Here is a 57,671-nt window from a genome sequence, read left to right as displayed (position 1 = left end):
GAAAACGCGCTGCTGGATTTCCCGGGCTGTGCCATGGTGATCTCGCATGACCGTTGGTTCCTCGACCGTATCGCCACCCACATTCTGGATTACCGCGATGAGGGTAAGGTGAACTTCTTCGAAGGTAACTACTCGGATTATGAAGCCTGGCTGAAGCAAACCTACGGCGCGGCGGCATTAGAGCCACACCGGATTAAATACAAGCGGATCTAATCACCGCTTTCTCTTTAAAACGCCTGCACTTGCAGGCGTTTTTGTTGGTAAAACTTGTCAATTACAGAAAAAGGCGTATAGTAACTGATAATCATTATCAAATAAGGAGTTCATAATGAAAAGCCTGCTTATCGCGACCTTAGTGGCCACCCTGAGTCTGACTGCACACGCCTCTGAGCGCCCGGCGCATTTTAAAGGTGCGGAAATCAGTTCTGCACAACAAGCACTGAGTGTGCTGCAAGAGCAGAATAGCAAGCTGGCAGCTTTACTCGCTGGCGAGCTCAATCCAACCAGCATGACCGAAATTCATCAGCTAACCTATACACTGGAAAATGCGCTGGCCAAATTACCCGCCGCTTCGGATGAGATTAAAGAAGTACTGGAAGAAGTACATCAGGGTTCAGAAACAATGGACTATCAGCGGGTTAAGGATAATGGCGCCTATTATCTGCAACTGGCAAAAGCCCTGTTAAAATAGCACGCTAGTTATCAGCTCGCGACAGCTTGGCAGCAGGCTGTCGCGGCCGCTACAATATCTAAGCCTTAGTCTGATCCCGTGCTGTTATGACGTCTTTGCAACTTGTTAGCTGGCTTGTCTTTATTGCTTTGTTGCTGCGCTTTTACCCGAAAGAGCTACTGCCACGTTTGTTGCAGGTCCCGGGATACCAGGCACTGGTGTTTGGTTCTGCTGTCGCCCTCACCTTGCTGTGGTCGGTGCGTGCCGGTATTGAATCAGGTCTGGAGTTGTTTTTTCTGGGCATCACCACGCTGGTGTTGTGTCATGGCTGGCGTATTGCGATCTGGATCTGTTGCCTGCCGCTGCTATTATTGCAGGCCTTTGGTATTGTCGATTGGGCCGATGGCGGCGTCTTTGCGCTGACGACCTTCATTCTGCCGGGCTTATTCAGCTATGCTATCTTTGCCTGGTCGTATCACTATCTAAGCCGGCACCTGTTTGTTTATATCTTTGTCGCCGGTTTTATCAGTGCCGCCCTGACCATCAGCCTGAAGATCCTGCTTACCTCGCTCTGGTATTACCTGCAGCAAGACTATAGCTGGCATACCATCTACCACAATTATACCCAGCTGGCGTTACTGATCTGGTTTGGTGAAGCCTTACTCAATGGTATGGCCATCACCCTAATGGCGGTATACCGGCCACACTGGCTCAGAACTTTTTATGATAACGAATACCTGTCACCCGACCGCTGAAATAGCGATGGCCACTCCTCGCCAAATAAAAGACTAAAAATTAGCCAAAATCACGATATTTTAGCAATAAGACTGTTACCTAAGGTGGCAGCTGTTTACGCCACCATAAAAATATCATTAATTTTCATAAAGTTAATAAAAATTAAAAGTTGGCATATCGCTTGTAATAGTTAGGTCGTAGTAAACCACTAACCCTTAACCAAGCGAGAGAGATATGAAAACTGTAACTAAACTGATGATGGCCACTGTACTGGGTTTAACCTTAGCGGCACCTGCCAGCGCCAACAGCCTGAATAACCTGAGTGAAATGACCAGTGATCTGCTAAGCCGCCAACTGATAGAAGTGCGCGAATCGATCAAAGTGCAAACCAAGCAAGCGTTGGAAAGTAGCGTTCGCCTGGTCGCCGAGCAAATGAAACTGAGCCAAAACACCGAGCAACAGGCAGAACAGACCGTTAGCGCAGAAACGGCTAACACAGCGGCCCAGCCTAAGGCGGAATAATGCCTTATTACAGCAGCAGGCGGTTTTGCAGTACGCCTTCAGGCCCCAGCGACACCAGATCAGCCGGGGCCTGTCAGCCGCAATCTTAACCCTTTAATACCGTCGCCACAGCTTTGGCGAAGTAATCAATATTGGCATGATTTAACCCGGCAATACTGACCCGGCTTGACCCCACCATATAAATGCTAAATTCATCTCTTAGGCGATCAATCTGCGCTTTGTTAATACCGAGAAAGCTAAACATACCGTGTTGACGGGCAATAAAACTGAAATCCTGCGTAATACCTTCGGCGGCAAACTTATCGATAATTAACTGCCGGTAGTTATTGATCCGATCGCGCATTTCCGCCAGCTCCTGATGCCACAGCGCCGTTAATTCCGCACTGTCCAGAATATGGCTAACGATAATGGCACCATGTGCCGGTGGCATAGAATAGATCGAACGGACCACGCTCAGCAGATTCACTTTCGCCAGCTCCATCACCTGACTGTCAGCAGAAACGATACTCACAGCACCGATACGCTCACGGTACAAGCCAAAGTTCTTCGAGCAGGAGCTACACAGCAACAATTCAGATACCCGTTCTGCCAGATAACGCAGGCCCTTTGCATCTTCATCCAGGCCGCTACCAAAGCCCTGATAGGCCATATCAACCAGTGGCGTAAAGCCGCGCTCCAATGCCAGCGCGGTAAAACGCTGCCATTGCTCAAAGTTCAGATCCATACCGCTTGGGTTATGGCAGCAGGCATGTACCAGTACCACATCGCCGGCGGGTACTTGCGCCAGTTCCGCGAACATCTGCTCAGTCTTCAGGCCCTTGGTATCGTAATCGTAATAGGCGTACTCTTTAACTTTTAGACCCGCCGCCTGAAACAATGAAATATGGTTAGCCCAGGTCGGGGTGGTAACCCAGATGGTGGCATCAGGATTAGCGCGCTTAATAAACTCGGCCGCCACCCGCAACGCACCTGTGCCGCCAGGCGTATGCGCTGTAGTTACCCGGTTTGCCAGCAACACCGGATGGCTATTACCAAAGGCCAGCTTTTCAATATGGGCGTTAAAGCCCAGATCACCGGCCATGCCGATATAGGTCTTGCTGTCTTCTTGTTTCAGGCGCAGTGCTTCTGCTTCCTTAACGCACTTCAGCACCGCCGTATGGCCCTGCTCGTCTTTATATACCCCAACACCTAGGTCAACTTTCAGTGGATTCGGGTCTTCACGGTAAGCCGCCATCAGACCCAGAATAGGATCAGTGGCAACGGGTTTTAACTGAGCAAACATAATGTTCTACCTGGATTATTGTGCTAATAAAAGGCCATCTTATACGGCCGGTAAATAGTCCGGAATGGTCAGACACACCGCCACCAGTAACGCCAGCGCGCGCTGATCAAATACCTCTGCTTGAAAATCTTCGGCATCGACAATGCCCAGTATTCTGCCCGATTGCGCATAGAGTGGCAAACAGGCTTCGGCCTGAACTTTCGGGTCGCACGTATAGTATTCGCCACCCTGTTGTAAATAACTGGCGACACTGTTAATCACCCGCGCTTTACCGCTTAAGCCAACACTGCTGTTGTTACTGATGGTGGCAAACTCAGGGGTGAGAGGGAACTCGGCGCGCGAGGGCGCACCAAAGTAGCTGAGTTTGACCAATACCGCTTCGCCAGCTGGATTGGCTCGCGCCTGGTAGATACCAAACCAGGCCACGCCGGCCTGCTGTTGATAAAAAGCGGTAATTTGGCTGAGCCTGGCCAGTGCTTGTTGATTCGCCGCCGTTTGACCGCCCAAAATAGCGGTTAAATCATAAGGCTCGGCTGCCAACACGCCAAATAATGAACAGGCCCCACCCTCGCCAAGCTCGGGCACCTGGTACTGCCAATTTACCGTTGGCGCCGACACTTGCTCAAGGTACTGCCGCAAGGCCTGCTGTTGCTGTGCTACCGCGGCAGCAAAAGCTGGCGTTGTCAGCTCGGTTAAGCCACTTAACTGCAGATACTGGGTCAGAGAGACAGAATTACTCAAAATATAGCCGTCCAGATTTCTAAAATAATGGGCATCATTCTACCAGAAGCCACTAAAAAACCAAGCTGACCACAGAAAAACTTGCCTCTGTTCATCGCGCTCAGTAAGCTCTGCGCTATTCGAACTGACAAGCCATTTTCCGATGAGTAAAAAGATCTCGCTTGCCGACTGGCAAGCTCGACTTGGCGCCAGCACAGGCGCGGAACCTGCGACGCCAGCCCATGCTGATAGCGATCTGGTTTATTCTACTGCCAGTGGTCGTATTAACAGCAAGGCAGCGCCAGAAACCCTGGGTACCGCCTACGCCGATAGTGCGCTGCGGGTAAGACGTGAAACCAAAGGCCGTGGCGGCAAAACTGTGCTTACCATCAGTGGTATAACCGGCAGTGCAGAGCAACTGAATGCCCTTTGCTCTGAGCTAAAAAAGAAATGCGCCTGTGGTGGTGCGGTAAAAGATGGCGTGATAGAGATCCAGGGCGATAAGCGTGAACAGGTCACGGCTGTACTGCAGCAAAAAGGTTATCAGGTAAAACAAGCCGGTGGCTAGCTGACCTGCAAGTTAACAGTAAAACGGCAGCCAAGGCTGCCGTTTGTGTTTAGGGCTTATTGCTCGGAATTATCCGGCCGGCCGAAAACGCCGGTAAAGAAACTCTGTTTCCGCCACAGCGGCCGCTGAGCGGTATTCGCAACATCCAGCGCAATATTAAAATTAATATTGGTAAAGACCGCGCCGGCATCATAGCGGATCGGGCCGTAGTCCCGTTCCAGACTCGGAATATCATCTGAGGGCTTATGATAATGCTTGGCAAAGAAACTGCCCCAGATCTTACCACCATCCTGAGTCGGATCCTGCGAGGTAAAACCCGTCATTAAAAAGACCGCCGGCACACCTTGCTGCACTAAACGAAAATGGTCAGAGCGGGTAAAAATCGCCTGCTCTGGCATCGGATCGGCACTCAGCTTAATGCCCTCTTTTGCTGCCGCGCTGGCGACGACATCGCCCAGCGTAGAATGATTGGCACCAAAAGCAATCAGATCAGCAAACGGATATAGCAGTACCGGCATATCCAGATTGACGTTCGCTACCAGCTTTTCAATCGCCAGCGGCGGATTCCTGGCGAAGTAATCAGCGCCCAGTAAGCCCTTCTCTTCACCGGTCAGCGCGACAAACAAAACAGAACGCTTCGGCGTCTCAGGCAAGGCAGCAAATAAGCGCGCGGTTTCCAGTAAGATCGCGGTACCGGCGGCATTATCCATAGCACCGTTATTCACTTTATCACTGGTACGTAAGTCGTTAGCCAAACCAATATGATCTGAGTGCGCGCTTAACACCACAACTTCGTGTTTTAACGTCGGATCTGAACCCGGCAGCAGCGCCAGTACATTAGGACTGCTAATACTTTGATGGCTGCTTTCGCTTTGCAGATTAACAATACCGTTCAGGGCAAAGCCTTGCGGCATGGCATCCTGTTCCAGTTGTTGAAAGATCTCATCCAGTACTTTGCCACTTGCTGCAAACAGCGCCTTCGCCGCATCAGGATGTAAGTAAGCACTCCCTTTTAACTGCGCAAAGCCGCGCCCCGGTTCGCCGGCTTCATTAAGCCAGGTCATACTGGGCGTATTTAAATACAGCAAACTGTTGGCATAAGGCCGGGTTTGTTCCTGCTGCGGGGTATGTACGGTTAAAATACCGACGGCACCGCGCTCAGCGGCAAATTCCGTTTTCATACTGCCTAGGTAAGCGCGCTCTTCACTGGGTAGACTGGCCGGCAGGCCGGCCAGCATCACCACCACCTTACCTGCAACATCCAACCCGGCATAATCATTTAACGCAAAGGCATCAGACACCAGGCCATAGCCAACAAACACCATCGGCGCACTCAGTGCTACTGAGGTTTGCTGTAAACTGGGACCCGTAAAGAATTGCTGCGGATAGCTGAGCTCCTCTGTCTTATCAGCAAACTGAAAACTTAGCTTGGCACTACCAGGCACTAATAATGCCTTACGCAGTGGCACCTGCTGATAATATCCGCCATCTGCTGCAGCCCCCTTCAGCCCCAAAGCCCGGAACTGCTCGGTAATATAGAGCGAGGCAATCTCGTGGCCACGGCTACCGGTATCCCGCCCTTCCAGCAAATCATCGGCCAGAAAACGTAAATGGCTTTCAATTTTAAGCGGGTCCGCTTTGGGCTCAGAAAGCGGTGCAGGCTTACCGCACGCCAGCAGCGTAAGAGCGGCAGCCAGCACCAGCATTACAGGTTTTTTCATTGGGTTGTTCTCTTCTACATCAACAATTTAAAAACAAAAAAGGTGCCAGAGCGGCACCTCAGAACTTCAGCGCCGGTCTCAGGGCTGCACGCTTTGGCTTGGCTGCTGATAACGCTGTTGATAGCGCCGGTGCAGTTGCTTGTGCCGGTTATCTAAATCCACACTACGGCCGTCGATCCACATCTGTTCAACCTGATGGCCGCGATAATCAAAGATATCACCGCTGGATACCACCAGACTGGCGCTTTTACCAACTTCAATCGACCCTAAACGGTCGGCAACGCCGGCAATGGCAGCGGCATCCAGCGTCAGGGCCCGTAGCGCCTCGGCCTGATCCAGACCATAACGGGTAACATGACCGGCAGCGAATACCAGGTTCCGGGTATCCCAGAAACCATCCAGCGACAGCGCGAATTGCACCCCGGCGCGTTTTAACACGCCCGGCGCACTAAAGGCCTGATCGTAGGCTTCATCGCCACGGGTTGGCAAACCATAGGGCGCGGTATAGATCACAGCGACCTTATTCGCCGCCAGCTCATCGGCAATGCGCCAGCTATCGCGCCCACCAACAATCACCAGCTTGACACCATACTGCTGCGCTAACAGCATCGCCTGGCGCATTTGCCGCGGGTCATCAGCATGCACAAACAGCGGTAACTTGCCTTCGAAGAAGCTTAACATCGCATGCCAACGCGAATCCCGGCCACGATTCAGGCCCGCTTGCTCAGCCAGGTAATAGGCATGGGCAGCGCTAAAGTAATCCTGCAGCTTTGCCAATTGCTCTGCCTGACGTTTTTGCTGCTGTTCGACACTGTCACGCACCCACCAGCCGGTTTGAATCCCCATCCGCGGCCAATTGACATGCAAGCCAACACTGGACTGCACCAGCGCGTCCTGCCAGTTCCAACCATCCAGTTGCATCAGGGCTGAGCGCCCGGTGATCAGCGAGCCGGACGGGTAAATCAGGCTGTGACTAAAACCATTGCTCCGGATCGTTGGGATCACGACCGAATCGGCATTAAAGGCCACTTCCGTGCGTAGATCCGGATTGGTCGCACTGATTTCCCGATCGTCACGGGTAGCCCGTACCGCTTCCACTTCAATCAAACCCAGTTGATTAATCAGCGCAATCAGTCCCGGATACAGGTTCTTGCCGCTAAGATCCTGCACTCTGGCAGTGGCAGGTGCCGTCAGGTTAGTACCGACGGCAGCAATTTTGCCATCCTGAATCAGCACATCCTGCACCGCAGGTGCAGCAACCACAGAATGCACAGTGGCGTTTTTTAGTAACAAGGGTTCAGTCTGTACCGTGCCCGGGACCGGATTCACCGCACCAGCACTGCCGGCTGCCAGCACACAGGCGGCAGCCAGTAAGGATTTAATCAGTTTCATCAGTGTTGTCCTCCGTGGGCATGACCATGGCTATGTAAATGGTCGCCAAAACCAAAACGCAGTTTCAGCCAGTCGTCGTTATCCTCACAATGCCAGATCGGATCGTCCTGTTTGTAACTGTTAGTACTGCCCTGACGTGCCGATTCACCGGCGGTCAGCACTTTTTGGATCAGCTGCTGGCGCTCGTTTTCCAGTTGCTCACGCTGTGCCAGGTCGCTATTACGGTCAAAGTAGCGAGCGCCTTCAATCCAGGTTTGCTGTACCACACTGTAAACCGACAGCGGATGCTGGTCCCACAGCACAAAGTCGGCCTGCATACCCTCAGCGATAGACCCGACTTTGTCGTCAATCTTCAGCTGTTTGGCCGGATTAATAGTGACCATCTTCAACGCTTCATGCTCATCCATATTGCAGTACATGGTCGACTTGGCCGCTTCCTGATTCAGCCGGCGCAGCAGGCCCGGATCATCAGAGTTAACACTCACTAACAAACCCTGCTCATGCATCAGACAGGTATTGGTTGGGATGGCATCATTCACTTCCATCTTAAAGCCCCACCAGTCGGCGAAGGTTGACACGCTGGCACCGTGTGCCTGCATCTCACTGGCCACCTTATAGCCTTCCAGAATATGGGTATAGGTATTGACCTTAAAGCCCATCTCATCGGCAACTTGCATCAGCATCAGAATTTCTGAGGCAACATAAGAGTGGGTATGGATATGGCGTTTTCCTTCCAGAATTTCGACCAGCGTTTCCAGTTGATAATCACGCCGCGGCGGCACGGTACGGCCTTGCTCGCGACGCGACAGCTTGTTGTAAGCCTGCCAGGCGGCCTGATACTCTTTGGCGGCCTGGAACTGGTCGCGGATAAAGGTTTCAACGCCGATACGGCTTTGCGGATAACGGGTATTAAATTCCGTGCCCCAGTTTGACTGTTTCACGTTTTCACCCAGTGCGAACTTGATGCTCGGTGGCGCGTTACGGAACTTCATGCCCTCGGCATCCGCGCCCCAGCGTAAGCTGATAATCTGCGCCCGGCCACCAATAGGGTTAGCACTACCGTGCAATACCTGTACCGTAGTTACACCGCCTGCCAGGGCACGGTAGATATTAATATCATCCGGATTAATCACATCGCCCAGATGCACTTCAGCAGTATTGGCATGAGAGCCTTCATTCACGCCCTGCTCAGTCGCAATATGTGAGTGCTCATCGATAATACCCGGTGTCAGGTGCAGGCCGCTGGCATCAATTACCCGGTAGCCTCGCGGCGTTGTCAGATTCTGGCCAATCTTCTCAAACCTACCGTTACTGACCAGCAAGTCAGTATTTTGCAGTACACCAGCGCTGCTTGCGGTCCAGATAGTGGCATTTTTTATATGCAGTTTTTCCGTAACCGGCAAGGCGCTCAGACCAAAGGCACGGTTTGGATAGGTCAGTCTGGAGACTTGCGTTGCCGGCTCTGCAGCCGCTTTGGGGGCCTTGGGCTCTACCGCACTGCGTTGCAGTGTCAGCGGTTGCTGCTTACCGGCGGCATCCAGCCAGTAGCCGCTTAACTGCTCGCCAGTTAAAACACCATTAAACTGCAGCACTATCGCCTGCTCAGTTAAGGCTTTTAACGGCAAACTAAATTGCAGCCGCTGATCTTGCACCCGCAGATGCTCCAGTTTCGCTTTTTTCTCACCCAGTACTGCTTCACCTGCAAGCTTGGGTGCTGTGCCGCTGATCGTGATATCGATGCTTTGACCGTCGAGATTAAACTGGTACTTGCCGGCAAAAACCGGCGGCTGCACCGGCGTAAAGCTGTTTTCCTGCCCGCGCAGCCAGGTTGCAACAATTTCGCCCTCGGCGAACAGGTCACCACGGCTGATCACCAGATCAGCCTGATAGCCCGGCGCCACCTTACCCAATTGTTGCCCCAATCCCAATAGATCTGCCGGTACAGTGGTCAGCGCGGCCAGCGCCTGCTGCTGGCTAAGACCATGCTGCACCGCTTTACGCAGATTGGGGATAAAGTCGGCTTTCTTTGTTAAACCATGACTGGTAAAGGCAAAGCGCACACCCGCTTGAGCCAGTACTGCCGGGTTCGCCGGTGCCCGCTCCCAATGCCGTAAATCCGCCAGATTGACGTCCAGTCGCTGCTCAGCAATCGTGACATCCGGCGCAGCCGGGAAATTGAGCGGTAATAGTATCGGCTTGCCGGTCGCTTTAATCTGCTCCAGCCGGCTGTATTCATAACCCGAGCCCAACAATAAGGCATTGCTGATATCAAATTCGGCTAATAAGCGGCTGGCCCGCAGCAAAGAGCGCTCATCGCTGGTATCGAACAATACGCCCTGCTGCTTTATCGTCGCCAGACCCGCCAGAGCGGCATTAAACTCCAGCGGCTGACCATTGACAGTAGTCACTTCGCGCGAGGTCGCCGCCTGATACCAATTGGCATCGGATAAGGTCTGACGGATCAGCGCAATAGCGCCCATCAACGACGAGGGATAGGTTTGTTTCGAACTGCCCTTACTGAAGGCCATAAAATGCTGCGCATCGGCCTTTAGTACCAGATTATTGGGTAAATCATCAGCCAGAGAAGCAACAAAAGCCGTACCGCGGAAAATGCCATCCTGCCGCGCACTTTGTACCACGGTAATACCCTGTTTCAGAAAGTCAGCAGCGGCCTTACTATCCGGCTTAAACTGGGTTACCCAGCGCTGCTGCGCATGGATCGCATCATTGGCGGCATTACCACCACGGCGCTCGTTTTCATACACCGGGCGGCGGCCAAAACTAAAACCTTCCCCCTCACCTGCCTTTGGCACCCCATACTGAGTATAGGGATCAATAAAGCCAGCATAGACCGTATAACCGCTGAGATCCCGCTGCTGATAGCCCGCCGGCACCCGGCCATTACTGCTGACGGCCTCAATTTTACCATCCCGGATCAGGATGGTGGCAGCGGTTAGGGTTTTACCGGGTTCGGTTTGCACAGTGGCATTGGTCAGCGCGACCAGATTTGGTGTTTTATCGCGGATCCCAAGCTGCGGTGTTGTCTGAGCCGCGATACCGGCAGCACTGTAGCCACCGAATAGCGCCAGGCTCAGCAAAGACAGGCGAGCTGATGTCATAACATTTTCCTGAGTGAAGCGGGGTTTACCCCTGCGTTTTTATATTAAAAGTCAGCTGACTTAACTCCTGCTCGGCCAGCGGCATACTAAAATAGTAGCCCTGTACCAGATAGCAGGCATTCTGCTTTAAAAACTCGGCCTGAGCTTCTGACTCCACCCCTTCCGCCACCACCCGCAGCTGCATCTTCTGCGCCATAGCGATGATAGCAGCCACGATATCCATATCATTTTGATCTTCTGGAATATCTTTGACAAAGGAGCGGTCAATTTTCAACTCATCAACCGGAAAGCGTTTTAAATAATTAAGCGAGGAATAGCCTGTACCAAAGTCATCAATAGATAAAGAGACACCGAGACGCTTTAACTGATTTAGCTGTTTAATAGCCGCATCGGTGTCACCCATTAACATACTTTCGGTAATTTCAAATACCAGATAAGCCGGATCGACGCCGGTGCGCCGGATAACCTGCTCGATAATCACCGCCAGTTGCTCATCATTAAACTGGCGGGCCGACAGATTGATTGACACACTGACGGCATAACCGCGGCTATGTTGCCGAGCCAGAAAACGACAGGCTTCCAGGATAATCCATTCGCCGATCTGCACAATTAAACCGGTACTTTCCGCAACCTGAATAAAACGTGCCGGCGGCACCAGGGTATTATCCGGCCGCAACCAGCGGATTAGCGCCTCGTAGCCGACCAGCGTCTCCTCAGCCAAGTCAATTTTCGGCTGATAATAAAGAATAAACTGCTGCTCGCGGATTGCTTCCCGCAGCTGATTCTCAATTAACAACCTTTGGTTGGCGGCATCATTAAGCGCCTGCGAGAAAAAGCGGTAAGTGTTTTTACCGCGGGCCTTGGCTTCGTACATGGCAAGGTCGGCGTGTTTTAGTAACAGCTCCTCGTCAATACCATCGTCAGGTGCAATGGTAATACCAATCGACGAGCTGATCGCCACTTCCTGACGGCCAAGACGTACCGGGGAAGCAAAAGCCTGCTGTAACTCTGCCGCAATCTGCCCAACATGGCCTTTATCTTTAATATCACTCAGAATCACGGCAAATTCGTCGCCGCCTAAACGGGCGATTAAATCGTCGTCACGCAAACGACCGGTCAAGCGGCGGGCAACTTCAATCAACAGCTCATCACCGGCATCGTGGCCCAGCGTATCGTTGATCAGCTTAAACTCATCTAAATCAAAATAAAGCAAAGCAAAACTATAATAACCGCGTTGTGACATGCTGATCGCTTTGCGTAGCTGATCCCGGAAATAGCTACGGTTCGCCAGTCCCGTCAGGGCGTCATAATACGCCAACTGCTCCATTTGCTTCTGACTTTGTTTGATAAAGGAAATATCCTGCATCGTCGCCACATAATGGCTGAGCATACCCTTATCATCCCGGATCGGTGCAATGGCAAGTGTCACCCAGCGCGGTACCTCATCCTGTCCCTGACTGGGTTGTAAAATCACATCACCATGCCAGTGCTGGCGGTGCTCCAAGGTATGACTGATGTCAGCCTGCAACTGTTGTAGATCGGTGGCAAATAACTTTAACAGCGAACTACCGTTGAGTTGGCTGCCGTCCTGCGCCAACATTTCCAGTAGAAAAGGATTCAGGTATTCAATTTCCAGATGACGGTTGGTAATCGCAATGCCCGAACTGGAAAACGACACCGCTTTACTGAGTTTTCGCGCCTGTAATTCCGCCTGCTCTTTTTCCGCGATCCGGCTATTTAGACCTTCGACCAAATCACTGATTTCGCGTGACATACTAACGAATGCCCGATTCAGCATCCCCAGCTCGTCTGTCTTGTTATCCAAAAATAAGCCAGGCAGTAAGCCCTGCCCCAGCCGGTCAACTGCAAATGCCAGCCGTTTTAACCGTTTCAGTAATAACTGATGAATAAACCAATACAGCAGTAAGGTCAGTAACAACGCTATTGCGACACAAAGTAATAGGGCTTGCCGCTGTAGTTGTTGCTGTTCCGCCAACAACTGTTGCCGGTCCTGATACAGCAAAAGATACCAATCAAGCGTAGGTAAAGCACTGACCGTCAGCAAGTAGTCCGGCGCCAGCGGAGCCAACGGCTGTGAGAGCCCCGTTTTGGCCAGTGACCTGGCCACCTGCTCTAACTGCGGCTCCGCTGGTCCGCCGGCCTGATAAAAGCTGAACATTGGCAGCGACTGCTCCTGGCGCGCCACTAACAGTGATTGTCCGTTAGCGTCCAACAGCTGACTCCGGTTCAGCGGGCTCCAGAAGCCCAGGTTAGCGCGATTTTGCGTCAATTCCTGCAAGTTCACACTAAAGCCCATCACGCCAAGGAAGCGATCCTGCTGATAAACCGGTAGTAACAGACTGACAAACCATTTCTGCCACACTGCATCGTAATAGATTGGGCTCCAGCGCAGTGCCCGCTCCGGATTGGCCACCGGGGCGACCAATTGAAACAACGGATTTTCGGTCGCAGATACCGTGGATTCAACGTGCATCACCCAATCGGCCGGCGCTATTCGTAAATAACCACTGGCCGACATAAAAAATACACTGGCAAATTCTTGCTGTAGCAGCGGCATCATTTGCTGCCAGGCTCGCGCTGTATTATTCAACTCTGGCGAATTAGCTGCTGTCGCACTTCCTGCTGGCAGATAGACGCCTGACCATTCATCGCGAAAACGTTGGCTACCATCATTAGCGTTCAACCGTTCGGTGACAGAGGGAACAGGCAGTTCTGATCGCATCAGGTGCCGCAATAGCACCTGCTGCGCTCTGGACGCTTTTAACTGTAGTTCCTGCAGCTGACGCTCAAACTGCTGCTGATAATTTTCAGCGGTACGATTGATCCCCTGCTGCTGTTGCTGCAGTATGATATTTTGTTGATATGTGGTAAATGCTAAAGTAATAGTCAATCCGGTTAACAGCACCGCCAGAAAAACAATGGCCGATACCTTTAAACCGATTGAGTTTATCCCTGTCGCCTTATTCTGAGTAAGATCCTTCACCTATAGGGCTCGCTACTGTTATAGTGACTTGGAGTGCCAATGACAGGTACAGTTACACCTGTTTAATACTTTACCGTGTTTTACGTTAATCTAACAGAAGAGACTACACAAATGAAAAAAGCCCTGCTTGCTACTCTGTTGTCTGCATCCCTGGCCTTGCCGGTAGTTGCCAACACCGCCTTTACTAACGGCAAAGACGCTGTGAGTTACCGCCAGGCCAGTTTCCAGTTGATCCGCCATAATATGGGCGATATTCAGGATATGATCCGTGGTAATGTTGCCTTTGATGCAGAACGGGTGCAACGTCGTGCTGAAGCCCTGGCATTACTGAGTCAGTTACCCTGGGAAAGCTTTACGGTGCCCGGCGCTCAGGAAGCTGGCGGCAAGGTTAAACCTGCCATCTGGAACAATTTGCCGGAAGTTCAGGAGCGCGGCGAAAAACTGGCAGCTGACGCGGCAGCACTGTTAGCTGCGGCGAAAACCGCTGAACAGGCAGAAATTCGCAAAGCCTTTGGTGACTTTGCCCGTAACTGCAAAGCCTGTCACGACAAATATAAAGCGGATTAACCGCAGTTTACGTCTGACCAAGAGGGGCAGTACTCGGCACTGCCCCATGTAGACTAATCATGATTAGATAAAACGCAGTAATACTGCGCCCTGCCAGTAATAAAACAGTACCAGCAAGGCCGCTACCAGCACAAAGTAGCTCCAGCTGGCACGCAGCTTTGGTGCATCATTGCGATTCGCTGTTTTACTGTAGCCACTTAACATCGCCCAAATCACGTTATCGTAGCGAATACTGTGCCAGAGTGCGGCCAGAATATGCACCGCTACGCACAGTAGGATCAGATCAATATTCAGCTTGTGAATTTTCGATGCCAGTGACACCCATTCCTCTGATAAATAGCGTACCAGCGGGCCATCACTGATATAGCTGTTATCAAAGGTCGCCAAACCGGTCAGTAATTGCAGACTCAGCAGCAGTATCAATGCCAGGATCATATAGCCTCCCGCCGGATTATGCCCCAATACCGGTACCGGTCGCCGTAAATAGCGCACAGCCGCCAGCGGCGACGCAACAAAGTGACTAAAACGGGCACTGGCACTGCCATAAAAGCCCCAGCAAATACGGGCGATCAACAAGGCCGCCAGCGTGTACGCCAGTAGCTGATGCTGCGCCATCAAGCCTTCATTACCGGTATACCAGAGCCCAGCCAACAGCACGACTTGTGACCAATGGAATACCCGCACCGCTAAATCCCAGACTTGTACCTTGATCAACATTGAGCTTTCCTTTTGTTGTGCTAACCTTTTGATTTTATACCAGCGGATTAGAAAGATGAAAATATTAAGCTGGCTGTTTGCGCTACTATTACTGCTGATTTTAGTCTGTTCCGGCAGCCTGTATCTGTTTTTACGAGGCAGTTTACCGGACTATAATGGCCGCTATCAGGCAGCAGTGGCGGATCCCGTTACCCTGGCACGCGATGCCCTGGGCTACCTGGTGATCCGCGCAACGGAGCGTACTGATGCCGCCTACGCGCTGGGCTTTGCCCATGCACAGGAGCGTTTTTTTCAAATGGATGTCAGCCGCCGTTTCGCGGCCGGTGAGCTCTCTGCGTTATTTGGCTTACGCGCTCTGGCTCAGGACCAACAGCAAAGACCCCACCTTTTTCGTCGCCGTGCTGAGCAACTGCTGACCACATTACCGGCAGACGAATTGCAATTGCTGGCCGCTTATAGCCGTGGCGTAAATGAAGGCCTTGCCAGCTTAGCCCGCCCGCCTTTTGAATACAGCTTACTTAAAGCTGAGCCTGAAGCCTGGCTGGAAGCCGATACCTTACTGGTGATCTATAGCATGTACCTGGATTTACAGGGCAAGGCGGGACGTGACGAATATGCGATGACCAAGCTCAGTGCTGCCCTGCCCGCAGACTGGTATCAGTTTCTGCAGCAACACAGTGCCGACTGGCAAGCAGCCATTGATCACAGCCGGGTTAACGCCGTCCCTGTACCCGATAGCCCTTATCCGGCGATCTTAAGACAACAGCTAAGCTGCAGCCATTGTGCTATTAAAGATGCCACTGACCTTGGCAGCAATAATTTTGCCGTAGCAGGCAGCGCCACCCCGCACGGTGCGGCTATTCTGGCCGATGATATGCACCTGTCACAGCGGGTACCCGGGATCTGGTACAAGGTACAGCTGAACTGGCAGCAACAGGGACAGAGCCGGCAAGTCACGGGTTTAAGCTTACCCGGTACCCCGGCTATCGTCGTTGGCTCTAACGGTCATATTGCCTGGGGTTTTACTAATACCACCGCAGACTGGCATGATCTGGTCAAAGTGACCTTGTCAGAGGACCAGCAGCAATATCTAAGCCCCCAGGGCTGGCAAGATGTAAAGCACTATCAGGAGCAGATCCACATTAAAGATGCCCCGACGGAGCAGCTAACGGTGCTTTACACCGAGTGGGGCCCGCTGCTCCCCTTTCCTGACGAGCAACCTTATGCGCTGCGCTGGATTGCGCATCAACCCTATGCGGTAAACTTTAATCTGCGGCAACTGGAAGTCACCACTGGCGCAGCCGAGGCCTTAGCACTGGCACCGACTATCGGCATTCCGGCACAGAATCTGTTAGTCGCAGATGCCGCCGGCAATATCGGCTGGACAGTGTTTGGCCCGATCCCGGAACGTCAGGTCGCCGACTGGGACACCGCTCAGACCTGGCATCAGGGCAGTAATTTTTGGGGAGAGATACTGCCAGCCGACGCTTATCCCAGCATCCTCAACCCGGACTCCGGCCATCTCTGGTCTGCTAATGCCAGAACCATAGGGGGAGATGCCTATCATCTGATTGGCAATGGCGGCTATGATTTAGGTGCCCGTGGCCATCAGATCGCCAGCAGCCTGCAACAGTTAAATGACGCCGACGAAAATGCCCTGCACCGTATTCAACTCGATCATCGCGCTGTGCTGTTAAGCCGCTGGCAACAGCTGCTGTTAGCCGAGCTCAGCCCTACTGTGGCGGAAGAAACGGGATTAAGCGATTTTCGTCAGTATATTGCCGAATCCTCAGATTACGCCGCACCGGATGCCATAGGTTATACCCTGCTGCGGCAATTCCGGCTTAGCATGCTGGAGCTGACCTTTGCCCCCATCGCTGCATTACTGGAACAAGCCGGTGCCCGCAGCAGCGATCTAAAATATTCGCTGGAAACCCCGTTTTGGCTGCTGTGGCAACAGCAGCGCCCGGATACCTTACCGGCGGCATATAGCAGCTGGCAGGAGCTGCTGTTAAGCGCCGCTCGGGATAGCCAACAGAAGATCTTGGCGCAGTATGGCAGTTTGCAGCAGGCCAACTGGGGCAAACGCAACAGTGCGCGGATCGAGCATCCGCTGGCTTCAGCTATACCACTGCTCGGCCGCTGGCTGAATATGCCGGTTACGCCGCTAGCCGGCGACAGCCATATGCCGCGGGTACAGCATGCGGCCTTTGGCCAATCGCAACGGATGGTGGTGGCTCCCGGCCAGGAGCAAAGCGGCATTCTGGTGATTCCGGCAGGACAATCCGGGCATCCGCTGTCACCCTTTTACCGGGCGGACCATCGTTACTGGCAGGCAGCAATAGCCCTGCCCTTTTTACCGGGGCCGGAAAAATATCAGCAGCTGCTGCTGCCAGCCCCTTGACTTTGGCCATCCAGACGGATTATGGTGCTGGTATGAAAACAGTATCAGTTGTGCTCGGTTTTTTTAGCTTTACCACCTTAGCGAGGAGGTAGCTGACCGTGCGCGCGCGTTAAGCAGAAACCTCCCAAGCCGGGAGGTTTTTTTTTGAGTCGTTTTAGTAGCTATCAGCACAGAGGCCGTTATGGAATTAGATCAGATCAGAACCGCGATCAGCGATACCGATCAGCAGTTATTGGGATTACTGGCAAAAAGGCGTGCACTGGCATTGGCCGTCGCCGAAGCGAAATTATCGCAGAACAAGCCCATTCGCGATCAGAAGCGGGAACAGGAATTATTGCTGTCTCTGATTGAGCAAGGTAAGCCGCTGGGACTGGATGCGCAGTATGTGACACGAATTTATCATGTCATTATCGAAGACTCAGTGCTACAGCAACAAGCCAAGGTGCAGGGCCAGTTAAATGGCGAACATACGCCGGCGGTACGGGTAGCCTTCCTTGGTGGTCAGGGTTCATACAGCTACTGGGCAACGCAAAAATATTTTACCCGCCGCGCCGAGCGCATTATTGAACTGGGCTGTGACAGCTTTAATGAAATTGTCAAAGCGGTGGAAACCGGCCATGCCGACTATGCGGTATTGCCAATTGAAAATACCTCATCCGGTTCTATTAACGAGGTATATGACTTACTGCAGCACACCCGCTTATCGATAGTCGGAGAGTTAACCCATCCGATCGAGCACTGCTTGCTCGGCCTGCCTGGTACCGACCTGAGCAAAGTACGCCAGGTCTGCTCCCATCCGCAGGTCATTGCCCAGTGTAGCCAGTTCTTACTGGGGCTGACTAACGTTAAAATTGAATACTGTGAAAGTTCATCCGCCGCCTTTGCCAAGGTAAAAGCCCTACAGGACCCCACTATTATCGCGATTGGCGGCGAGGAAGGTGGCAAACTCTATGGCCTGGAGGTGTTAACCCGCGAACTGGCGAATCAGAAACAAAACGTCAGCCGCTTTATTGTGGTCGCCCGCAAACCGGTGCAGGTGGCAAAAGCGATCCCGGCCAAAACCACCTTTATTATGTATACCGGCCAGCAACCCGGCGCTCTGGTTGAAGCGCTGCTGGTACTGAAACAACATGGCATCAGTATGAGCAAACTCGAGTCACGCCCTATTCCGGGTAATCCGTGGGAAGAGATGTTTTATGTCGATGTCAGCGCCAATCTGAATGACTACGCGATGACCCGCGCGCTGGAAGAACTGAACAATCTGACTAAGTTTGTCAAAGTGCTGGGCTGCTACCCGAGTGACGAGGTCACGCCAACTGAGATCCAGGCATAAGTCTGAACAGCCAGGCCTGAACAGCCAAGCCTTAACAGATAAGATCGAGGGCAGCCCAGAGGCTGCCCTCACTGTATCAGAACAGGATCTGCTGGCCCTGCTCCGGGATCTGCGCCTGAATACCGGCCTCTGCCAGTATCTCTTGCAGCACCTGTTGCGCTTCAGGTTCGCCATGCACCAGATAGAACTCGGGCGTGCCGCCAATGGCTGTGGCCCAGCGTACTAGCTCAGTTTGTCCGGCGTGCGCAGAAAAGCCGCCAATGGTGTGCAATTTGGCTTTTACCACCGTGTCCTGACCGAAAATTTTCACCCGCTTTTCACCATCCACCAAACGCCGGCCCAGAGTGCCTCTGGCCTGAAAACCAACAAAGATGAGATGGTTAGTGTTTTTCCATAAATTATGTTTCAAATGGTGCACAATGCGACCGCCATTACACATACCGCTACCGGCAATAATAATAGCGCCTTGGGTAACCCGGTTAATTGCCATCGAATCTTCGACTGTCTGAGATAGCTTTAACATCGGCAATAGCTGCTCCAGCGTCATGCCACGCCGATAACCAATTTTCTCCAGATCATCTTGTTCCAACCGATGCAAATATTCACTGTAGATCTTGGTGATGCTAATCGCCATCGGACTATCGAGAAAGACCATGCGCTGCTTTAAGCGGCCTTGGCGGTGTAACAAAGCCAGATAATATAAAATCTCTTGCGAGCGGCCGAGGGCAAAAGCTGGCATAAACACATTGCCGCCATCGTTATAGGCTTGTTCTAACGCTGTCGCAAACTCCTCGATGGTATTATCCAGCGGCTGATGGTTACGATTGCCATAGGTACTTTCCATCAGCACAATATCGGCCTGGTCAATCTCGGTTGGTGCCGGCAGCAGTACAGTCGCGGGATTCCCCAAATCACCGGAGAACACCAGTTTTTTCATCGCCTGCTTACCCTTTAGCCAGAGCTGCACTATGGCCGACCCCAGAATATGGCCGGCATCAGCAAACTCCAGCTCAACGCCCTGCAGCGGAAAGGCCCTTTTGTTATAGCCCAGCACCCGCACTAAGTCACTCACCCGTTCAGCATCTTGCAGCGACATCACCGGCTCATAAATCTTCTTACCGGCACGGGCGGCTTTGCGGTTTTGCCATTCCAGATCTTTTAAATACAAATTGACGGAGTCCTTTAACAGCACCGGTAACAGTTCGGCGGTGCCCGGAGTACAGTAAATATTGCCACCAAAGCCTTTCGCTACCAGCAAAGGCAATAAGCCGCTATGATCAATATGCGCATGCGACAGGATGACGGCATCTATGTCCTTTGGTTTAAACGGGAAACGGAACTTGTGCCACTCTCTGACCTGATCCGCACCCTGCACCATGCCGCAGTCCAATAACAGCTGCTGCTGATTAAGATTAATCAGGTAGCAAGAGCCGGTTACCTGCCTGGCGGCACCTAAAAAACGTAAACTGGCATTAACGGGCATCGGGTTGCTCCTCTTGGTTAGGCTCAGCAAAATCGTGTTCTGGCTGGCCCTGTAGTTTAGCCAGCGCCAGCATGGCGCGGGTGAGTTGCTGGTTAAAACGGCGCAGCTCAGCAAAGCGTAACAACTGATCACCACCGGAGTCATTCGAAACGCGTTCAGTGAGCACCAGCAAATACAGTTGATCTTTTAGTTTCTGCCGTTGCCGCATAAGATCGCGGTAACAACTGCGCACCGCCTGAGCATCATCCGGCCAATGTGCCGCAACCAATTGTTGCCACAGTGGCTGTTCGGGCAGCAGGGCGTTGGCATCGCGCTCAGCTTGCTTAGCCAGCTCTGGTAACAGTTGTACAGTCATTTCCAGACGCAGCGAATTTTTAACCAGCTCGTTCAAAGCCTGTGATTCTTTATCTGCCAGTTGGCTTCTGCCTAACTTCTGCAAATAACTGTTAATTTCGGCTTGTAATTGCTTGATATGCTCTATCCCCTCGCTACTGAGCGCTTTAGTCTGACTCAGCGCCAGCGCCTGGGCACTAATCAACTGGCCAACCCTTAAACTTTCCATACCGAGCGTTTTTATGGCCACCGCCGGGATACTTAAGCTGGACGCATCCAGCACCCGTAGCTGGCCAATTTTTTGCGCCCGAAAGCGGCTATTCAGAAACAGCACCAAACGGCTGGTTAAAGGCCACATCAGAATCACACCAAGAATATTAAAGATAGTATGAAACAGCGCCAGACTAATCGCCGGATTGGGGTCATGAAACAGCGCATCCTGGATCAGGCTGATTAACCACAACAGCGGAGTGAGAATCAGTATTGCCGCCAGACCGGTGACAATATTAAAAATGACATGCAACATCGCCAGCCGCTTGGCCTTGGCCGTTGCCGCCAGAGTGGAAATAATCGCCGTCGAGGTAGTGCCCAGATTGGCACCAATGACAAAGGCAGCGGCTATTGATAGTGGTATCACACCAGTGGAGGTTGCGGTAATGACCAGCGCCAACACCGCAATCGATGCCTGCATGACCACGGTCAGCAAGGTGCCTAGCAATACGCCAAGCAAAATGCCCCAAAAGCCTAACTGGCTCAGTAGCGCAAACTCGATATCGACAAAAACGGTATTAAAGCTGTCTTTCAGGTAAGCCAAACCGAGAAAAAATAGCCCAAATCCAACCAAAGCCTCACCAACCCCCTGGCGCCGGCTGGATTTGGCAAAGAGTTTTAGTAAGGCTCCCACCCCAATCAGCGGCATTGCCAGCGCATCTATCTTAAATTGCAAGCCGACTAACGCCACAAACCAGCCGGTCAGGGAGGTGCCGACATTACTGCCATAAATCACAAAGGCAGCATTTTGTAATGACAAGATGCCGGCATTGACAAAGCCGATGGTGGTGACAGTAATCACAGTTGAGGATTGTACGGCGACGGTAGCGGCCGTACCAAATAGCAAGCCTTGCCAGGATTTTTGCGTGCCCCGCTCCAGAAAGTGCATCAGCGCCTGCCCGGCAGCAGCCTTCAGGCCCTTACTCAGCCAGTCCATCCCAAGCAGGATCAAACCCAGAGCGCCCAGGCCAATTAAAATATCCGTCAACACCGCCTCCCTGTTACTTTTCTGTGTTATAACCCAACTTTACAACGCCTTAGCTGTTTTGTATCAAGAAAATGTCAGACTTTTTAAAAGGACCTTGTGATGACTGAGCGCAACGCTTTATCGAAACGCCACTTCGCTACCGCCCAGGAGTCGTTGGATGCCATTTCCCGACTGCAGGACCATGACTCCTACAAACTTGCTTTTGCCGATCCCGGCTTTCTAATGCAGGATGAGCTGCGGCATGTCCGGTTGCAACTGGAGTATCTGAAACCGCAGCTGGTACTGGATCAGCATCAAATTAATGCCACCATAGTGGTATTTGGCAGCGCACGTTTCCTGGCGCCCGCTGATGCAGCAAAGCAGCTGTCGGAAGTGAAACAGTATGTTATTACAGAGCCAGATAATCCGGCTGCTATTCATGCATTACAGCAGGCCGAACGCGATCTTAAGAATAGTCGCTATTATACTGCGGCGCAGGAATTCGCCCGTCTGGTCACTCAGCATAGCTGTCAGCATCCTGACTGCGCGCTGACCATTATCAGTGGTGGAGGCCCGGGGATTATGGAAGCAGCAAATCGCGGTGCCATGGAGGCTAACGGTAAAAGTATTGGCTTAAATATTGTACTGCCGAAAGAGCAGCACCCTAACCCCTATATCACCCCGGAATTCTGTTTCCAGTTTCATTATTTTGCCATTCGCAAAATGCATTTCCTACAACGGGCACGGGCGCTGGTGGCCTTTCCGGGTGGCTTTGGTACGCTAGATGAGTTGTTTGAAACCCTAACCCTGATCCAAACCAGAAAAGCAGAACGGGTACCGGTTATCCTGTACGATAAAGCTTTCTGGCAACGCTTGATCAATTTCGAGATGCTGGCAGCAGAGGGACTGATTAGCCCGCAAGACCTGGAACTGATTCAGTATGTCGACAGCCCTGAGCAAGCCTGGCAGGTGATTTATGATTTCTATCAGTTGGGTAAGTAGTATCCATAATTTCGGGCGCTAACTGCGCCCGTCTGCCGCTTTTTGCAGTAATTGCTTACTTTCCTGCAGAAATTGCTGCGCCAGCTCGCCGAAGAACTGCTGGCCCTTGGCAAATTCCGCCATTAAACCGGCTTTATCCTGTACTGCCAACAAGCCCAATAGCTGAGTAAAACGCTGCTGATAACGCTGCAGCAACGCCGTCACATCAGCCGATGACAGCATAATATCGGCATAAAGTTCAGCATTCTGCGCAAACAAACGCCCCACCATCGCCAGTTCCAGCCGGTAAATCGGTGAACTGAGTGCCAACAGCTCATTTAAATCAGCCTGCTCTTCGGCTAGATGCACACCATAGACCAAAGAGGAAAAATGCCGCATCGCCTGGATCAGTTGCATGGCGCTATCATGTTCTTCTGCCGCTTTGGTCGTCAGCTCCGCGCCCCAGATCACCAGTTGCTTTAATAACCACTGATAGTCTTCCGGCTGCCGGCCGTCGCAGACTACGACGACTTGCTTAATCAGGTTATTGATGTCCGGACCAAACATTGGGTGTAAGCCAACGACAGGCCCGCTATGCTGTGCCAGCATCGCTTGCAGCGGCCGCGCCTTAATACTGGTTAAATCGGCCAGTACGCACTGCGCAGGCAATTTTGGTAACTGCGCAATCACCTGCTTGGTTAGCGTAATAGGTACCGCCAGTAATACCAGGGCCGCATCCTGACATAGCTGGGCCGCCTGCGGCCAGTCCTGAGGTTCCAGTATTGCCACCTGATAACCTGAGCGTTGAAATAAGCTAACAAAACGCCCACCCAATGCCCCGGCGCCGCCGACCACCACCACCTTGCCGCCACTGGGCCGGCAACAAACAAAGTGCTGATCCTGGGTAGCATAAGACTCACGCATCACGCGGCGTAACAGGTCCTCTACCAGCTCTGGTGATACGCCTTGTTCTAGCGCTTGCTGTCGTCTGGCAGCAAGTAACGCCTGCTCACGCTCCGGTACATAGACCGGCAGCGCGTAGTGTTGCTTCACCTGCCCAACCTGGGCTGTAACTCTGGCCCGGCGTGCCAATAGCTCGACAAGCTCACTATCCAGCTGATCAATTTGCTCTCGCAGCGGCTGTAACGCCGCTGCCGCTGCATCACTGGGCTTCACCTTAGGCCACCGCCGCCAGTTGCCGCATTTGTTGCGCTAAACTGTCCAGCAAATCCGCGGTGGTTGACCAGTCAATACAGGCATCGGTGACTGAGACACCGTATTTTTCAGCTTTGCCATTAACGATATCCTGGCGCCCGGCCTGTAAGTGGCTTTCCAGCATAATGCCGATAATGGCGTTATTGCCGGCCAAACGCTGCGCCAATACCTCTTGTGCCACCAGCGGTTGCCGGTTATGGTCCTTATTGGAATTGCCATGGCTGCAATCAACCACAATGCCGTGTGGTAGTTTGAGTTTATCCAATTGCGCCAACGCAGCCTCGATGCTGGCGGCATCATAGTTAGGTTTGGCACCACCACGCAAAATAATATGCCCATCCGGATTACCGGCAGTTTGGATCAGGCTGACCTCTCCTTTTTGGTTAATGCCAAAAAAGGTGTGGCCGCTGGCAGCCGATTGCAGGGCATTGAGCGCCACACTTAAACTGCCATCAGTACCATTTTTAAAACCTACCGGCATCGACAAGCCGCTGGCCATTTCACGGTGAGTTTGCGACTCCACAGTACGGGCACCAATCGCCGCCCAGCTAATCAGATCCGACATATACTGCGGGCTGATCGGATCCAAAGCTTCGGTCGCGACCGGCAATTCCAGCTCGACCATTTTCAATAACAGCTCACGGCCCCAGGTCAAGCCGGTCTCTAAATCAAAAGAGTCATCCAGGTGGGGATCGTTGATAAAGCCTTTCCAGCCGACAGTGGTACGGGGCTTTTCAAAGTATACCCGCATTACGATATACAGACTGTCCTGATAGGCTAACTGCAGCGCTTTTAACTTATTGGCATATTCAATGGCGGCAACAGGATCATGGATAGAACACGGACCTGTTACCACTAACAAACGTTTGTCACGGCCGTGAATAATATTGGCGATATCAGCGCGGGCCTTGGCAACAAAGTCCGCGCCTTGCTCTGATAAAGGCAGTACCCGTTTTAATACAGCCGGCGAACTTAAGGGTTTCTGCGCCACTATGCGCAGGTCATCGACGATCATGGACACGATTGAGCTCCTTTGCAGTGCTGCGGAGACTAAGCATAGGCAAGAGTCTGTGCTTATGCCGCCTGCCGACGCAAAAAAGCGTTATTTTTCGCTATCTGCGCTAAGCAAGCTGTGCAAAAACCCGACCCAACACCGTAAACTTACCCATACGGCACGTATCTATAAAATTACAATAAGCCTGAGTGTACGGATAGACGGCTATCAGGTCAACCCTGCAAAGCAATAAAAATAAGGATAAGTGCGCCTTTAGCGCAGAAACGCAAAAGTATATTTAACTTTACAGCGGCGTAGCGAAATAGCGAACTCAGGTGATGAACAGCAGGAAGAGGTTACAGACGCTGTAAGATTTTTTGATACGCCAGTGAGATACGGACAAAGGTGGTTTTATCACCGCCGCGATCCGGATGATGTTTTAGCGATAAACGCCGAAAGGCCTTTTTCAGATCGCTGAGGCTGCAAGGCCAATCCAGTTGTAGCAGCTGTAACGCCTCATCATCGTTCAGCAGGATCGTGCTGCTACTACCGCCTTGGCGCTGCAGATAGTACTGCCAGAAGCTCGCCAGTCGCTTACTTAATGCCACCGGCGTCATCCGCCAATAGTTTTGCCAGTCGGCATAGTAGGCTGCCTTGCTGTCGGTAAGCAGCGGCAGTTTGTCTCGCCAGGGCGCAATTTTAATTCGTGCCAGGCCAATATCCAGATAAGCGGTATTGCTTAGCGCCCAACGCTCTGCCAGTCGATATAACAAGTGATACAGCACAAAATGGCGTTGGAATAGCGCAAACTGGCTATCTTGAATGGTGCTAAGGGGTTTTAAATCCAGCAGCGTCAGAAGTTGCTGCTCTGTCAGCTCGCCAAAACGGCGTAACAGGATCTGCTCCAACCGAAGCTCCAGTTGTTGCAGCTGAGTGGGATTAAGCGGTGCTGTAGCAGTCAGTTCTGCCATAAAAAAACAGGGCCGGCATAGTGCCGGCCCTTAACAGCTTAGTTAAGCTTTTCGCGGATACGCGCTGATTTACCTGAACGATCGCGTAAGTAGTAAAGCTTAGCACGGCGAACGGCACCACGACGTTTAACGGTGATGCTGTCTACCAGCGGGCTGTGCGTCTGGAATACACGCTCAACACCTTCGCCATTAGAGATTTTACGGACGGTGAATGCAGAGTGCAGACCACGATTACGCTTAGCGATAACAACGCCTTCGTAAGCCTGTAAACGGGTTTTGTCACCTTCTTTAACTTTAACCTGAACCACTACAGTGTCACCTGGAGCGAACGCAGGAACGTCTTGTTTCAGCTGTTCCTGTTCAAGTTGCTTGATGATGTTTTGGCTAACTTTGCTCATAACAATCTCACTTTACCTGGAGTTAACTATCTTGCTTGCTGCTGCAACGCCTGGTATTCCTGTTGGAATTCTGCCAGTAATTTGCGTTGCTCCTTAGTCAGAGCCAGGGAATTTAACATATCCGGCCGTCTTAACCAGGTTCTACCAAGAGCCTGTTTCAGACGCCAGCGTCTAATTTCTTCATGGTGCCCACTCAGCAATACGGCGGGTACCTGTTTGTCTGCTAACACCTCTGGGCGGGTATAATGTGGACAATCTAATAAGCCGGCCGCAAACGAATCCTGCTCAGCAGATAAATCATGTCCCAAAACCCCGGGCACCAGTCGCGACACGGCATCAATTAATACCATTGCCGGCAACTCGCCCCCGCTTAGTACGTAATCGCCGATTGACCATTCTTCGTCAATTTCGGTTTCGATCACGCGCTCGTCAATTCCTTCGTAACGGCCTGCTACCAGGAGCAGTTTCGGATGTTTTGCCAGTTCAGCCACACCTTGCTGGTCTAGTTTGCGGCCTTGCGGCGACAAATAAACCGTATGCACCTTACCTCCCGCTGTGGCTTTCGCCGCACGAATGGCATCGGTCAGTGGCTGCACCATCATCAGCATACCGGGGCCGCCGCCATAAGGCCGGTCATCAACAGTGCGGTGTTTGTCCGTGGTAAAATCCCGCGGGTTAAAACACTCAAGCTGAATAATGCCCTGCTTTACAGCCCGACCAGTGACACCGTATTGCGTAATCGCCTGAAACATCTCCGGAAACAGTGAGACAACGCCCACCCACCTTGGTTGTTCCTGCATTAAAACGCCGGGTCCCAATCTACTGTGATTTGCTTATTCGCCAAATCCACTTGCTTGATCACAGTCTGTTCAAGAAACGGAATTAAGCGCTCACCCTTACCAAAGGCATCAGTCCGGTTGGCTTTCACCACTAACACATCGTTAGAGCCGGTTTCCATTAAGTCAGTTACCACACCCAGATCATAGCCTTGCTCATTCACTACTTTCAGATCCATCAGATCTTTCCAGTAGTACTCGCCATCGTCCAGCGCCGGTAAGGCATTGGCGGCAACCGCGATTTCAGCATTGACATAGGCCTGCGCCTGTTCCCGGACATTAATGTCAGTCAGTTTGGCGATTAAGCCATTACTATGCCGTTTCCAGCTGCTGACTGTTACTGTCTGCCAGTTACCCTGAAATTTGACCTGCCAGGGTGTGTAATCAAAAATCCCTTCCGGGATGTCCGTGTAGGAGTTAATTTTTAGCCAGCCATTGATGCCGTAAACCGCACCAAACTTGCCAAGTACTACAAAATCTTTTTCACTCAACAGTGACAACTCCACACGCCTTGCTAATTAAGCAGCTGCTTTCTTAGCGTTTTTTACCAGAGTGGCCACGCGATCACTCAGTGCAGCACCTTGTGCTACCCAGTGGTCAACGCGATCCAGGTCCAGACGCAGTTTCTCTTCAGTGCCGCTGGCGATTGGGTTAAAGAAACCCACGCGCTCAATAAAACGGCCATCACGAGCAAAACGGCTGTCCGCTACCACAACTTGGTAAAATGGACGCTTTTTCGCGCCACCACGTTGTAAACGAATAGTTACCATACCGTCCTCTAATTTCAATCGTTCAGGTTTTAAAAAATAACAAAGCCCGCAGTCGGACTGCAGGGCTGCTGCATTGTACGGATTTTTGCCGCGAATGCAAGGCATTTCGCGGCCTGGCAACCCGTCACACCAGGATCAGCGCGGTGGCAACATACCAGGTGGTAACTTGCCGCCCATGGCCCGCATCATCTTCATCAGGCCACCTTTACCACTCATCTGTTTCATCATTTTCTGCATCTGGGTAAATTGTTTCAGCAGCTGATTGATCTCCTGCACCTGAGTGCCGGAGCCGGCCGCTATCCGTTTTTTACGCGAGCCTTTCAGCAGGTCGGGAAACTCACGCTCTTTCGGCGTCATCGAATTAATAATGGCTTCCATCCGCACAAACTGCTTTTCATCTAACTGACCGGCGGCACCGGCCGGCAGATTTTTCATCCCCGGCAGCTTGTCCATCAGTGACATCATGCCGCCCATGCTACGCATCTGTACCAGCTGCTCGCGAAAATCTTCTAATGAAAAGCCTTTGCCCTTCATCATCTTCTGCGCCATTTTCGCGGTTTTTTCTTTATCGACTTTCTGCTCAAGCTCTTCAATCAGGCTTAGCACATCGCCCATACCTAAGATGCGCGAGGCGATCCGATCCGGATGGAACGGCTCTAAGGCGTCAGTTTTCTCACCGGTACCGATAAACTTAATTGGCTTACCGGTGATATGGCGGATCGATAAGGCGGCACCACCACGGGCATCACCGTCGGCCTTGGTTAGAATCACCCCGGTTAATGGCAAGGCTTCGTTAAAGGCTTTGGCCGTATTAGCCGCATCCTGACCGGTCATGGCATCGACCACGAACAGGGTTTCAATTGGTTTTACCGCGGCATGCAGCGCCTTGATTTCATCCATCATCTCGCTGTCGACATGCAAACGACCGGCGGTATCGACCAGCAGCACATCAAACATCCGGGTTTTGGCATGCGTGATAGCCGCATTAACAATAGCAACCGGCGCCTGTGAGATGTCGCTGGGGAAAAACTCGACATTAACGGCTTTGGCTAAGGTTTCCAGCTGCTTAATCGCAGCAGGCCGGTAAACGTCGGCCGATACCACCAACACTTTTTTCTTTTTGCGTTCGGTCAGAAACTTTGCCAGCTTACCCACAGAGGTGGTTTTACCGGCCCCCTGTAAACCTGCCATCAGGATCACCGCTGGCGGTTGGGTATTCAGGGCCAGTTCTTCATTCGCCTCGCCCATGGCTTCTTCCAGGGCTTTACGGACGATTTTCAGAAATTCCTGCCCCGGGGTCAGACTCTTGCTGACCTCCAGACCCACAGAGCGCTCTTTGATCTGGTTGATAAAGTCTTTAACAACCGGCAATGCCACGTCAGCTTCGAGCAGTGCCATTCGCACTTCCCGTAGCGTTTCTTTAATATTGTCTTCAGTAAGACGACCACGACCACTAATATTTTTCAGGGTCCGGCTTAAACGATCTGACAGATTTTCAAACATAGCGGAGATCCAATTCGGTAATTGCGCCGATTATAGCGCGTTGTACTGTTATCGTCAGCCTTAAGCGCATCTTACTGTATGCTGCTGGGCTTTACCCGAAACTTGCAATACAATAATCCACTTACTGCGTCACAGGAGTGTTAAGTATGCCGATGTTGTTACCCGCGCTGGCTTTGGTTGCCTATACGGTTGCAACTGTTACCCTGCTATTGCGGCTATTCCATCCGGCCGGGCCAAACTTTAAACTGGTTTTCGGTGCCGGTACCCTGGGTGTGGTATGCCATATGCTCAGCCTGGCAGGCAGCATCTTTACCGAGCAGGGGCAAAACTTCAGTCTGTTGAACGTCAGCTCATTGGTTGCCTGGCTGTTAACCCTGGCGGTAACCCTGATTTCCCTGCGCAGTCCGGCTGTGTTGCTATTACCTATAGTCTACACCGCCGCCGCCTTACTGCTGCTGGCCGGTCTGTTTATTCCCGGCACAGTGCTGTTACAGCATTTGGGACAAAGCCCGGGGCTGCTGGCCCATATTGGTCTGGCTTTTAGCGCCTATGTGGTGCTGATTATGGCCACGCTGTACTCAATTCAAGTGTCTTATATCAGTTATAAACTGAAACATAAAAATTTCTCTGGTGTCAGTCGCTTTTTGCCGCCATTATTACAGGCAGAGCAACTGCAATTTCGCTTGCTGGCAGCCGGTACCGCCTTGTTAACTCTGGCACTGGCCAGTGGTGTACCCTATATGAAAAGTTGGGTCGACCATAAAACGCTGCTAAGCCTAATCGCGCTAATTGTATTCGGAGTGCTGTGCTGGGGGCATGCCCGTCAGGGCTGGCGCGGTAGAACCGCGGTATCTCTGACTGTAGTCGGCAGTATTTTCCTTACCCTGGCCTATTTTGGCAGCCGCTTTGTAAAAGAAGTCCTGCTGGGCAGATTCTGAAACCGCTCTACACTTTGTCAGGCAATAAAGGTAATTAACTTTTGGACGCAATCTCAACCAGTACACTCTTTATTATTTTGGGAGTGCTACTGTTCATCTCGGCCTATTTCTCGGGTTCAGAAACAGGCATGATGTCCGTTAACCGCTACCGGTTAAAACACCTAGAAAATGAACAACATAAAGGCGCAAAACGGGTGGCCGAATTATTAGACCGGCCAGATCGACTGATCGGTTTGATCCTGATTGGCAACAACCTGGTGAATATCGCAGCCTCCGCGATTGCGACCATTATTGGTATGCGACTGTATGGCGATGCCGGTATTGCTATTGCAACCGTGATCCTGACACTGGTGATCCTGGTATTTGCGGAGGTCACGCCAAAAACCCTGGCGGCACTGCATCCGGAGCGGATCGCTTTTCCAAGCTCCGCCTTACTAAAACCGCTGTTAAAACTATTTTATCCGCTCGTCTGGTTAATTAACTGGATCACCAATGGCTTACTGGCCGTGATGGGCATTAGCCCGGAAAAGCATCAGGGCAACAGTCTGAGTGCAGAAGAGCTTAGAACCGTGGTGCATGAAGCCGGCGCCCTGATCCCGGAGCAACATCAGAATATGCTGGTGGGAGTATTGGATCTAGAAAATGTTACCGTGGATGACATTATGACGCCGCGTAACGAAATCGCCGGTATCGATATTAACGACGAATGGAAAGATATCGTACGCCAGCTAGCCAACGCCCAGCATAGCCGGGTATTGCTGTATCGGGATAGTATTGATGATGCGCTGGGATTTATTCACCCACGGGATCTGGTGCGGCTACTGCTTAAAGATCAGTTTACCAAAGCAACTTTGCTACGCTCTGTGCACGAAATCTACTACATTCCAGAAGGCACACCACTTAATACGCAACTGCTGAAGTTTCAAAGCACCAAGGAACGTATTGGGTTGGTAGTTGATGAATACGGCGATATTCAGGGGCTGGTGACGCTGGAAGATATTCTGGAAGAAGTGGTGGGTGAATTTACTACTGATGTGCTCGAAGATAAACACGAGGCGATTATTCAACAACCGGACGGTTCTTACCTTATCGACGGCAGCATCAGCCTGCGGGATTTGAACCGGCAAATGCAGCTGGAATTCCCAACTGACGGCCCGAAAACGCTGAATGGTCTGTTACTGGAACATCTGGAAGAGATCCCGCAAGGCGCAATGAGCGTTAAGCTAGCCGGCTATCCACTGGAAATCGTCGATGTGCAGGATAATATGATTAAAACGGTGCGGCTGGTTCTGACACGCTAGCCAGCCGCTGAACCACAGACTAACCAAATAGCAGGCGGCGTAACCAGCCGCGCTGCAATTCTTTCTCACAACCTTTTAATTGTTGCTGGTAAATCCGGGCTCTGTCGTCAACCTGACGCGCAGTACGGATCAACCAGCCCTTTTGTTGATGAGTGCCACGCCGGTAACCGCCCCAGCCTTCGTGGTAGTTCAGATAAAGCCGGTAAGCGTCATCTTTCGGCACCTTATTTACCTGGTGGGTCTTATCGATATACCAGCCAATAAAATCCACCGCATCCGCAAAGTTGCTGCGGCTGGCAAATAATCGACCGGTATCCTTGACATAGTCGTCCCAGGTTGGGGTTTTTGCCTGGGAATAGCCATAGGCTGAGCTCGCACGACCATAAGGGATAAAGCCGAGAAAATAACGCATAGGTGGCCGGGCATTGTGCCGGAAACCACTTTCCTGATACATAAAACTGATCGGCACAGCGATTGGCATGCCCCATTTGTCACTGGCATTGGCGCTGGCTTTATACCAGGAGCGGTTCTCACGAAAGATCTCGCAGATATCGCTTTTATTTTGCGGGGGCGGCGTCGCACAGCCGGTTAAGGCCGCAGACAAACCTAATATGATCAGGAGTTTATTTTTTTTAATCTTTTTTTGAACTATCAGCATAAGGGGGATTCTAACAAGGTGCATGGATGCAACCAAGTTTTTTGTTTTCCCTGGATTCTCCTTTACGGCTACCACCTGGTAGCCGTTTTTTTATCTGCTATTCGGCGGTACAGGCTGGCACTTCACGGAAATAGTCAGCCAGGTACTGTTCAAAACTCAGGGTATCAGCCGCTTCGATTTGCTGCTGGCGCAGGTGCGATTGCGCCGCCGCCGCAACAAAGTCCTGTTCGCTGTAATACTGATATGGCTCTGCCAGGAGCTGGCTACGATAGCCTTCTGCCAACTGCCGCATATAGGGACCATTGTCCTGCCGAGTGCTCAGCAGATGATTGAGGACCTTACCGGAAGGTGTTTGTGCCGGATCTAATAAGCTTAGATAATACTGGCGCATCGCCGCCTGATAGCGGTCGGTCTGATACGCCTGATCCAGCCATTTGGCGATTGGCATCATATCGGCAAACAGTTGTTCGGCCCAATCCTGCATCAGGCGTGGCTGACCATCCTGCAACAGCTCCAGATTAGTGCGCCGACCATCAGTCACCACCTTTTTCAGGTTCTGCTCAGTAACCTGCTGCTCAGCAGCTGATAACGGCGGGCTTTGCTCCAGTAAACAGTACAGCAGGAACACATCCAGAAAACGCATTTGTTCAGCACTAATACCAATACTACTGAACGGATTGACATCCAGCGCCCGCACTTCGATATATTCGACGCCCCGCTTGGCCAGGGCACAGGTCGGCCGCTCGCCCGATTCGGTGGTGCGCTTAGGACGAATAGTCGAGTAAAACTCGTTTTCAATCTGCAGCACATTACTATTCAGCTGCTGAAAAACCCCATCCACCTTGACACCAATACTCTGATACTCGGCAGAGGGCTGGGTCACAGCCGCATGCAAACCACTGATATATTCCGGCAAACTATTATAAGTAATATTTAAACTGGATTGAGCGCTGTTGGTATAGCCTAAATCACTCATCCGTAGTGAGGTCGCATAAGGCAGGTAAAGCGAACCCTTGCCCAGTTTTTGGAACGCATAACGCGACTGACGCCCTTCTAAAAAGGACTGACACATTGCCGGCGACGCGCCAAACAGGTAGACAATGAGCCAGGCAAAGCGCTTATAGTTGCGGATCAATGACAGATACTGTGCCGACACAAAATCTTGCAGCGTCGCGTCATCCTGTAACAACTGCTGATACGCTTGCCAGAAGCTCTGCGGTAACGAGAAATTAAAATGCACGCCACTGATGGCCTGCATCATGCTGCCGTAGCGGTTTTTCAGTCCTTGCCGGTACAGGGTTTTCATCTTCCCGACATTCGACGACCCGTACTGTGCTAACGGGATCTGGTGCTGGTCGGTAATAAAACAGGGCATACTGGCCGGCCATAGCCGTTCATCACCCAGTTGTCGTACCGTAAAGCGATGAATGTCCGCCAGTTGCGCCAGAGTTTGTTCAATATCCTCACCGGCAGGGGTAATAAACTCCAGCAGTGATTCTGAAAAATCGGTGGTGATCCAGGGGTGTGTCAGCGCAGAACCCAACGCCCTGGCATGGGCGCTTTGTGCCAGACTGCCGTCCTGATTAACGCGTAAGGTTTCGCGCTCGATCCCACGCTTAATACCAAGGATACTCTGCTGTAGTCCCTGCTGTTGCAACGACGACAAAACTGCGGTGATGCTAGCGCTCAAGATGATTCCTTACTGAGAATGGCGTTCCCCAATCATTGGGGAACGCCAAGCTGATATCAAGAGGTGAAACACAAAATTGGCTATGACGCTACGAGCCTGGTAGCAGGCTCAGTTACCGGCGTCAGTTTTTTCGGGTTTGGCGCTCTCCGCTTTAGCTGCTGTCTCATCCAGAAAATCAGCATCTTCGGAATCGCCCACCACATGCTCCAGTTTAAGTTTGCGTACGCTGCGAAAGGTCGTAATGGGTCCCGAGCAGGCATAAGCAAAGAAAATAATAAATAACATCTGCGCCGGCCGGGCAGCGATGACCACGAAGACCAGCACGACCAGCAAGATCGTCAGAAAGGACACCCGATCACGCCAGTTCAGGTTTTTAAAGGAGTTGTAGCGGAAATTACTGACCATCAAAAAGCCGGCGGTGATGGTCAGTAAACCCACCAGATAGCCGTACTTATCACCATCAATCTCAAAGCTGGCGCCGTTCCAGACCATACCGGCCACCAGGGCAGCCGCCGCCGGACTGGCTAAGCCCTGAAAGAAACGGCCATCTGTTACACCCAGATTGGCATTGAAACGCGCTAAACGTAAGGCGGCACAGGCCACATAAATAAAGGCCGCCAACCAGCCGAACTTGCCCAGATCCGCCAACGCCCAATTATAGGCAACTAAGGCTGGTGCTACACCAAAGGCCAGTAAATCAGACATGCTGTCGTACTGTGCCCCAAATTCACTTTGGGTATTGGTTAAGCGCGCTACGCGGCCATCCAGGCCATCAAAGATCATTGCGATAAAAATCGCCACGGCAGCGGCTTCAAAACGACCATTCATTGATGATACGATGGCAAAGAAACCCGAAAAAAGCCCGGCGGTTGTCAGCAGGTTAGGTAACAGATAGATCCCTTTACGCGGACTGCTATCACTGTTTTTTAATTCTGTCATAAGGCAACTTCTAAAATAACGATTACACTGATTATAAGGGACATAACATAACATGGATAGAACCATGGCAAAAGTGAAGTACATCTTTCTCGGCACCCTGTTATGCCTGGCTCCGCTGACCATCGCCCAAACGGTTTACAGCTGGCAGGATGCAAAGGGTGTGATCCATTTCTCGCAACAGCCGCCGGCTGAGGGAGAATACCAGTTAGTCACGATTAAGGTCGGTAGCGGTTCATCTGCCGTCACCACCGTTGCGCAAGGCGTAAGTTCAGGTGCGGTGCTTGATCCGGTGTTGTGTCAACAAGCCCGCGATCAATTGGCGATGTTAAACAGCGAGCAGGAACTCTTTACCAAAGAAGCGAACCAGGAAGCAGTGCGCTTACTGACAACAGAAGAGCGCCAGCAGCAGATCCTGCTGGCGAACTTTGAGATCAGAAGGCGCTGCCCGGCCACACCTTAGCCGGGCTGCTTTGCTGATGCTAACGCCGGCTCTGCACCTTAAACTGCTGACCGTCATGGTCAACCACAATAGTGCTACCCGGCAAAAAGTTGCCTTGTAATAACGCCTGTGCCAGTGGGTTCTCCAGATACTGCTGAATAGCCCTTTTCAGCGGCCTTGCACCATATAAGGGGTCAAAGCCAACTGCCGCCAGTTTCTCCAGCGCCGCATCACTGACTTCCAACTGGAAGTCTCGTTGCTGTAAGCGCTGCCGCAACCGCTGCAACTGGATACTGGCAATTTGTTTAATTTGCCGGTCATCCAGCGGATGGAATACCACAGACTCGTCCAAGCGGTTTAAAAACTCCGGCCGGAACTGCCTGCTCAGCACATCCATCAACATGGTCTTCATTTCGGCATAGCTGTATTCACGATAATGCTCCTGGATCAGATCCGATCCCAGATTCGAGGTCATGATGATCACGGCGTTTTTAAAATCCACCGTCCGTCCCTGACCATCGGTCAGACGACCATCGTCCAACACCTGTAATAAGATGTTAAAAACATCGGGATGGGCTTTTTCAACCTCGTCCAGCAGGATCACTGAGTAAGGCTTACGTCTGACCGCCTCGGTCAGATAACCGCCCTCTTCATAGCCAACATAGCCCGGCGGTGCGCCAACCAAACGGGACACCGCATGTTTCTCCATAAACTCCGACATATCGATCCGCACCATCGCATCCGGACTGTCAAACAGGAATTGCGCCAGCGACTTGGTCAGCTCGGTTTTCCCTACCCCGGTTGGCCCGAGGAATAAGAAAGAGCCAATAGGTTTGTTTGGATCAGATAAGCCGGCACGCGAACGGCGGATTGCATTTGCCACCGCACTGACCGCCTCATGTTGCCCCACCACTTTATCGTGCAGAGCCTCTTCCATCCGTAACAATTTGTCACGCTCGCCTTCCAGCATTTTACTCACCGGAATGCCGGTGGCTTTTGACACCACATCCGCAATTTCCTGATCGGTCACCTTATGCCGCAACAGCGTCATTTCCTGCATTTCCGCCTGCGAGGCTAAATCCAGCTTTTTCTCCAGCTCTGGAATGCGGCCATACTGCAACTCAGACATCCGTTGCAGATCACTGGCCCGCCGTGCGACTTCCAGGTCCAAGCGAGCTTGCTCCAGATCGGCCTTAATATACTGGGTGCCCTGCAATGCCGCCTTTTCGGATTCCCATACCTCGTCCAGCTCGTTGTAACGTTGCTCCAGCTCATCAATTTGCTCACGAATACTATCGCGACGCTTTTTGCTGGCCTCGTCGGTTTCTTTTGCTAAGGCATTATCCTCCAATTTCAACTGGATAATACGTCGCTCTAAGCGGTCTAACTCTTCTGGTTTGGAATCCATCTGCATCCGGATACTGGAAGCTGCTTCATCAATTAAATCAATGGCTTTATCCGGTAACTGCCGATCACTGATATAACGGTGTGACAGTGTTGCTGCCGCGACGATCGCCGGATCGGTGATTTCTACCGCATGGTGCAGTTCATAACGCTCTTTCAAACCACGCAGAATCGCGATGGTATCCTCAACCGTTGGCTCCTCCACCAAAACTTTCTGGAAACGCCGCTCCAGCGCTGCGTCTTTTTCAATATATTTGCGATACTCATCCAGGGTGGTGGCACCAAGACAGTGCAACTCACCGCGCGCCAGCGCTGGCTTTAGCATATTGCCGGCATCCATAGCACCATCCGCCTTACCGGCGCCAACCATGGTATGAATTTCATCAATAAACAGGATGATCTGGCCTTCTTCCTTGGCAACTTCGTTCAGTACCGCTTTTAACCGCTCTTCAAATTCACCGCGATATTTGGCCCCTGCCAGTAGCGCGCCCATATCCAGTGATAATACCCGCTTATCTTTTAAACCTTCAGGAACTTCTTTATTAACAATCCGCTGCGCTAAACCCTCTACGATGGCGGTTTTACCGACACCGGGTTCACCAATCAATACCGGGTTATTTTTAGTGCGTCGTTGTAATACCTGCACGCAGCGGCGAATTTCTTCATCCCTGCCAATCACCGGATCCAGCTTGCCGGACTCTGCCCTGGCGGTCAGATCAATGGTATATTTGCTCAGCGCCTGACGGGTATCTTCCGCATTGGCATCATCCACCTTCTGACCAGCACGGATTTGCTCTATCGCAGCACTGACCTTGTCTTTAGTTATCCCCAATAACTGCAGAATGCGGCCCAGCTCTGATTTGTCCTCAGTCGCTGCCAGCACGAACAGCTCACTGGAGATAAACTGATCTTTACGCTTTTGCGCCAGCTTATCGCACTGTTGCAACAGCTGAGCTGTGGCTGCAGATAGCTGTAAGCTACCGGCATCACCTTCTACTCTTGGCAGACGCTCTATCGCCTGGCTGACTTTTGAGCGCAGTTCATTAAAGTTTACCGCCAGCTTATTTAATAATTCGCGTACGGTGCCGCCTTCCTGATTCAGTAAGGCAAACATAATATGTACCGGCTCTATAAACTGTTGATCACGCCCCAGTGCCAGCGATTGCGCATCAGCAATAGCTTCCTGAAACTTACTGGTGAATTTATCTAAACGCATTGGCAGGCTCCCGCTCTTACCCTAACTATGATGTGTAGTAAGATTGGGCGCTGCTGTGGATTTTTCAAGCAGCGAACGTCAAAAAATTGACTTGCATCAACTTAGCACGGCTAACTCAGGGTTCTAACCAGATTGCACTGGCCTGGCGGCCGGTTTCACCATCACGCCGGTAGGAGAAAAAACGTGCTGAGTCAGTAAAGGTGCAATACTCTGCACCATAGATGGCTCTGACTCCGGCCCGCTGCAGCCGCAAACGTGCCAAAGCATAGATATCTGCCAGATACTTGCCGCCAGCTGAGCCGGTAAAAGCGGCTGCAGCCTCTGGCATCATCGCCACAAAGGCCTGACGTACCTCAGCGCCAACTTCAAAAGCCGCCGGCCCAATTGCCGGACCGAGCCAAACCAATAACTCAGCCATCGGCGCCTGAAACTGCTGCAGGCTTTGTTCAATCACCCCGCCAGCCAGACCACGCCAACCGGCGTGCACAGCAGCAACTTCAGTACCGGCTGTGTTACAAATTAACAACGGCAAACAGTCTGCTGTCATCACCAGACAAACCTGGCGTGGCTGTCTGCTGTAGCTGGCGTCTGCTGTCGGTAACGGCGCTGGTGAGTGCTGCGGTAAAGTTAGCACCTGATTGCCATGCACCTGATTTAGCCAAACCGGAGCGGCCGGCAGCCGGGCCAGTTGTGCAAAACGCTGGCGGTTAGTGCTGACGTTGACAGCGTCATCCCCAACATGCCCACCAAGGTTCAAACTGGCGTATTGTCCGACGGATACCCCGCCAAGCCGGGTTGAACTAACAGCTTTAACACAAGCTGGCGCCGGCCAGTCAGGGTACAGTAACTCAGATGGCAACTCCGATGGCAACTCAGATGGCAGATCAGGGCGCATAACGTTAATCAGGTCCATACTTTGACTTACACAAAGTCCATACCGTGTAACTGGGTATCGGCTTTTAAAGCGGCATTCAGTGCCACCATATCGTCCGGCAATGGCGCATGCCACTCCAGCAACTGGCCGGTTATCGGGTGCGCCAGTTTAAGCATAATGGCATGCAGCGCCTGGCGTTTAAAATTACGCATTAACTGCAATAACTGTTCGCTGGCCTGGCGTGGCGGTCTGGGCCGGCCACCATATACCGGATCGCCAACCAGAGGATGACTGATAAAGGTCATATGTACGCGGATCTGATGCGTCCGGCCGGTTTCCAGCCGCAGTCGCAGGCGGGTATGCGCCCGGTACTTTTCCATCACTCTATAGTGGGTGACAGCCGGTTTACCATTTTCATTAACTGCCATCAGGGTTCTTTTAGTCTGGTGCCGACCGATCGGCTGTTTTACGGTACCGCCGCCGGTCATAGTGCCGTAACAGACCGCTTCATATTCACGGGTAATTTCCCGCGCCTGCATCGCATCGACCAAATGCGTTTGCGCTGGTATCGTTTTCGCGATGACCATCAGGCCGGTAGTGTCTTTATCCAGCCGGTGTACTATTCCGGCACGGGGAACTTCTGCAATACCCGGGCAGTGATGTAACAAGGCATTGAGTAAGGTACCGTCCTGATTGCCTGCTCCCGGGTGCACCACCAGACCGGCAGGCTTATTGATCACCAGAATATGTTCGTCTTCAAACACGATATCCAGGGCGATCGGCTCGGCGTCAAAACGTTCTTCTTCCGGCAATTCAGCCAGAATATCGATTTGCTCCCCACCCAACATTTTCTGCCGCGGAGTGGCACAAGGCTCACCGTTTACCTGCACGCTATTGGCCAGGATCCACTCTTTTATCCGCGAACGCGAATAATCGGGGAACATTTCGGCCAGAACCTGATCTAAGCGCTTACCAAAAAGGTGCTCAGGTACGATTTCTGAAAGTTTTAGCTGTTTTGTCATAACGGAAGCAGTTATCCTGTGTGCAACCCCGCGATATCTGGGGTAGAATCGCATGAGCGGGTATTTTAACGATTTTACGCCGGACTAGACAGCCATTTAGCCGAAGTAGTAACGGATTTTTACATGAAACTAAAATTTATTCTGATAGCCCTGTTAGCTGTGACCCTCACCGCCTGTGCCGGAAAACCTAAAGAAGCACAAGTTACCTCCAATCAAACGGCGCAAGCGATGTATCAGCAAGCCAAGGATGTACTGGATGCAGGCCTTTATAACCGCGCTATTGAACTGTTAAAAGGGGTTGAAAGCCGCCATCCGTTCGGCCCCTTGGCCCGGCAAGTACAGCTGGATTTAATTTATGCCTATCACCAGGCTGGCAATCTGCCGCAAGCGCTGGCAACCATTGACCGTTTTATCCGGTTGAATCCGAATCAACCGGATTTGGACTATGTATATTATATGCGCGGTTTAACCAACCTGAAGGCAGATGAAAACGCCTTTCAGGAATTTTTTGGCATTGACCGTGCCGATCGCGATCTGGCCAGCACCCGGCAGGCGTTTGATGATTTTCGTATCCTGTTAACTAACTATCCGGAAAGTAAGTATGCTGCCGAAGCCCGGGCGCGGATGGTTGCGATTAAAGATAAGCTGGCCCGGCACGAGTTACTGGTAGCAGATTACTACCTGCGCCGCGGTGCCTTTCTCGCGGCCGCCAACCGGGGTAAATATGTTGTTGAGTTTTACCGTGACTCTCCGCTGGTAGAGCAGGCTCTGGAGATTATGGTAGAAAGTTACGATAAATTAGGGCTGGATAAGCTCAGAAGTGACACCGAGCAGGTATTACGGCTTAACTTTCCACAGAATCGCCGCTTCCGCTAAGCTCAGGTAATTACACTAAGTAATACCCTCAATACAAGCGCCTCTGCCTACGCAGAGGCGTTTTGCTTTATAGCGCTTCCAAGGCCTCAGCCAGGCGTGCCACAGCGACCACTTCCATCCCGGCAATAGGTTCCTTCGGTTGATTAGCCAGCGGCACTATCGCCCGTTTAAAACCATGCTTCGCGGCCTCTTTCAGTCGTTCCTGACCACTGGGCACCGGCCGGATCTCACCTGCTAATCCCACTTCACCAAATACCACTAAATCATTCGGTAATGGCTTATCCCGAAAGCTGGAGACTAACGCCAGTAAGGTCGCTAAATCAGCGCTGGTTTCATTAACCTTGACCCCACCGACAACGTTAACAAACACATCCTGATCCGCCATCTGGATCCCGGCATGGCGGTGCATCACTGCCAGTAACATCGCAATCCGGTTTTGCTCCATCCCCAGTGTCACCCGTCGTGGATTATTCAGTGGCGAATAGTCAACCAACCCTTGAATTTCTACTAAAAGCGGTCGGGTACCCTCCCATAGCACCATAACGATACTGCCGGATTGATCTTCCTTACCACGGGTCAGAAAGATCGCGGAAGGATTCTTTACCTCCTTCATCCCCTGGCCAGTCATCGCAAACACCCCTAATTCGTTGACCGGACCAAAGCGGTTTTTATGGCCGCGCAAGGTGCGGTAGCGATTGTCAGCGTCACCATCCAGCATCACTGAGCAATCGATACAATGCTCTAATACCTTAGGCCCGGCCAGAGATCCATCTTTGGTTACATGCCCGACCATGATAATAGCGATATGATGCTGCTTGGCGAAGCGGGTTAAATACGCCGCGCTTTCCCTGACCTGTGACACACTGCCCGGTGCCGACTGAATATCAGCCAGATGCATCACCTGAATTGAGTCAATCACCATAATGCGCGGCTTTTCCTGCTGCGCCAGCTGACAGATAGTTTCGACGTTCGTTTCAGCCAACATTTTCAATTCAGACATCGGCAATCCCAGGCGCTGCGCCCGCATCGCAACCTGCTGCAACGATTCTTCCCCCGTCACATACAGTGCGCCCCCCTGTGCGGCCAGGCCGCACATAATTTGCAGTAACAAAGTACTTTTTCCGGCACCAGGGTGACCACCGATCAGGATCGCAGAGCCCGGTACTATGCCGCCGCCCAGCACCCGGTCAAACTCAGCAAAACCTGAGCTAAAACGTGGTACATCCTGCAAGTCGACCTCATCCAGTCGCATCACACGCGCCACGGTCGCACCGGCATAACCACCCAGCCGACTGCTACCGGCTTTCACCGCCCCCAACCGGACTTCGCTGATACTATTCCAGGCACCGCATTCAGTACACTGCCCCTGCCAGCGCATAAAGTCAGCACCACATTCATTACACACATATGCCGTTTTACTTTTTGCCATTCTTACTCCAGGTATTATTGGAAGGCACGGATATTGCTTTTAAAACTTATTAAGCTAGTTTAACCTTATTATAACCGGACGCTGCCATATTTTTGGCAACTGAATCATCAGACTATGACGTCAACAGACCTTCAGGCATATCAGGGTATTATCACCAGACTTCGCGGCATGCTGGACTTGAGCGAGTTTGAGCAGACTTTTGCTTCGGTGACCAATGGTTTACCCAAATCCAAGCAATTTCTGCTGCGAATGGAACTCAGACGTCTGGCCCAGCCCTGCAACTACTACATCGATTTGCGTGGTCATGTGGACGGAGATGTAAAGCCTTACGAATATCGGGGCAAAACCCATTATCTGGATGATCAGGCGCGGCAAATCTTTGAGCAGGGCCTGGAAGCTTACGGTAAATATACGGTCGGCGTTTATGAAGAAGTAATGAATGCTGACAATAATTACCGGGTCAGACATCGGAAAGAAACTGACGAGCATATTCGCCATACACTACAGAACCTGCGCAAAGGTCCTCAGTTGCCTGAGCCCTCGCCTGCCGAGTCCTTTACCACGCCAGAGGATAATGCAGCACCCTCAGCGCATCGGTTTATCCGCTTCGGACACTACATTAGCCGGGCAGAGGAGCGGATGAACTTTAGCATTGAGGTGGAGATAAAACACCCCGATGGTAATAGCACCGCTATGACCACCGACCTGTCAGTATCGGGTTGCCGCTTGAAAGTACCCTTCGGGAAAACCGCAATGGCCGGCGATGTGGTCCGATTGGCACTGACCGGGCTAGAGCGCGAATATGCACTGGATTTGGTGGATACTTTGCAATATCAAATCCTTGAGATCAAAGAGCAGGATAAACATGCCTATTGGCGCCTGAAACGTCTGGAGCCGGAGAGAAATCCGGCATTCAATCAGTTTCTACATAGCTTTATTCAGGGCAATAAAAGACGTTATAAGCTGAATCTGGACAATATTCTCGACGGCGCCCTGACCAAAGGCTATGAGCAATACTACCTGCCCCGGCTACAAGGCCTGCCGGTTTTCCTGACCGTTGCCGAGGGTAGCCTGGCCAGTCGCTTTGCATTGACCAGCGACTATAGCAGAAGTATCTGGCACTATTTTATCGACGAGCAACAACAATCGGTACTGGGTCAGGTACTGAATGCCCGCAGACTCAAACAGCTGCTGAATAATAGTGAGCGCAGCGCAACCCTATACTGCTTTACCCATGCCGCTAAGGGAAAATTGTATTTTTATACGGCATTAGCCAGTGAACTGGCAGCTTCCAGCGAGCTGCGGCAGATGTTCTGGGGCTTCGGTGCTGGTAAACCGAGCTGGCGGGTATTTCAGTTAAGTTTAATGTCTGTGGCGGCAGAGGATGCGACCAGCAAATTTGCTTTGCCGGGAGAGCATGGGTTAGTCCAACCCTCCCCACTAGTAGCCAGTATGCTAAGAGATGTGCGTTATATGATTACGCTGGCGGATATCAGTAGTGCCTCGCAGCGGCATTATTACGCCGCGTATCGCTTTGACAGCACTAAGCTGGCCGCTCTCAATCAATTTGGCCTGAGCAAGGCCGGCAAAGTTGTCACCTGTGAAGCGATACCGGTTCACTATGTCAATTTACGCAGTGAATCACGTTACCTGTATAAAACTCAGGTTTTACTGCGCACCAGAGTGGATGACACCCCGATACCCGCTTACAGTCGCGACTTCTCTGCCGGAGGCTTGCAGCTGGAAACAGAAATAGCGGTCGATTTTAAAAAAGGCGACGTATTACTGGTGGATTTACCTGATCTGCAAAAAATTACCAGCAAATATCAGCTCAGTGCCCTGCCTTACGAAGTGATAGCGGTGAGTAAAAACCGGACTATTATCAATCTAAAAGCCGCTAAGACGGAATCACATCTGGGCCGACAATTTTTTAGCCAGCTGATCCAAAGTAATCGCAGCAAACTGACCGTAGCGCAGGAAACCCCAAAATATCCTGGTCTATCCGAAGCCTTGCGCAATATGTATCTGCAAAGCTGCAAATCGCTGGTACTCTATGTCCATCGTTATGGGCTGCGGCACGATATCGCCGTTGTGGGTTGCGGGAACAAAGGCAATCAATTACAGGCCTTGTTGCAATTGCCACAGCAACAGCCCGCATCCGCGCCACTGAGTGTCCTGACGAAACATCCACTCCTGGAGCTAAAATTAGCCGAAAAGCTAAAGCAGATGAAACGACAGGATCCACCGTTTCATTACGAACTCTATCTGACAGTGCAACAAAACGACGACGGTAGCTTGCAACTAAGTAGCGACTTTGACTTTGAATTTAATTCGGCGGCGGAGCTGAAGCAGCACCTTGTCGATGCACTCTCGGCACATACGTTGTTAGGGTTCCGTTGCTCACTGATCCGTGCAGGTAAAATGGATCCGGAGTATTTGGCCAGGGAGCTGAATTACATCAGTATTTATGCCATTCATAAAGCCAGGGTGCTGGAAGAAGAACTCTGGCATGTCGAGGGCGTAATTGAAGGTTTTGATATTTCATCTGAACTGGTTAACCGCTTGCAGCCGGAAGCTGCACAGCAGCAGGAACTGCAGCGACAGTTTATTCTGCAGTCACTAACTGAACAAGCCAGTTTACCAACTCTGTAAAATGTTCTGCTTTAGCAGCCGCGGCAGTCAGCATCGAAATATGATCATAAGGGTGCTGATAGCCATTCGCGCGGCTTAGTAAGGTATAGCGCCCCTCTGACTGAGCAGCTTCGTGCATAAAAGCCTGCACATCCTGCGGATGGCCGAGCAGTTGGTCATGTTCCGCAGCAAAATGCCACAGCGGCGGCCAGTTTAGTTGCTGACAGGCTGCCTGATAGTCAAAACCATCACTACAATCAACAAAGGGAGCGCCCTTGATCCAGCGTACCGTATCACACAGGAATTGCGTGGGTTCATCGTCAGCACCAAAACGCCAGCGTTTAGCGGGCACATAACCATAGCGTTGCCCCAGCCAGGGCGCCAGGGTGTTCCAGCAAAGGTCGATTTTTAATTTTCGCGCCAGGCTGTTCACACTAATCACTCTTTTGGTACCAAAACAGACCTTAGCCAGCACTTTGTCCGCCAGCTCAGGAAATCGCGCCAGACTGGCCGCTGCCAGCACGCCGGCCCAGGAGTGGCAAATCAGAATGACTTTCTGCTGATGTTGCTGGTAAACGTAATTCAGTAGCGCCGGTATATCCCGGCAAATCATTTGTTGTTGATCCTGCTGCAAGCCTTCAACTAAGCTCGGCTGTGATAAGCCCCGACCAGCAAAGTCAGCGGCGTAGCCAATAAACCCCTGCTCCGCTAGAAAGCAAGCCAGGCCTTTACCGTTCTGGCTGTAAAAAATCCGGCCATTCTCTACCGCACCGTGCAGATATAATACCGGCGCCAGAGGCGTCGCTACCGGCTGTAGCTGCCGCAGATGCAAGCGGTAAGGTGGCAGCTCAAGAAACAGCGAGCTTTGCTGATGGTTCACGGACAATCCAACAGGTACAGCAGTTGTAATAAGGAGCCTGTAGTAATCGCCGCGTTTGCCGCCGCCTGCACCTTCGGCTTAGCATGAAAAGCGACACCTAGCGCAGCCTCGGCCAACATCGGTAAATCATTGGCGCCATCACCAATAGCAACGGTCTGCGATGGCGCTATCTGATAACGCTGCGCCAGTTCAGTCACAACTTCAGCTTTGCGTTTCGCATCAACAATATTGCCAAGTACCCGGCCGGTTAATTTACCGTCAACGATTTCCAGCTGGTTAGCAAAGGTCGCACTCAGGCCAAGCCGCTGCTGTAGCGCCTCGGTAAAATAGGTAAAACCCCCGGAGGCAATGGCAAGCTGCCACTGATGCTGTCTAAGTTGCTGCACCAACTCCGTTAAGCCCGGCATTAACGGCAGTGTTTGTAATACAGCGGCTAATACCGACTCTGGCGCACCGGCTAACGCCTTAACCCGCGCTAACAGACTTTGCGCAAAATCCAGCTCGCCGTTCATTGCGCGGGCCGTAATCGCAGCCACTTGCTCGCCGACACCCGCCAAAGCGGCAATTTCATCGATACATTCGATTTCAATCGCCGTGGAATCCATGTCCATCACCAGCAAGCCGGGTTTGCGTAACGTCGGCTGCTGCGCCAGATAAACCAGCTGACAGTCGTGATCAAGGGCTAAACGACTGAGTAACGCCGGCGTAGGCTGATAAGTCAAAGGCAGGTGTAACCGCAGTGCTGCCGGCAGCGCCGGATGCGGTTTACTCAGGCTAAGCGTGAAGATACCTGATGGTAAGGCGAGTGCCTGCGCCAGGGTGCTAAGTAGTTCCCAACTGAAGTCACGGCCAAAACAAAGCAGTACCGGCAATTCGGGTTTAGGCGCAGCGACTTTCACCTCGCTAAACTGACCGGCATGCCAGTTAAGGTGACACTGCCCACCATAGGCTGTAACTAACTGCAGTGGCGTGAGATCATTGAACGGATTGGGCTGTTCTGATGAGTTCAAGTTAAATCCTGTATTTTACTGTCTGTATTTTATTATCTGTGCTGTATTGTCTGAGCTTTACCTATTGCGCTGTGACAGCCGCTCGCCTTAGCAGACAAAACGGTTAAATCTGTACGTATCTGTGCTTATCTGTACACAACTTTACTTTTCTGTACTTGGAGCAGCAGGCATGGCATCCTAGCGCCTATTCAAGCGAAACGGTATTATCGTTAAGAAATATGCAGCACCATAGCTTATCCGCTAACCCTTCTTCAAGTGTTATTACACTGCTACAGCTGGCGCTTGCTGTACTTGGGATCTGGTTTATTCTGCACAGCTGGAGTAGTGCCAGGGCGGAAGGACAGCAGGTACTACAACAGCAAAACCAGCTGCTGATGCGTGAGACGCTGAGTGCGCTGTCTCATACCGCCGGCTACTTACTGGAAAATGATCAGCTGGAAGGCTTGCAGCAACTGACACAACATATTGCAGAAAATCCGTTTCTGCATGATGTGGTGGTTTACGATGCCAACGGTGTGCGCCTGAGCTGGTCTGAAGCTAATACGCCGGCGCGTTTACTGTATAGCCCGGATCAGGCATTACCTTTGATCCCAATGGTAGAAGAAATCCGGGTTAATCAACAATTGCTCGGCTACATTAAGGTGAGCCTGTTACATGATAAAAACCTGTTCCCGGGTTATGATTTCTGGCAACAACTGATGCAACAGATGCTGGGACTGTTTTTGTTGACTGCCGCCATCGGCATGTTGTTAAAACGCAGCTTTTACCGTCTGACCAGCCGCTATCGTCAGCTGCCGGTCAAGCAGCAAACCTGAGTTACCGTCTCAGCGGCTTAATCTCAGCACTGTCAGGCTATTCTGCCATAGCGCCGTAGCAAGATGCTCTGGTGGCTCTGGCCGCAAATTACATAAGCTTTCAAACACCCGTCGTAATTGTGCCGGCGTATTGGTTTGCCCCTGAAAGCCAGAAAGCGGCATTGCCGGTGCATCCGTCTCTAGCACTAAGGCCGCAAGCGGCAGCTTTGATACCGCTTTACGGGTTTTCTCCGCACGCTCGTAAGTGATAGTGCCACCGATACCCAGTTTAAAACCCTGCTCGATAAAGGCCATCCCCTGCGCATAACTGCCTGAAAATGCATGCAGGATGCCGCCAGCGGCAAAACGTTGCCGTTTTAACTCCGCCAGCAGTTGCACCTGACTTTTGCGATGATGCAGGATCACCGGCAGATCCAGGCGGTTAGCCAACGTCAGTTGGGCACTAAATAGCTGCTGCTGCAGCTCGAAGGTGTCGCTATCCAGCGCAAAATCAAGGCCAATTTCACCTATCGCAGCTACCTGCCCGCGGTGTTGTTCCAGTAAGTCAGCCAGCTGTGTCACCTGCTGCAAGTTATGCTGCGCCGCCCACCAGGGATGAATGCCCAGCGCAATCTGCCAGGCGGGTTCTGTGGCGCGTAATTGTAGCAAGCCAGACCAGGCAGTCGCCGAGACCGCCGGGATCAATAACGCTTGCACGCCGGCCTGTTGTGCCTCCTGCCAGTGTTGTTGCTGCTGCGGTGCAAGCTGTGGTAAATCAAAATGGCAGTGGGTATCAAAAAGCACCAAGCCGCCTGACTCCGGCTGGCTTGGGTTGTATGTCGCAGAGTCTGGCAAGATCATGGCAAGTTACGGACAGAGCCGCTCAATTTGCCAACTGCCATCTGCCTGACGCTGATACATAAAGCGATCGTGTAAGCGGTGTTCGCCGCCCTGCCAGAATTCTATTTTCGACGGCTTCACCAAAAAACCGCCCCAAAACGAGGGTAACGGCACTTCGCCATGCTCAAACTTATGTTTTATCTCGGCAAACTTTTGCATCAGGGCGTGCCGGGTCGAAATCGGCCGACTTTGCTCTGAGGCCCAGGCCGCCAGCTGACTTTCTTTGGGTCGTGACAGAAAGTATTTTACTACCTGACTGCTGGGTACGCGCTCGGCGGTGCCGTAAACAATCACCTGGCGCTCCAGTGGATGCCAGGGAAAGTGCAGACTGACCTTCGGATTAACCGCCAGCTCAGAGGCTTTACGGCTGCCAAGGTTAGTATAAAAAGTAAAACCGCTGCTGTTGACGTCTTTTAACAGCACCAGCCGTTGCGACGGCTGGCCTGATGCATCCACCGTCGCTACACACATTGCCGTCGGATCCGGCAATTCAGCAGCAATCGCATCTTTTAGCCATTGCTCAAATTGCACTATCGGATCAGCAGCCAGATTATCCGCATCCAGCTTATCTTTGGTGTAACTACGGCGGATATCATCAATTTTCATCTTACATACGCTCCATCACCTCAATACCCAGCAGGTCCAAACCTTTGGCCAGCAGGCGGGCACTGATAATACTGAGCATTAAACGGCTATCCCGCTCAGCAGGATCAACGCCATCTTTCAGGATTGGGCAGGCTTCATAGAAGGTCATAAATAAACTGGCCAGTTCGTACAGGTAGCTACAGAGCAAATTCGGTTGAGCATCCTTCATCACCTGCTGCAGCGTTTCTTCAAAGCGCAGGATTTTCACCGCCAGCAGCCTTTCCTGCTCTGCAGTCAGTACGATAGGCGCTTGGAAGCTGTCTGCAACCTCAGCTTTACGCAAAATGCTGCGCACCCGGGTGTAAGCGTATTGCAGATAAGGAGCCGTGGCGCCTTCAAAAGCCAGCATCGCATCCCAGCTAAAGATATAGTCACTGGTGCGGTTCTTCGACAGATCAGCAAATTTCACCGCGCCAATCCCCACTTTACGGGCGATTTCGGTGATCTCCTGCTCCGACAGCTCGCTGGATTTTTCCCGCACCACCGCATCCGCCCGCACCACGGCCTCTTCCAGTAGTTCAGCCAGCTTGACAGTGCCGCCGGTACGGGTTTTAAATGGCTTACCATCTTCGCCCATCATGGTCCCAAACGGGCAATGATCATAAGCGGTGTCGGCACGCAATAAACCAGCTTTACGGGCCGTTAGTTCAACTTGCTTAAAATGCAGCGCCTGGCGGGCATCGGTAAAGATAATAATCCGGTCCGCCGCCAGCTGTTGGCTGCGATACTGACACGCAGCTAAATCAGTGGTGGCATACAGGAAACCACCGCCGGTTTTCTGAATAATAAAGGGCGATGGCTTGCCTTCTTTATCGGCCAACTCGCTTAAAAACACCACCAGCGCGCCCTGATCTTCAACCGCAATGCCAGCTGCAACCAGTTGGTCAACAATAGGCTGTAGCATCGGGTTGTAGGCGCTTTCCGGTTTGATATCGGCATCGGTCAGCGTCACATTCAGCTTCTGATAGACTTCATTACTGTGCTTAACCGAGGTATCGATAAAGAGTTGCCACAGTTTTTGACAATGTGCATCACCGCTTTGCAGTTTCACCACGTAGTCTCGGGATTTATCCGCAAAGCCGGCTTCATCATCAAAACGCTTTTTCGCCTGACGGTAGAAGTCCTCCAGGTCGGCCAGCGCGACGCTTTCCAGATCCACGCCCTCGGCCAGTTTATCTTCCAGATGCGCAATCAGCATCCCGAACTGGGTGCCCCAATCCCCCATATGGTTTTGCCGGATCACTTTATCACCCCAGAACTCCAGGGTACGAACCACGGCATCGCCGATAATGGTCGAACGCAAATGACCGACGTGCATTTCCTTCGCCAGGTTTGGTGCCGAGTAATCCACCACTACGGTTTGTGGTTGCGGATTCGCGCTGACGCCCAGGCGGGCATCACTGGCGGCTTTGGCTAATTCGCCGGCCAGCCACTCGGGCTTTAAGGTCACATTAATAAAGCCAGGCCCCGCGATCTCAACCTTGCTGGCCAGGTCATCCAGGGCTAACAAGGCAACCAGTTGCTCAGCCAACTGGCGTGGGTTGGTTTTTAACTGTTTAGCGGCGCTCATCGCGCCATTGATCTGGTAGTCACCAAATTCCGGCCTAGTGCTTTGTGTCACCGCCGGATTGGTCTCAGCCGGCAAGCCTAACTTAATAAAGGCGTCCTGAGTTTTATTGGCTAAAAGCTGTTTAATATTCATTACTTAACCTGTTAGTGTTCACGGGTTTTGAAGAATTTGATCTTCGGATAACGCTCCATCGCCAGGTTAAGGTTAACCATGGTCGGTGCAATATAGGTCAGGTTATCGCCACCATCCAATGCCAGGTTACTGCTGGCTTTGTTCTGGAATTCCTGCAGCGCTTTAGCATCATCGCAATAAACCCAGCGCGCCGTGCTGACGTTGACGCTCTCATACAAGGCATCAACGTTATATTCTGATTTTAAGCGATGCACCACCACGTCAAACTGCAGTACGCCAACGGCACCGACTATCAGATCGTTATTATCCAGCGGCCGGAACACCTGTACTGCGCCTTCTTCTGACAGCTGAACCAGGCCTTTTAATAATTGCTTTTGTTTCAGCGGATCACGCAGCCGGATGCGGCGGAACAATTCCGGGGCAAAGTTCGGGATACCGGTAAACTGCATATCTTCGCCAGTGGTAAAGGTATCACCAATTTTGATCGTACCATGGTTATGCAAACCGATAATATCACCCGGATAGGCTTCTTCCAGATGCTCGCGGTCGCCAGCAAGGAAGGTTAAGGCCTGCGGGATCAAAATATCTTTACCAATCCGGACATGCCGTACTTTCATACCTTTTTCATACTTGCCCGACACGATACGCAGGAAGGCGACGCGGTCGCGGTGCTTCGGATCCATATTCGCCTGGATCTTAAATACAAAACCGCTAAAGCCGCTCTCTGTTGGCTCAACCTTACGACTGGTGGTTTCACGCGCCTGGGGTGCCGGCGCCCAAGCCGTCAGGCCATCCAGCATATGGTCAACGCCGAAGTTACCCAAGGCTGTACCAAAGAATACCGGTGTTAATTCACCTTTTAAAAATAACTCGCGGTCAAATTCATGACTGGCGCCCTGCACCAGTTCCATTTCGTCCCGCAATTGTTGCGCGAAATAGCCAAGACGTTGATCCAATTCAGGGTTATCAATACCTTTAATGATATCGACATCCTGAATGGTATGGCCAAAACCCGATTTATAAAAAATGACCTCATCGCGTAGGATATGGTAAACGCCCTTAAATTCCTTACCCGAACCAATAGGCCAGGTAATAGGGGCGCAGGCGATTTTCAACACACTTTCCACTTCATCCAGCAAATCAACCGGATCGCGGATATCCCGGTCCATTTTATTCATAAAGGTCAGAATAGGTGTATCGCGTAGCCGGGTAACTTCCATCAACTTGATGGTGCGATCTTCAACACCTTTGGCGCCGTCGATCACCATCAGGCAAGAGTCTACTGCAGTCAGGGTGCGGTAGGTATCTTCCGAGAAATCTTCGTGACCAGGGGTATCCAGCAGGTTTACCAGGCAGTCTTTATAAGGAAACTGCATCACTGAGGTAGTAACCGAGATGCCCCGCTCTTTTTCCATCTCCATCCAGTCTGAGGTGGCATACTGGCCGGATTTTTTGCCTTTAACGGTACCGGCTTTTTGAATAAGTTGCCCGAATAACAACACCTTTTCGGTGATAGTAGTCTTACCGGCATCCGGGTGCGAGATAATAGCGAAGGTTCTGCGGCTGTCAACTTCCGCAATAAAGGCTTGATTGGTCATAATTTCCGTAACTAATAGCGCTGAAAACTTTTGTCGCAGCTGTATTGGTAAATGCCGGCTATTATAGCAGCCGTAACGGCTCACTCACAGCATCTTGAACAGCAAGCAGCTGTTACAGCGGTAATGCCATTAAAACGGCGGCTTCACGACCCGCGGCATTAACGTAATAATTGGCGCGGCGGCCGGTTTCAATGAAACCATACTTTTGATACAACTGAATAGCATGCTTTGCTGATTCTCTCACTTCCAGCCAGGCGTCCAGCACCTGACGTTGCTGGCACTGGGCGATAAAATGCTGCAGCAGCTGAGCCCCCAGCCCCTGCCCTTGCGCATCTACCCGCACACAGATATTAAACAGTTGCGCTTCGACTGCGATATGCTGGCCAAAATAGAAACCCTGTAATTGTCCCTGCAGATAGATACCAAAACTAAAGTAACGCTCGCTAAAGCAAGAGGCGAATACCTTCTCTGACCATGGATACGGATTGGCAGCCTGTTCAATCAGATAAAGTTCGGCTATCTGTTTAGGCTCTAACGGGCGGATCTCAGTCATTGATATAATCACCCAGCAGTGCCCAGAGTGCACGTTTTTGTTGAGGAGTAAATTGGAACTGGGGATCGAGCAGTAATTGTTGCTGCTGCACGCTAAACGCATTCTGTTGCGCCGCTATGCGGTAACCTTGCAAAGAGGTCAGCGTCAGACAGGTTTCCAGATCAGCAACTAGCTGGCCACTCAAGCTTTCACCAGCTGATGGCAGAGCCTTTTCCGGCATAGCGAAAAAACCTTGCTTCGGCTGCAATGGCTTAATACCAAGTTGCTGTAACAGTAATAATTGAGTTGAATTAAGATTTGTCATATCAGGAAGTGGCAGGGGCAGAGGGATTCGAACCCCCAACCATCGGTTTTGGAGACCGCTGTTCTACCAATTGGAACTATGCCCCTAGCGTTGGAGTCGCCATTATACAAAGAAGCCAACAAAGGTAAAGCAGAAAACTGCAAAGCATTATTCAAGTGCATACAAAACATACATTATGTGCGATTAAACTGCACCTTAGCATGCTGCTCTGAGCGCTGCAATGCTGGTTAACCGGATTGCGAGAGCGGTGTAGTTAGGTATTGGCATTAATTCGTATGGCTTTGCAGATAGAGGCAGCTTGGTCTTAGTTCGATGTGTCATTGATGGCGCGGATATGGCTCGTTGTTATTGGTCTGCTTTGCTGTCTCGCTTGCGTGTCTTTATCACTATCGCAGGATGGCTCCGGTACGGCGGGCGTACCGGAGTCTGAGTGTGGTGTATGCGTTTAGTTTGGCGCTTTGTTCAGAAGCCGCTTGGTCACAGTGCGGTATGTCATTGATGGCACGGATATAGCTCGCTGTTATTGGTCTGTTTTGTCTTCTCGCTTTATCTCTTCTATTACCATCGCAGGATGACTCCGGTACGGCGGGCGTACCGGAGTCTGAGTGTGGTGTAAGTGTTTAGTTTGGCTCTTCGTACAGAGGCCGTATAGTCGAAGTACCGTCTCCCATGGCGACAAAACTGCCGGGAGCAGTTTTGGACTGCCGAAGGCAGGTCGCGAAGCGATGCAGGCCAGGAAGGCCTGCACAATGCCACCAGCGCAGCGCTGTGGTTGAGACGCGCCCGGAAATAGCGAAGACATGGAGCTATTTCAGCGTCGAAAGCGAGGCCCTGGGATGGCCGAGCCGGAAGAGCGCGCCATGGAAGGTGCGCGGCATGCGAGAGCAGTGCGCCGCTGGTAGGCCAGCCCCGCAGGCGCTTCAATGCAAAAAAGCCCACCCGTTAGGGTAGGCCTTTTGCTTGAATGAGGTGCCTTCATGCCCCTCGCAGAGCTCGGGGCGTTCAGCCGGCGCCAAGCCAAACTGTTGGCTTGGCGTCTCCCGGCTTCACTGTACTACTTCGCATGGTATCGCCCTGCTCGAGCAGTACACCGCGTCAGAATCGCAGCCAATAAAAAAGCCCCACTCTTGCGAGTAGGGCTTTTCTATTGAATGAGGTGCCTGGCGGTGTACTACTCTCGCATGGCGAATGCCACACTACCATCGTCGCAGCTGCGTTTCACTTCTGAGTTCGGAATGGAGTCAGGTGGTTCCACAGCGCTATTGCCACCAGGCAATAACTGGTTTGTCTGTTCTTTAACTTAGCAAGCTGATTGTATGCACACTGTATTCACTTTTATACGCTTTTTCGCGTAAAACATCTTGGGCGTTGTATGGTTAAGCCTCTCGGGCAATTAGTATGAGTTAGCTCAACGCCTCGCAGCGCTTCCACACCTCACCTATCAACGTTGTGGTCTCCAACGACCCTTTAGTACCCTCAGGGGGTAAGGGATAACTCATCTTGTGGCCGGCTTCCCGCTTAGATGCTTTCAGCGGTTATCCGTTCCGAACATAGCTACCGGGCAGTGCCATTGGCATGACAACCCGAACACCAGCGGTTCGTTCACTCCGGTCCTCTCGTACTAGGAGCAACTCCACTCAATTATCCAACGCCCACGGCAGATAGGGACCGAACTGTCTCACGACGTTCTAAACCCAGCTCGCGTACCACTTTAAATGGCGAACAGCCATACCCTTGGGACCGACTTCAGCCCCAGGATGTGATGAGCCGACATCGAGGTGCCAAACACCGCCGTCGATATGAACTCTTGGGCGGTATCAGCCTGTTATCCCCGGAGTACCTTTTATCCGTTGAGCGATGGCCCTTCCATACAGAACCACCGGATCACTATGACCTACTTTCGTACCTGCTCGACGTGTCTGTCTCGCAGTTAAGCTGGCTTCTACCATTACACTAACCGTACGATGTCCGACCGTACTTAGCCAACCTTCGTGCTCCTCCGTTACGCTTTAGGAGGAGACCGCCCCAGTCAAACTACCCACCAGACACTGTCCGCAATCCCGATTCAGGGACCTACGTTAGAACATCAAACATACAAGGGTGGTATTTCAAGGACGGCTCCACCAGGACTAGCGTCCCAGCTTCAAAGCCTCCCACCTATCCTACACATGTAGGGTCAATGTTCAGTGCCAAGCTATAGTAAAGGTTCACGGGGTCTTTCCGTCTAGCCGCGGGTATACGGCATCTTCACCGCAATTTCAATTTCACTGAGTCTCGGCTGGAGACAGCCTGGCCATCATTACACCATTCGTGCAGGTCGGAACTTACCCGACAAGGAATTTCGCTACCTTAGGACCGTTATAGTTACGGCCGCCGTTTACCGGGGCTTCGATCAAGAGCTTCGCTTGCGCTAACCCCATCAATTAACCTTCCGGCACCGGGCAGGTGTCACACCCTATACGTCCACTTACGTGTTTGCAGAGTGCTGTGTTTTTAATAAACAGTTGCAGCCAGCTGGTCACTGCGACTCTCATATGCTTACAGCGCAAGGCCTTCACACACAAGAGCGTACCTTCTCCCGAAGTTACGGTACTATTTTGCCTAGTTCCTTCAGCCGAGTTCTCTCAAGCGCCTTGGTATGCTCTACCTGACCACCTGTGTCGGTTTAGGGTACGGTCACCAATACCTGAAGCTTAGAGGCTTTTCCTGGAAGCAGAGCGTCAGCAACTTCGTCACCGTAGTGACTCGTCTCGTGTCTCAGTCTTAGAGAAGCGGATTTACCTACCTCTCCAACCTACGCACTTTCACGCGGACTACCAACGCCGCGCTTGCCTAGCTTTCTCCGTCCCCCCATCGCAGTATTGGCCGGTACGGGAATATTAACCCGTTTCCCATCGACTACGCCTTTCAGCCTCGCCTTAGGGGCCGACTCACCCTACCCTGATTAGCATGGGATAGGAACCCTTGGTCTTTCGGCGGGGAAGTTTTTCACTCCCCTTATCGTTACTCATGTCAGCATTCGCACTTCTGATACCTCCAGCTATCCTCCCGGACAACCTTCGCAGGCTTACAGAACGCTCCTCTACCACTCATCCATAGGATGAATCCGCAGCTTCGGTGGATGATTTTAGCCCCGTTACATCTTCCGCGCAGGCCGACTCGACTAGTGAGCTATTACGCTTTCTTTAAAGGGTGGCTGCTTCTAAGCCAACCTCCTAGCTGTCTATGCCTTCCCACATCGTTTTCCACTTAATCATCACTTTGGGACCTTAGCTGGCGGTCTGGGTTGTTTCCCTTTTCACGACGGACGTTAGCACCCGCCGTGTGTCTCCCGAGTAGTACTCACCGGTATTCGGAGTTTGCATGGGGTTGGTAAGTCGGGATGACCCCCTAGCCCAAACAGTGCTCTACCCCCGGTGGTATTCGCTCGAGGCGCTACCTAAATAGCTTTCGAGGAGAACCAGATATCTCCGAGCTTGATTAGCCTTTCACTCCAAGCCACAAGTCATCCCCTACTTTTTCAACAGTAGTGGGTTCGGTCCTCCAATTAGTGTTACCCAATCTTCAACCTGCTCATGGCTAGATCGCCCGGTTTCGGGTCTACACCCTGCAACTATTTCGCCCAGTTAAGACTCGGTTTCCCTACGGCTCCCCTATTCGGTTAACCTCGCTACAGAATGTAAGTCGCTGACCCATTATACAAAAGGTACGCAGTCACCCAACAAAGTGGGCTCCCACTGCTTGTACGTACACGGTTTCAGGTTCTATTTCACTCCTCTTACAGAGGTTCTTTTCGCCTTTCCCTCACGGTACTGGTTCACTATCGGTCAGTCAGGAGTATTTAGCCTTGGAGGATGGTCCCCCCATCTTCAAACAGGATACCACGTGTCCCGTCCTACTCGTTTTCACTATAAAGGTGTTGTCGTGTACGGGGCTATCACCCTGTATCGCTCAGCTTTCCAGATGATTCCACTAACACCAATCTAGCTTAAGGGCTAGTCCGCGTTCGCTCGCCGCTACTGACGGAATCTCGGTTGATTTCTTTTCCTCGGGGTACTTAGATGTTTCAGTTCTCCCGGTTTGCCTCCTTAACCTATGTATTCAGTTAAGGATAGTGAGTAAACTCACTGGGTTTCCCCATTCGGATATCTACGGTTCAGCGCCTCTTACCGGCTCCCCATAGCTTTTCGCAGGTTAGTACGTCCTTCATCGCCTCTGACTGCCAAGGCATCCACCGTGTACGCTTAGTCACTTAACCATACAACCCCAAAATGTCTTCAAAGTCGTACAGTGTGCTTGCGTCACAATCCTTCCGCTTGAGTTCGGAAGTATGCTTAGCTTGTTTTATTACTATCAGCTTGCCAAATTGTTAAAGAGCAGTTTGAGATAAACT

At 51.7% G+C, this 57,671-nt stretch carries 47 protein-coding genes, 1 tRNA gene and 2 rRNA genes (1 of these 50 running past the window's edge); 15 read left to right on the top strand and 35 right to left on the bottom strand.

Annotated elements, in window-relative coordinates; genetic code table 11:
* From ettA to H1D31_RS05345, 4 genes are all read left to right on the top strand, one after another.
* Positions 1-213 carry the final stretch of an energy-dependent translational throttle protein EttA gene (ettA, locus tag H1D31_RS05360; protein ID WP_261256740.1) on the top strand. 1,449 nt of this gene lie to the left of the window's left edge, so the window shows 213 of its 1,662 coding nt (coding positions 1,450-1,662); its start codon lies beyond the left edge, outside the window; its stop codon occupies positions 211-213.
* Between the two features lie 115 nt (positions 214-328).
* Positions 329-691 (top strand): DUF6746 family protein, encoded by a 363-nt coding sequence (locus H1D31_RS05355; RefSeq protein WP_261256738.1) that lies wholly within the window; start codon positions 329-331, stop codon positions 689-691.
* A gap of 86 nt (positions 692-777) precedes the next feature.
* Entirely contained in the window at positions 778-1,425 is a 648-nt protein-coding gene (locus tag H1D31_RS05350; protein WP_065956320.1) for an energy-coupling factor ABC transporter permease, read from the top strand.
* 214 nt (positions 1,426-1,639) lie between these two features.
* Entirely contained in the window at positions 1,640-1,927 is a 288-nt protein-coding gene (locus tag H1D31_RS05345; RefSeq protein ID WP_261256735.1) for a hypothetical protein, read from the top strand.
* 85 nt (positions 1,928-2,012) lie between these two features.
* Here the strand turns inward: H1D31_RS05345 and H1D31_RS05340 are convergent, their stop codons facing one another.
* Together H1D31_RS05340 and H1D31_RS05335 are read right to left on the bottom strand one after the other, a co-directional pair.
* Positions 2,013-3,209: an aromatic amino acid transaminase gene (locus H1D31_RS05340; protein ID WP_261256733.1), complete on the bottom strand. Its 1,197-nt coding sequence runs from the start codon at positions 3,207-3,209 to the stop codon at positions 2,013-2,015.
* Positions 3,210-3,248: 39 nt separating this feature from the next.
* Positions 3,249-3,950, bottom strand: coding sequence for a GAF domain-containing protein (locus H1D31_RS05335; RefSeq protein WP_261256732.1), 702 nt, complete (start codon positions 3,948-3,950; stop codon positions 3,249-3,251).
* 142 nt (positions 3,951-4,092) lie between these two features.
* Here H1D31_RS05335 and H1D31_RS05330 point away from each other — a divergent pair, with 142 nt between their 5' ends.
* Positions 4,093-4,497 (top strand): translation initiation factor, encoded by a 405-nt coding sequence (locus H1D31_RS05330; RefSeq protein WP_261256730.1) that lies wholly within the window; start codon positions 4,093-4,095, stop codon positions 4,495-4,497.
* A 56-nt stretch (positions 4,498-4,553) separates the two neighbouring features.
* Here H1D31_RS05330 and H1D31_RS05325 read toward each other — a convergent pair whose 3' ends face one another.
* From H1D31_RS05325 to H1D31_RS05310, 4 genes are all read right to left on the bottom strand, one after another.
* On the bottom strand, positions 4,554-6,218 hold the full coding sequence (locus H1D31_RS05325; RefSeq protein WP_261256728.1) for a M28 family metallopeptidase: 1,665 nt from the start codon (positions 6,216-6,218) through the stop codon (positions 4,554-4,556).
* 78 nt (positions 6,219-6,296) lie between these two features.
* The gene (locus H1D31_RS05320) at positions 6,297-7,610 is read right to left on the bottom strand and encodes an amidohydrolase family protein (RefSeq protein WP_261256726.1); all 1,314 of its coding nucleotides are present in this window, start codon (positions 7,608-7,610) and stop codon (positions 6,297-6,299) included.
* Complete coding sequence (locus tag H1D31_RS05315; RefSeq protein WP_261256724.1) at positions 7,610-10,729, bottom strand: amidohydrolase family protein; 3,120 nt, start codon at positions 10,727-10,729, stop codon at positions 7,610-7,612. The genes H1D31_RS05320 and H1D31_RS05315 overlap by 1 nt, the downstream gene beginning before the upstream one ends.
* 25 nt (positions 10,730-10,754) lie before the next feature.
* A complete protein-coding gene (locus tag H1D31_RS05310; protein ID WP_261256723.1) occupies positions 10,755-13,640 on the bottom strand; it encodes an EAL domain-containing protein in 2,886 nt (961 codons plus the stop codon).
* Between the two features lie 204 nt (positions 13,641-13,844).
* On the opposite strand from H1D31_RS05310, the gene H1D31_RS05305 reads away from it, so the two are divergent.
* Positions 13,845-14,300, top strand: coding sequence for a c-type cytochrome (locus H1D31_RS05305; RefSeq protein WP_008609847.1), 456 nt, complete (start codon positions 13,845-13,847; stop codon positions 14,298-14,300).
* A gap of 63 nt (positions 14,301-14,363) precedes the next feature.
* Here the strand turns inward: H1D31_RS05305 and H1D31_RS05300 are convergent, their stop codons facing one another.
* Positions 14,364-15,017: a cytochrome b/b6 domain-containing protein gene (locus H1D31_RS05300; protein WP_261256720.1), complete on the bottom strand. Its 654-nt coding sequence runs from the start codon at positions 15,015-15,017 to the stop codon at positions 14,364-14,366.
* 55 nt (positions 15,018-15,072) lie between these two features.
* Here H1D31_RS05300 and H1D31_RS05295 point away from each other — a divergent pair, with 55 nt between their 5' ends.
* On the top strand, positions 15,073-17,421 hold the full coding sequence (locus H1D31_RS05295) for a penicillin acylase family protein (RefSeq protein ID WP_261256718.1): 2,349 nt from the start codon (positions 15,073-15,075) through the stop codon (positions 17,419-17,421).
* A 181-nt stretch (positions 17,422-17,602) separates the two neighbouring features.
* Positions 17,603-18,754: a chorismate mutase gene (locus H1D31_RS05290; protein WP_261256717.1), complete on the top strand. Its 1,152-nt coding sequence runs from the start codon at positions 17,603-17,605 to the stop codon at positions 18,752-18,754.
* A 76-nt stretch (positions 18,755-18,830) separates the two neighbouring features.
* Here H1D31_RS05290 and H1D31_RS05285 read toward each other — a convergent pair whose 3' ends face one another.
* Complete coding sequence (locus H1D31_RS05285) at positions 18,831-20,237, bottom strand: MBL fold metallo-hydrolase RNA specificity domain-containing protein (RefSeq protein ID WP_261256715.1); 1,407 nt, start codon at positions 20,235-20,237, stop codon at positions 18,831-18,833.
* The gene (locus tag H1D31_RS05280; RefSeq protein WP_261256713.1) at positions 20,227-21,831 is read right to left on the bottom strand and encodes a Na/Pi cotransporter family protein; all 1,605 of its coding nucleotides are present in this window, start codon (positions 21,829-21,831) and stop codon (positions 20,227-20,229) included. Before H1D31_RS05280 ends, H1D31_RS05285 begins: the two co-directional genes overlap by 11 nt.
* A 96-nt stretch (positions 21,832-21,927) precedes the next feature.
* On the opposite strand from H1D31_RS05280, the gene H1D31_RS05275 reads away from it, so the two are divergent.
* Positions 21,928-22,809: a TIGR00730 family Rossman fold protein gene (locus H1D31_RS05275; RefSeq protein WP_261256710.1), complete on the top strand. Its 882-nt coding sequence runs from the start codon at positions 21,928-21,930 to the stop codon at positions 22,807-22,809.
* Positions 22,810-22,827: 18 nt separating this feature from the next.
* Here H1D31_RS05275 and tyrA read toward each other — a convergent pair whose 3' ends face one another.
* The 8 genes from tyrA to ffh all read right to left on the bottom strand — a co-directional run bounded on the left by tyrA (position 22,828) and on the right by ffh (position 29,475).
* A complete protein-coding gene (tyrA, locus tag H1D31_RS05270) occupies positions 22,828-23,964 on the bottom strand; it encodes a bifunctional chorismate mutase/prephenate dehydrogenase (protein ID WP_261256707.1) in 1,137 nt (378 codons plus the stop codon).
* A gap of 1 nt (position 23,965) precedes the next feature.
* Positions 23,966-25,018, bottom strand: a complete 1,053-nt coding sequence (locus tag H1D31_RS05265) for a 3-deoxy-7-phosphoheptulonate synthase (RefSeq protein ID WP_261260071.1) — start codon at positions 25,016-25,018, stop codon at positions 23,966-23,968.
* 335 nt (positions 25,019-25,353) lie between these two features.
* Positions 25,354-25,968 carry a DNA-J related domain-containing protein gene (locus H1D31_RS05260; protein WP_261256705.1) on the bottom strand — a complete coding sequence of 205 codons (615 nt, stop codon included), beginning with the start codon at positions 25,966-25,968 and terminating at the stop codon, positions 25,354-25,356.
* A gap of 38 nt (positions 25,969-26,006) precedes the next feature.
* A complete protein-coding gene (gene rplS / locus H1D31_RS05255) occupies positions 26,007-26,366 on the bottom strand; it encodes a 50S ribosomal protein L19 (protein ID WP_261256703.1) in 360 nt (119 codons plus the stop codon).
* Positions 26,367-26,392: 26 nt separating this feature from the next.
* Positions 26,393-27,166 carry a tRNA (guanosine(37)-N1)-methyltransferase TrmD gene (gene trmD / locus H1D31_RS05250; protein ID WP_261256700.1) on the bottom strand — a complete coding sequence of 258 codons (774 nt, stop codon included), beginning with the start codon at positions 27,164-27,166 and terminating at the stop codon, positions 26,393-26,395.
* Complete coding sequence (gene rimM / locus H1D31_RS05245; protein WP_261256699.1) at positions 27,166-27,702, bottom strand: ribosome maturation factor RimM; 537 nt, start codon at positions 27,700-27,702, stop codon at positions 27,166-27,168. Before rimM ends, trmD begins: the two co-directional genes overlap by 1 nt.
* 18 nt (positions 27,703-27,720) lie before the next feature.
* Positions 27,721-27,972: a 30S ribosomal protein S16 gene (rpsP, locus tag H1D31_RS05240; protein ID WP_008609832.1), complete on the bottom strand. Its 252-nt coding sequence runs from the start codon at positions 27,970-27,972 to the stop codon at positions 27,721-27,723.
* Positions 27,973-28,107: 135 nt separating this feature from the next.
* Positions 28,108-29,475: a signal recognition particle protein gene (gene ffh, locus H1D31_RS05235; RefSeq protein ID WP_008609830.1), complete on the bottom strand. Its 1,368-nt coding sequence runs from the start codon at positions 29,473-29,475 to the stop codon at positions 28,108-28,110.
* 146 nt (positions 29,476-29,621) lie between these two features.
* Here ffh and H1D31_RS05230 point away from each other — a divergent pair, with 146 nt between their 5' ends.
* Positions 29,622-30,413, top strand: coding sequence for an inner membrane protein YpjD (locus tag H1D31_RS05230; RefSeq protein ID WP_261256696.1), 792 nt, complete (start codon positions 29,622-29,624; stop codon positions 30,411-30,413).
* A gap of 41 nt (positions 30,414-30,454) precedes the next feature.
* Positions 30,455-31,714: an HlyC/CorC family transporter gene (locus H1D31_RS05225; protein WP_261256694.1), complete on the top strand. Its 1,260-nt coding sequence runs from the start codon at positions 30,455-30,457 to the stop codon at positions 31,712-31,714.
* A 19-nt stretch (positions 31,715-31,733) separates the two neighbouring features.
* Here H1D31_RS05225 and H1D31_RS05220 read toward each other — a convergent pair whose 3' ends face one another.
* The 3 genes from H1D31_RS05220 to pssA form a co-directional block, all read right to left on the bottom strand.
* Positions 31,734-32,372, bottom strand: coding sequence for a hypothetical protein (locus H1D31_RS05220; RefSeq protein ID WP_261256692.1), 639 nt, complete (start codon positions 32,370-32,372; stop codon positions 31,734-31,736).
* Positions 32,373-32,469: 97 nt separating this feature from the next.
* Positions 32,470-34,062 (bottom strand): glutamate--cysteine ligase, encoded by a 1,593-nt coding sequence (gene gshA / locus H1D31_RS05215; protein ID WP_261256690.1) that lies wholly within the window; start codon positions 34,060-34,062, stop codon positions 32,470-32,472.
* A gap of 108 nt (positions 34,063-34,170) precedes the next feature.
* A complete protein-coding gene (gene pssA, locus H1D31_RS05210; protein WP_261256688.1) occupies positions 34,171-35,001 on the bottom strand; it encodes a CDP-diacylglycerol--serine O-phosphatidyltransferase in 831 nt (276 codons plus the stop codon).
* A 64-nt stretch (positions 35,002-35,065) separates the two neighbouring features.
* Here pssA and H1D31_RS05205 point away from each other — a divergent pair, with 64 nt between their 5' ends.
* Positions 35,066-35,461 (top strand): DUF4124 domain-containing protein, encoded by a 396-nt coding sequence (locus H1D31_RS05205; protein ID WP_261256686.1) that lies wholly within the window; start codon positions 35,066-35,068, stop codon positions 35,459-35,461.
* A gap of 19 nt (positions 35,462-35,480) precedes the next feature.
* Here the strand turns inward: H1D31_RS05205 and clpB are convergent, their stop codons facing one another.
* The 3 genes from clpB to rluD form a co-directional block, all read right to left on the bottom strand.
* Positions 35,481-38,060, bottom strand: coding sequence for an ATP-dependent chaperone ClpB (gene clpB / locus H1D31_RS05200; protein WP_261256684.1), 2,580 nt, complete (start codon positions 38,058-38,060; stop codon positions 35,481-35,483).
* A 115-nt stretch (positions 38,061-38,175) separates the two neighbouring features.
* Entirely contained in the window at positions 38,176-38,955 is a 780-nt protein-coding gene (gene pgeF / locus H1D31_RS05195; RefSeq protein ID WP_261256681.1) for a peptidoglycan editing factor PgeF, read from the bottom strand.
* A 26-nt stretch (positions 38,956-38,981) separates the two neighbouring features.
* The gene (gene rluD, locus H1D31_RS05190) at positions 38,982-39,956 is read right to left on the bottom strand and encodes a 23S rRNA pseudouridine(1911/1915/1917) synthase RluD (protein WP_261256679.1); all 975 of its coding nucleotides are present in this window, start codon (positions 39,954-39,956) and stop codon (positions 38,982-38,984) included.
* A gap of 123 nt (positions 39,957-40,079) precedes the next feature.
* Here rluD and H1D31_RS05185 point away from each other — a divergent pair, with 123 nt between their 5' ends.
* Positions 40,080-40,832 (top strand): outer membrane protein assembly factor BamD, encoded by a 753-nt coding sequence (locus H1D31_RS05185; RefSeq protein WP_261256676.1) that lies wholly within the window; start codon positions 40,080-40,082, stop codon positions 40,830-40,832.
* Between the two features lie 67 nt (positions 40,833-40,899).
* Here H1D31_RS05185 and radA read toward each other — a convergent pair whose 3' ends face one another.
* Positions 40,900-42,261: a DNA repair protein RadA gene (gene radA / locus H1D31_RS05180; protein ID WP_261256674.1), complete on the bottom strand. Its 1,362-nt coding sequence runs from the start codon at positions 42,259-42,261 to the stop codon at positions 40,900-40,902.
* A 114-nt stretch (positions 42,262-42,375) separates the two neighbouring features.
* Between radA and H1D31_RS05175 the strand changes: the two genes are divergently transcribed.
* The gene (locus H1D31_RS05175; RefSeq protein ID WP_261256671.1) at positions 42,376-44,913 is read left to right on the top strand and encodes a PilZ domain-containing protein; all 2,538 of its coding nucleotides are present in this window, start codon (positions 42,376-42,378) and stop codon (positions 44,911-44,913) included.
* Here the strand turns inward: H1D31_RS05175 and H1D31_RS05170 are convergent.
* Both H1D31_RS05170 and serB read right to left on the bottom strand, forming a co-directional pair.
* On the bottom strand, positions 44,867-45,772 hold the full coding sequence (locus H1D31_RS05170) for an alpha/beta hydrolase (RefSeq protein ID WP_261256669.1): 906 nt from the start codon (positions 45,770-45,772) through the stop codon (positions 44,867-44,869). The two genes, H1D31_RS05175 and H1D31_RS05170, sit on opposite strands and share 47 nt — an antisense overlap.
* Complete coding sequence (gene serB, locus H1D31_RS05165) at positions 45,769-46,782, bottom strand: phosphoserine phosphatase SerB (protein WP_261256668.1); 1,014 nt, start codon at positions 46,780-46,782, stop codon at positions 45,769-45,771. Before serB ends, H1D31_RS05170 begins: the two co-directional genes overlap by 4 nt.
* Positions 46,783-47,000: 218 nt before the next feature.
* On the opposite strand from serB, the gene H1D31_RS05160 reads away from it, so the two are divergent.
* Positions 47,001-47,597 (top strand): AhpA/YtjB family protein, encoded by a 597-nt coding sequence (locus H1D31_RS05160; protein ID WP_008609811.1) that lies wholly within the window; start codon positions 47,001-47,003, stop codon positions 47,595-47,597.
* A 9-nt stretch (positions 47,598-47,606) separates the two neighbouring features.
* Here H1D31_RS05160 and H1D31_RS05155 read toward each other — a convergent pair whose 3' ends face one another.
* From H1D31_RS05155 to H1D31_RS05115, 9 genes are all read right to left on the bottom strand, one after another.
* Entirely contained in the window at positions 47,607-48,380 is a 774-nt protein-coding gene (locus H1D31_RS05155; RefSeq protein ID WP_261256664.1) for a TatD family hydrolase, read from the bottom strand.
* 63 nt (positions 48,381-48,443) lie between these two features.
* Positions 48,444-49,082, bottom strand: a complete 639-nt coding sequence (gene pdxH / locus H1D31_RS05150; RefSeq protein ID WP_065955833.1) for a pyridoxamine 5'-phosphate oxidase — start codon at positions 49,080-49,082, stop codon at positions 48,444-48,446.
* Between the two features lies 1 nt (position 49,083).
* Positions 49,084-50,823, bottom strand: coding sequence for an arginine--tRNA ligase (gene argS, locus H1D31_RS05145; RefSeq protein WP_261256661.1), 1,740 nt, complete (start codon positions 50,821-50,823; stop codon positions 49,084-49,086).
* A gap of 11 nt (positions 50,824-50,834) precedes the next feature.
* Positions 50,835-52,421 (bottom strand): peptide chain release factor 3, encoded by a 1,587-nt coding sequence (gene prfC / locus H1D31_RS05140; protein ID WP_008949815.1) that lies wholly within the window; start codon positions 52,419-52,421, stop codon positions 50,835-50,837.
* Positions 52,422-52,533: 112 nt separating this feature from the next.
* Entirely contained in the window at positions 52,534-52,974 is a 441-nt protein-coding gene (rimI, locus tag H1D31_RS05135; protein ID WP_008949816.1) for a ribosomal protein S18-alanine N-acetyltransferase, read from the bottom strand.
* Positions 52,967-53,278, bottom strand: coding sequence for a hypothetical protein (locus H1D31_RS05130; RefSeq protein ID WP_008949817.1), 312 nt, complete (start codon positions 53,276-53,278; stop codon positions 52,967-52,969). The genes rimI and H1D31_RS05130 overlap by 8 nt, the downstream gene beginning before the upstream one ends.
* A 9-nt stretch (positions 53,279-53,287) precedes the next feature.
* A tRNA-Trp gene (locus tag H1D31_RS05125) sits at positions 53,288-53,364 on the bottom strand.
* A 1,072-nt stretch (positions 53,365-54,436) separates the two neighbouring features.
* Positions 54,437-54,551, bottom strand: a 5S ribosomal RNA gene (rrf, locus tag H1D31_RS05120).
* Positions 54,552-54,650: 99 nt separating this feature from the next.
* A 23S ribosomal RNA gene (locus H1D31_RS05115) occupies positions 54,651-57,536 on the bottom strand.
* Positions 57,537-57,671 lie beyond the last annotated feature (135 nt).

The organism is Alishewanella sp. BS5-314, assembly GCF_025377695.1.
GTDB lineage: Bacteria > Pseudomonadota > Gammaproteobacteria > Enterobacterales > Alteromonadaceae > Alishewanella > Alishewanella aestuarii.
Note: the sequence above shows the minus strand (reverse complement) of the source record. Positions and strands in the feature narration are given on the sequence as shown.

Excerpts from the sequence above, each read along its gene's own strand:
- trmD (WP_261256700.1), bottom strand. The coding sequence starts at position 27,166 with ATGCAGGAACAACCAAGGTGGGTGGGCGTTGTCTCACTGTTTCCGGAG.
- H1D31_RS05315 (WP_261256724.1), bottom strand. The coding sequence starts at position 10,729 with ATGACATCAGCTCGCCTGTCTTTGCTGAGCCTGGCGCTATTCGGTGGC.
- H1D31_RS05305 (WP_008609847.1), top strand. The coding sequence starts at position 13,845 with ATGAAAAAAGCCCTGCTTGCTACTCTGTTGTCTGCATCCCTGGCCTTG.
- rpsP (WP_008609832.1), bottom strand. The coding sequence starts at position 27,972 with ATGGTAACTATTCGTTTACAACGTGGTGGCGCGAAAAAGCGTCCATTT.
- H1D31_RS05230 (WP_261256696.1), top strand. The coding sequence starts at position 29,622 with ATGCCGATGTTGTTACCCGCGCTGGCTTTGGTTGCCTATACGGTTGCA.
- H1D31_RS05330 (WP_261256730.1), top strand. The coding sequence starts at position 4,093 with ATGAGTAAAAAGATCTCGCTTGCCGACTGGCAAGCTCGACTTGGCGCC.
- H1D31_RS05290 (WP_261256717.1), top strand. The coding sequence starts at position 17,603 with ATGGAATTAGATCAGATCAGAACCGCGATCAGCGATACCGATCAGCAG.
- H1D31_RS05160 (WP_008609811.1), top strand. The coding sequence starts at position 47,001 with ATGCAGCACCATAGCTTATCCGCTAACCCTTCTTCAAGTGTTATTACA.
- H1D31_RS05175 (WP_261256671.1), top strand. The coding sequence starts at position 42,376 with ATGACGTCAACAGACCTTCAGGCATATCAGGGTATTATCACCAGACTT.
- H1D31_RS05340 (WP_261256733.1), bottom strand. The coding sequence starts at position 3,209 with ATGTTTGCTCAGTTAAAACCCGTTGCCACTGATCCTATTCTGGGTCTG.
- pgeF (WP_261256681.1), bottom strand. The coding sequence starts at position 38,955 with ATGCGCCCTGATCTGCCATCTGAGTTGCCATCGGAGTTGCCATCTGAG.
- ffh (WP_008609830.1), bottom strand. The coding sequence starts at position 29,475 with ATGTTTGAAAATCTGTCAGATCGTTTAAGCCGGACCCTGAAAAATATT.
- H1D31_RS05285 (WP_261256715.1), bottom strand. The coding sequence starts at position 20,237 with ATGCCCGTTAATGCCAGTTTACGTTTTTTAGGTGCCGCCAGGCAGGTA.
- pdxH (WP_065955833.1), bottom strand. The coding sequence starts at position 49,082 with ATGAAAATTGATGATATCCGCCGTAGTTACACCAAAGATAAGCTGGAT.
- argS (WP_261256661.1), bottom strand. The coding sequence starts at position 50,823 with ATGAATATTAAACAGCTTTTAGCCAATAAAACTCAGGACGCCTTTATT.
- prfC (WP_008949815.1), bottom strand. The coding sequence starts at position 52,421 with ATGACCAATCAAGCCTTTATTGCGGAAGTTGACAGCCGCAGAACCTTC.
- H1D31_RS05205 (WP_261256686.1), top strand. The coding sequence starts at position 35,066 with ATGGCAAAAGTGAAGTACATCTTTCTCGGCACCCTGTTATGCCTGGCT.
- H1D31_RS05300 (WP_261256720.1), bottom strand. The coding sequence starts at position 15,017 with ATGTTGATCAAGGTACAAGTCTGGGATTTAGCGGTGCGGGTATTCCAT.
- rplS (WP_261256703.1), bottom strand. The coding sequence starts at position 26,366 with ATGAGCAAAGTTAGCCAAAACATCATCAAGCAACTTGAACAGGAACAG.
- radA (WP_261256674.1), bottom strand. The coding sequence starts at position 42,261 with ATGGCAAAAAGTAAAACGGCATATGTGTGTAATGAATGTGGTGCTGAC.
- H1D31_RS05220 (WP_261256692.1), bottom strand. The coding sequence starts at position 32,372 with ATGCTGATAGTTCAAAAAAAGATTAAAAAAAATAAACTCCTGATCATA.
- H1D31_RS05355 (WP_261256738.1), top strand. The coding sequence starts at position 329 with ATGAAAAGCCTGCTTATCGCGACCTTAGTGGCCACCCTGAGTCTGACT.
- H1D31_RS05345 (WP_261256735.1), top strand. The coding sequence starts at position 1,640 with ATGAAAACTGTAACTAAACTGATGATGGCCACTGTACTGGGTTTAACC.
- H1D31_RS05185 (WP_261256676.1), top strand. The coding sequence starts at position 40,080 with ATGAAACTAAAATTTATTCTGATAGCCCTGTTAGCTGTGACCCTCACC.
- clpB (WP_261256684.1), bottom strand. The coding sequence starts at position 38,060 with ATGCGTTTAGATAAATTCACCAGTAAGTTTCAGGAAGCTATTGCTGAT.
- H1D31_RS05265 (WP_261260071.1), bottom strand. The coding sequence starts at position 25,018 with ATGATCGTCGATGACCTGCGCATAGTGGCGCAGAAACCCTTAAGTTCG.
- pssA (WP_261256688.1), bottom strand. The coding sequence starts at position 35,001 with ATGACAGAATTAAAAAACAGTGATAGCAGTCCGCGTAAAGGGATCTAT.
- H1D31_RS05325 (WP_261256728.1), bottom strand. The coding sequence starts at position 6,218 with ATGAAAAAACCTGTAATGCTGGTGCTGGCTGCCGCTCTTACGCTGCTG.
- rimI (WP_008949816.1), bottom strand. The coding sequence starts at position 52,974 with ATGACTGAGATCCGCCCGTTAGAGCCTAAACAGATAGCCGAACTTTAT.
- H1D31_RS05130 (WP_008949817.1), bottom strand. The coding sequence starts at position 53,278 with ATGACAAATCTTAATTCAACTCAATTATTACTGTTACAGCAACTTGGT.
- H1D31_RS05350 (WP_065956320.1), top strand. The coding sequence starts at position 778 with ATGACGTCTTTGCAACTTGTTAGCTGGCTTGTCTTTATTGCTTTGTTG.
- H1D31_RS05275 (WP_261256710.1), top strand. The coding sequence starts at position 21,928 with ATGACTGAGCGCAACGCTTTATCGAAACGCCACTTCGCTACCGCCCAG.
- rluD (WP_261256679.1), bottom strand. The coding sequence starts at position 39,956 with ATGACAAAACAGCTAAAACTTTCAGAAATCGTACCTGAGCACCTTTTT.
- H1D31_RS05260 (WP_261256705.1), bottom strand. The coding sequence starts at position 25,968 with ATGGCAGAACTGACTGCTACAGCACCGCTTAATCCCACTCAGCTGCAA.
- H1D31_RS05320 (WP_261256726.1), bottom strand. The coding sequence starts at position 7,610 with ATGAAACTGATTAAATCCTTACTGGCTGCCGCCTGTGTGCTGGCAGCC.
- H1D31_RS05295 (WP_261256718.1), top strand. The coding sequence starts at position 15,073 with ATGAAAATATTAAGCTGGCTGTTTGCGCTACTATTACTGCTGATTTTA.